Source organism: Kineosporia sp. R_H_3 (genome assembly GCF_002198675.1).
Taxonomy (GTDB): Bacteria; Actinomycetota; Actinomycetes; order Actinomycetales; family Kineosporiaceae; genus R-H-3.
In genome coordinates this window covers 1-54,305 of the sequence record NZ_MWLL01000085.1, presented here as the reverse complement: position 1 = coordinate 54,305, position 54,305 = coordinate 1, and the positions used below count along the sequence as shown (strand labels likewise).

Here is a 54,305-nt window from a genome sequence, read left to right as displayed (position 1 = left end):
CGGCGCGACCGCGTGGGTCATCGTCGCCACCGCGCTGGTGATGCTCATGACCCCCGGTGTGGCGTTCTTCTACAGCGGGATGGTCCGCGCCAAGCACGTGCTCGGCATGCTCATGCAGGGCCTCATGGCGATGGCCGCCGTGAGCCTCGTGTGGCTGCTCGTCGGCTACAGCCTCGCGTTCGGCGCGGGCAACGGCCTCGTCGGCGACCTGCGGTTCGCCGGGCTGACGAACATGGACGAGCCGGTGCCCGGCTTCACCGGGGCCGACGCCCTCGTCATCCCGCCGCTGCTCTTCGCGGCGTTCCAGATGATGTTCGCCGTCATCACCCCGGCCCTCGTGACCGGTGCGACCGCCGACCGCTGGCGCTTCCGCTCCTTCACGCTCTTCGTCGTCGTGTGGACGGTGCTCGTCTACGCACCGGTCGCGCACTGGGTCTTCTCGCCGGACGGCTGGGCGGCCCGGCTCGGCGTCCGGGACTTCGCCGGCGGGCTCGTCGTCCACGTGAACGCCGGCGCCGCCGGGCTCGCGATGGCGCTGGTGCTCGGCCGCCGCACCGGCTGGCTCCGGGAGCCGATGCGCCCGCACAACCTGCCGATCGTGCTGCTCGGGGCCTCCCTGCTGTGGTTCGGCTGGTTCGGCTTCAACGGCGGTTCGGCGCTGCGCGCGGACGGCGTCGCCGTCACCGCGATCGTCAACACCCACGTCGCCGCGTGCGCCGCCCTCGCGGCCTGGGTCGGGGTGGAGCGGCTGCGGTACGGCAAGTCGACGACCCTCGGTGCGGCCTCGGGCGCGGTCGCCGGCCTCGTCGCGATCACGCCGGCGGCCGGTTACGTGACCCCGCTGAGCGCGACCGTCGTCGGGCTGCTCGCCGGCGTCGTGTGCGCCTTCGCGGTGTCGCTCAAGCTGTGGTTCCGGCTCGACGACTCCCTCGACGTCGTCGGCGTGCACCTCGTCGGCGGAGCCCTCGGCAGCCTCGCCGTCGGGGTGCTCGCGACGGAGAGCGTGAGCACCCACGCCGGCAACGGCCTCTTCTACGGCGGTGGCTACGACCTCCTGCTGGCGCAGGCGGCCGGGCTCGTCGTCGTGACCACGTACTCCTTCGCCGCGACCTACGGCATCGGCCGGGTCATCGACCGCTTCGTCGGCAACCGCGTGCCGGTCGGCCAGGAGCGCAAGGGCCTCGACCTCGCCGTCCACGGCGAGTCCGCGTACGACCTCGACAGCACCACCACGACGTCCGCCGCACCGGCCGGTGCGGGCAACGACCGGAACGGGGGACCCGTCCATGTCTCGTCCTGAGACCTCTCGTCCTGAGACCTCTCGTCCCGGGACCTCACGTCCCGAGCCCCGCCCGCAGGGTCGGCGGGTGCGCCGCCGGGTCGCGGCGGGCCTCGCCGCCGTCGCGGTGCTCGTCCCGTACGTCGTGACGCTCGCGCTCTTCGCCCAGCGGCAGACCGCCGACCTCACCTTCGCCCGCGACGAGCGGGACGGCGTCACGTACGCGCGGGCGCTCGTCCGCCTCGTCGCCGCCACCGCCGACGGCCAGAGCGCCGCGGTCGCGGGCCGGACCGTCGACACCGGCCGGCTCACCGAGGCACGGACCGCGGTCGAGGCCGTCGACGCCCGGCTCGGGAACGCCCTCGGCACGAGCAAGCGGTGGGACGACGTCGGCGTCGCGCTCGACGCCGTCCTCGACCAGGGCCCGACCGGTGCGGCCGCCTACGACGCATGGGGCCAGGTCGTCGACCTCGAGCTCGCCCTCACCGCGGCCGTCGGCGACTCGTCGAACCTCATCCTCGACCCCGAGCTCGACACGTACTACGTCATCGACGCCGCGATCACCCGCCTGCCCCGGGTCATCGCCCTGTCGGGCCGGGTGGCCGACCTCACCCGGCTCTCCGGCGCGGCGGAGCACGACGCCCCCGGCCTCACCGAGGCGCAGCGTGCGGCGGCGGGCGCCGGCGAGCGGGTCCGCTCCGAGTTCGCGAACGAGGCCGCCGCGCTCGACCGCAGCCTGCGCGTCGCCTTCGGCGCCACCCGCAGCCGCACGCTCGGCCCGGCGCTCCTCAACCGGCTCGACCGGCTCCGGGACGCCTCGAACACGCTCGCGCCCCCCGGTGACGCCCTCGGTGTCGAGCTCGGGTCGGCGGGCGTCGCGCAGGACCAGACCGCCCGGGTCCAGGTCCGGGACGCCGCGGTCTCGCTCGCGGCCTCGGCGACCGGGGAGATCGACGCACTGCTGGGGACCCGGATCGACGCGCTCACGCGGCAGTACCGGATCGCCGTCCTCCTCGCCGTGCTCGCCGCCGTGGGCGTCCTCGCCGCCGCCTGGGTCGCCGCCGGCCCGCGCCGCCGCCACGAGGAGACGGACGACGCCCCGGTGCCGGAGGACACCGACGACGCCGGGGTCGTCGACGACCTCGTCCTGGAGGCCGAGGAGCTCCTCGCCGGGCGCCGCCTCGTCCGCTCCGGACGGGCGCTGTCCAGCAGCCGGGACGCCGTCTGATGCTCAACCGCCTCCAGGTCCGCGAGAAGCTCACGCTGCTCGTCGTCGTCCCGCTCGTCGCGGTCGCGCTGCTGCTCGTGCCGCTGCTCGCCGGACGTCTCGACGTCGCCCGCTCCGCGGGGGCGACGGCCGGGACGGCCGCCCTCGCACGGGACGCGGGCGTCCTCGTCGAGAGGCTGCAGTCCGTGCGCCTGCTCGCCGTCGCCTACCTCTCGGTGCCGGACGCCGCGCCCGCCGAGCTCACGCTCGCCGTCGCCGACGTCGAGTCCCGCCGCGTCGCGCTCGCGCAGCAGGCCCGGGCCGCCGGTGCGACCGACCTGGCGGCCCGGCTCGACGGTCTCGCACCCGTCGGGGAGCTCGGCCGGCGCGTCCTGGCCCGGGAGGCGACCCAGGACGCCGTCGTCGCGGCGACCTCCGAGGCCGTCGGGTCCGTCGTCGACGGTCTCGGCCTCACGACCGCGACCGGGGAGGGGGCCGGCCGGCTCACCGCCCTCGACACGCTGCTGCGGGCCGACGAGGCGTCGGCCCGGTCCGGCGTCTTCGTGCTCGTCGCGGCGACCTCGACCGGCGCACGGCGTGCGGAGGCCCTCGCGGCCGCCCGGGACGCCTCGGCCTCGGCCACGGCCCTCGGCAGCCAGTTCGCCCGGCTCGCCCCGGGCGCCGTCGCCGAGCTCTTCGGCCAGGCGACCGGCGGCCCGAGCGGCGAGCGGCTCGCGGCCTCCCGCGCTGCGCTCGAGCGGGCCGGCTCCGACCGGGTCGCCGACCGGGTCGCCGTCGAGGTGTACGGCGCCGTCCGGTCGGAGAACGCGGCCCGCCAGCTCGTCGAGACCCGGGTCGCCCAGGAGGTCGCCGTCACCGCCGGCGACGCGGCGTCCGCGGCCACGCTCGCGGTGAGCGTCGTCGCGCTCGTCGTCGTCGTGCTGTTCCTCCTCGTCGTCGCCCTGACCGTCGTCGTCGGACGTTCCGTCTCCCGGCCGCTGCGCCGCCTCACCGGCGCCGCCGGCCGGGTCGCCGACCTCGCCCAGGCCGAGCTCCTGCGGGTCGCCGACGAGGACGACGCGCAGGACGTCACACCGCGGCTCGCCGCCGTCGAGGTCGGCACCGACGACGAGATCGGCGAGCTCGCCGAGGCGTTCAACCGGGTCCAGGCCAGCGCGGCCCTGCTCCTGCAGCGCCAGGTCGTGAGCCGCCGCAACGTCGCCACGATGTTCGCGGGCGTCGGACGGCGCACCTCCAACCTCGTCGGACGCCAGCTCGCCCTCATCGACCGGCTCGAGCGTGCCGAGGACGACCCGGACACGCTCGCGATGCTCTACCGGCTCGACCACGTCTCGACCCGGTTGCGCCGCAACGCCTCCAGCCTCGTCGTGCTCTCCGGCTCGACCGAGAGCGCGGGGGAGGGCCGGCCGGTCGCCATCGCGGACGCCGTCCGCGGCGCCCTCGGCACCGTCGAGGAGTACCAGCGGGTCATGATCGGCCGGCTGCCGGCGGTGTTCCTCGCGCCGGGCGCGGCGTCCGACCTCGTCCTCCTGCTCGCCGAGCTCATGGAGAACGCCGTCCTCTTCTCGCCGCCGTCGAGCACGGTCGAGGTCACCGCCGAGCGCTCGGCGGACGGCGTGTGCGTGCTCTCCGTCGTCGACCACGGCCTCGGCATGGCACCGGACCGGTTCGCCGTCGAGAACGCCCGGCTCAAGGAGCGCGAGCGTCTCGACCTGGCGCCGACCGACGTCCTGGGCCTGTTCGTCGTCGGCCGGATCGCGCGCCGGCACGGCCTCGACGTCCGGCTCGAGCCGACCGCCGACCAGGGCGTCACCGCGGTCGTCACGCTCCCGCCGGCCCTGCTCGTCGACGCTCCGGTGCTGCCCCCGGCCCAGGTGGAGTCCCGGCGCTCCCGGCAGCAGCGGCCCCAGACCGAGCGCGTCCCCGTGCCCGTCGCCGACGCCACCCCGGCGGCGACCGTGCTCGCGCCGCCGCCCGTGGGGCCGCCCGCGGCCCCGCCCGTCGGACCGCCCGTGGGACCGCCGATCGACATGCCGCCGCCGACCCGCGAGGGCGGTGCGGTCGAGGTCACCGGGGTGCCGCGGCGGGTGCCCGGGGCGCACTTCGCCCGGGGCGACGTCGCGGCCCCGGCCCCGGCCGCGCGGGCGACGGGGCCGGACGCCGACCGGGTCCGCAGCGACGTCGACGAGCTCGAGGCCGCCGTCGAGCGGGCCGCGCAGGAGCAGCGGGACGCGCGGTACGGCGTCCCGGGCCGGGGCGTGCCGGCCGCACCGCCGGCACCGGCCGCACCCTCCGGAGCCGCCGAACCCGGCCCGGCAGGGGTCCGTCGCCGGGTGCCGGGGCGCGCGCTGGAGGCGTTCGACACGACCCCGGCCGCCGTCGCCAGCCCGAGCAGCGTCGACGCCGACGAGGTCCGGGCGGCGCTCGACGGGGTCGGCGAGGCCGTCAACCAGGCGCTCCTCGCACCGCCGGAGCGCACCGTCCGGACCCGCCGCCGCGAGGCCGAGCGGGACGCCGCCGCCCAGGAGCCGCTGCGCGTGGGCGACGCGCTCGCGCAGCAGGCCCGGGCGCGGGCCGCGGCGCTGCCGGACACCGTGCCGGCCGCCGCAGCCGGTCCGGAGGCAGGGACCGGGAGCCCGGCCGACGCCGACGCCGCGACCGGGGGAGCCGGCCCGGGCCTCGTCCGGCGGCGCCCGGGCCAGGCCCTGGCGGCGCTCGAGGAGACCGAGCGGGAGAGCCTCGAGGCCCGCGCCGTGCCCCGCACCCCGAAGGCCGTCGCGGCCACGCCGGAACGCCCGGAGGAGGTGCTCGCCTGGGCCGACGACCTCGAGACCGCGATGGCCCGGGTGGACGACGTCCTCGCCACGGCGGAGGCGGACGCGGACGCCGGCACCGCCGCCGGCACCGCCGCGAGCACCGCCGCGAGCACCGGCAGCGACACGAGCACCGAAACCGACCCCGAGAGCCGAGAGCTCCGATGACCGAGACCTTCCACCTCAGCGAGGCCGCTCAGGACTTCACCTGGCTCCTCGACAAGTTCGCCGACGAGACGTCGGGCGTCGTCGACGTCATCGCGGTCTCGGCGGACGGCCTGCTCATGGCCGCCGCGGGGGAGGCCGACCACGCGAGCAGCGACCGGCTCGCGGCGATCGTCTCGGGCATGGTGAGCCTGGCGGCGGGCGCGGGCCTCAGCTACGGCCTCGGGGCGCTCAACAAGGTCATCGTCGACGCGGACGGCGGCTACGTCGTCATCATGGCGATGGGGGCCGGGGCGCTCCTCGGCGTCGTCGCCGAGCGCACCGCCTCGCTCGGCACCGTCGCCTACGAGATGGCGCTGTTCATCAACCGCACCAACGCGATCCTCAGCCCGCGGCTCATCGAGGAGCTGAAGAACTCGGTGGGCGCGTGACCGACGACCACGACCGGGACCACCCGGGCGAGGACGACGTCGGCGGCATCTGGTCGGTCCGGCCGTTCCTCGACCGGACCGCCCGGCCGCGGCCGCCGGCAGCGCCGTCGGTGGCGTCGGTGCCCGACGAGGACGCGGCGACCGCCGTCCGGCCGTTCGTCGTCACCCGCGGCCGCACGGCCGAGGAGACCGATCTCGCCGTCGAGGCCCAGGTCGTGACGACCAAGCTCGGCCAGGCCTCGGCGGACGAGCTGTCCTTCGAGTACCGCGACATCGTCGACCTCTGCGTCGAACCGCTCGCCGTCGCCGAGGTCTCGGCGCGGCTGCGCCTCCAGCTCGGCGTCGCGCAGGTCCTCCTGAGGGACCTCACGCGCTCCGGGCACGTCACGACGTTCGAACCCGGCGTCGGGCTCACCGACGACGTCCACACGATCCTGAGGGTGATCGATGGCCTCCGACAGCTCTCCTGAGACCGGCCCGGTCGCGACCGAGCCGCGACGCACGCCGCCCGTGCCCGTGAAGATCCTCGTCGCGGGCGGGTTCGGCGTCGGGAAGACGACGACCGTCGCGACGGTGTCCGAGATCGCGCCGCTCACGACCGAGGCACGGATGACGTCCGCCGGCATCGGGGTGGACGACAACGCCCTCGTGCCCGGCAAGACGACGACGACCGTGGCCATGGACTTCGGCCGCATCACCATCGACGACAGCCTCAAGCTGTACATCTTCGGGACGCCCGGCCAGGACCGTTTCGGCTTCATGTGGAACGACCTCGCCAAGGGCGCCCTCGGCGCGCTCGTCCTCGTCGACGACCGCCGGCTCGACGACTGCTTCGCCGCGGTCGACTACTTCGAGCGGATGGGCCTGCCGTTCGTCGTCGGCGTCAACCGGTTCGACGGCGGCCACGAGCACGACGTCGACACGATCCGGTGGGCGCTCGCGATCGACCCCAAGGTGCCGATCGTCGAGATGGACGCGCGCAAGTTCCTCTCGGTGCGCGACGCGATCCTCGTCATGCTCCACAAGGCGCTCGAGGCGGCCCAGGCCCGCGCCGGCAGGCCGGACGCCGCGGCGTCCTGAGCCCGCCGGCCCGGCGGGCGGCGTCAGGCCGTGCGGCGGCGGAACAGCACCGCCGCCGCGAGGACCGCCACGGCGACGATCGCGGCGCACCACGCGAACGCCGTCCCGACGGTCCCGGCGACCTCGGACGGCGGCGTCCCGTGCAGGAGGGCCCGGAGACCGTCGACGACCGGGGTCACCGGCTGGTGCCCGGCGAAGCCCTGCAGCCACGCGGGCAGCGTGTCCACCGGGACGACCGCGCTGCTGGGGTAGGCGAAGAACATCAGACCCATCGTCGCGCCGCCCGCGCCTTCCGCGGAGCGCGCGAGCATCCCGAGGCAGGCCGCGACCCAGGTGATCGCCGTGAGGTACGCGGTGACGACGAGGGCGGCCACGAACCAGCCCGCGGCCCCGGCGTGCGGGCGGAAGCCCAGGGCGAGCGCGACGACGACGACGAGGACCGACGAGACGAGGTTGCGCGCGACGGCGACGCCGACGTGCGCGGCGAGCAGGGCCGGGCCGCCGACGTCGAGCGTCCGCAACCGGTCCACGGTGCCGCCGACGAGGTCCTGGCAGACGCTCACGGCGGTCGTGCCGGCGCCGAAGCCGGCGCAGATCGCGACGATCCCCGGCACGACGTCGTCGACGTAGCGGCCGTCCGCGCGCACCGCGCCGCCGAACAGCCAGACGAAGACGGCGAGGATGACCACCGGCAGGACGAGGGCCGTGACGAGGCCGTCGACGTGCCGGACCGCCAGCCGTGCGCAGCGCGCCGTCAGGACGACGACCTGGGTGGTCGCGGTCGCGGCGGAACGCGGGCCGGCGGGTGCGTGGGTCGTGCGGGGGGTGACGGCGAGGACGGCGGTGTCAGGCACGAGACGGCTCCTTGGTGGGGGTGGCGTGGCCGGTGAGGGCGAGGAAGACGTCGTCGAGCGACGCCCCTCGGAGCGCGAGGTCGCGCACGGTCGTGCGGTCGGGGTCGACGAGGTCGAGCACCGCGCGGACCTCGGTGGCGTCGGCGACGGCGACGCTCACGGCGTCCCGGGCCGGGTCGACGGCGAGCACCCGGTCGCCGAGCCGGCGCACGGCGTCCGCCCGGGACGCCGCGTCGGTGAGGACGACCTCGAGCCGCCGCGCCGCGACCCGTTCCTTGAGCGCGGCGGGCGACCCCTGCGCGACGACCCGGCCGCCGTCGACGACGACCACCTGGTCCGCGAGCCGGTCGGCCTCGTCGAGGTACTGGGTCGTGAGCAGGACGGCCGTCCCGCCCGCCGCGAGCGCCGCGACCACCTGCCACAGCTGCTGGCGGCTGCGCGGGTCGAGCCCCGTCGTCGGCTCGTCGAGGAGCATCACGGCGGGCACGGTGACGAGGCCGAGCGCGAGGTCGAGGCGGCGGCGCATGCCGCCCGAGAACGTCGCGACCCGACGACCGGCCACGTCCGCCAGGTCGACGAGGTCGAGCAGGTCCGCCGTCCGAGCCCGGGCGGCGCGACGGGTCAGCCCGGCGAGCCGGGCGACGACGCGGAGGTTCTCCTGCGCGGTGAGGGCGTCGTCGACGGCGGTGGACTGCCCGGTGAGGCTGAGCCTGCGGCGGACCTCGTGACGCTCGCGGACCACGTCGAAGCCCGCGACCCGGGCCGTGCCCGCGTCGGGGACGAGGAGGGTGGCGAGCACCCGGACGGTCGTCGTCTTGCCGGCGCCGTTGGGGCCGAGGAGGGCGCAGACGGTGCCGGCCCCGACGACGAGGTCGAGACCCGCGAGCGCGTGGTCGTCGCCGTAGGCCTTGCGGAGCCCGACGGCCTCGACGGCCGGACGGTCGGTCATGGCGCTCCTTCCCGGCCACGCGTGCGGCCGTTTCTGTACGGTGTACGGACGGTGAGACAGTAGGAGTGTCACCATGCGGGCTCAACGTGTTCCAGGTCCGCGGGGTAGGACACCGGTGGGGTGTCCTAGGACGCTCGGGAAGGGGTGGGGCACCTGATGGACAGACCGCCGTACCTGCGGATCGCGGACGCCGTCGCGGCACTCGTCGAGGACGGGACGCTCCGGCCGGGCGACGACGTGCCCTCCGCCCGCCGGCTGCGGGACGAGCACGGCGTCGCCCTGGCGACCGCCACCCGGGCCCTCGCGGAGCTGCGCGAGCGAGGGCTCACCGTCGTCGTCCCGGGCGTCGGCACCCGGGTCGCGGACGGCGTCCGGGATCCGCAGGTACGGCGGTCTGTCCATCAGGTNGCCGGAGCCCGGGCGGCCGCCCCGGCTCCGGCCCGCCGCCCGGGGTGACGGTCACCGAGGTCGTGGCGACCGCCGTCCGCATCGCCGACACCGAGGGCATGACGGCGATGTCCATCCGCCGGATCGCCAGCGAGCTCGGGCTGCCGACGATGGCGGTCTACCGCTTCGTGCCGAGCAAGGACCGGCTCGTGACGCTGATGACCGACCGGGTCTTCGGGGAGACCACGCTGCCGCGGCGACCGCCCGCGGGCTGGCGTGCCGCGCTCGAGCACGCCGCCCGGTTGCAGTGGGGCCTGCACCGGCGGCACCCCTGGCTCGCCGGGACGATGTCGTTCACCCGGCCGGTGCTCGCACCGGAGGGCATGCGGTGGACGGAGTGGCTCATGGCCGTGCTCGACGACGAGGGCGTCGGCCCGACCGAGCAGCTCCAGCTCGCGATGACGGTCGCGGGCTTCGTCCACGGGATGGGCGCGAAGCTGGAGACCGAGCTCGAGGACGAGCAGCACACCGGGATGTCGGCGGCGGAGTGGATGGCGCAGCGCGAGGCCGCGTTCGCCGCTGCGGCGGGCCGCGCGGGTGAGCGCTTCCCGCGCCTGACCCGGGCCGCAGACGTCACGGACGACAGCGAGTTCGACCTCGACGCGCTCTTCGAGATCGGGCTCGGGATCGTGCTCGACGGCATCGCGGTGCGGCTCGGGCGGGGCGCCGGCGGCTGAGGCACGGGCCCTGCCCGAGGCGGCGCGACACGCTGGACACCTGTTCGAACGATCCGCTTCCTCTGCAGGGCCCTCTCGGGGGATGCTGGGACCCGTGACGGCGCAGACGGTACGGGGGGCGCAGCGGGGCGCCTCCTCCGCCGCGTCGCCCGGGCGCACGCCGTCGGAGCCGCCGCTGCTCGTCGTCCTCGACGGCGACGGCCTGCTCCACCGGGCGTACCACGGCATGGCGGGCGACGACGAGCGGGACGCGCTCGGCCGCCCGACGTGGGCGCTGCGCGGCCTCGTCACGGCGCTCGCCCAGGCCGCCGCACGGCTGCGGCCGGACGCCGTCCTCGTCGCCCTCGACTCGCACGAGCAGTCGGTCCGGGCCGGCCGGCACGCGGCCTACAAGGCGCACCGCCCGGAGAAGGACCACGACCTGCAGGTCCAGCTCGACCTCGCGCCGGACCTGCTCGGTGCGGCCGGGGTGCCGTTCGCGTGCGTGCGCGGCTACGAGGGGGACGACGTCATGGCGTCCGGGGCGGCCCTGGCCCGGGAGGCCGGCTGGCGCAGCGTGCTCGTGACGAGCGACCGGGACACCTTCGCCCTCGTCGACGACACGACGTCCGTGCTGCGCGTGGGCGACGGCGGTGTCGAGGCCGGGTCGCTCGTCACCCCGACCCAGGTCCGCACCGCCTACGGGGTGCTGCCCGCGCACTACCGCGACCTCGCAGCGCTGCGCGGCGACCCGAGCGACAACCTGCCGGGCGTCGCGGGGATCGGCGAGAAGACGGCCGCCCGGCTGCTCGGCGCCTTCGGGTCGCTCGACGCCGCGCTGCACGCGTTGGACGACGACCGCGCCGCGGAGGTCGAGGCGGTCGTCGGGGCCGCCTGCGCCGCCGCCCTCGCGGACCCGGACACCCGGGACGTCGTCGAGCTCAACCGGCACCTCATGACGATGCACGACGACCTGCCGCTGCCCGACCTCGACGAGCTGCGGCTGCCGCTCGAGCCGTCCCGGCTCATCGCGGCGCTGCGGGCGCGCGGGATCCGGCTCGGCCGCTCGCTCTGGGCGCTCGTCGGCGGCGAACCGCCGCCGTGGGCGCCGAACGGCTACGACACCGTGCCCAAGGCGCTGCGCCTCGCGGAGGAGCCCGCGCCGTGGGAGGTGCGGGTGGTGCCGACGCTCGCCGAGCTCGCCGACCTGCGGGAGGCGACCGCGCGCGCGGTCGGCCAGGCCGTCGAGCAGGCAGCTCGGGCCGCGGTGGCGACCGTCGACCTCACGGCCGCCGCGACCGGACGGCGTCGCGGCCGCCCGGTCGCCGCGTGCGAGGACCAGCTCGAGCTGTTCTGACCCCGGTCAGCCGGCGGCCGCCTCCAGGTGCGTGAAGAACATCTCGGTCCAGACGGCCTCGTTGTCGAACACCGGGCCGTGGCCGGAGCCGGGGATGATCTCCATCCGCACCGAGCCGCCCTTGTCGGCGTAAGCGGTGAAGACGTCGCGGAGCTGGGTGACCATGAGCTGCGGCGGCATGACGTCGGCGCCCGGCCAGCCGGGGACGTGCCCGGCCGCGCCGAGGGTGCCCATCTCCCACGCGGAGCCGTCGGCGACGACGATGTCGGCCTCGCCGTGGGTCCACAGGATCGGCGGCTTCGGGTCGAGGTCGACGATCGAGGACCAGTTGCAGTACTTGGGGGACAGGGCGTTGAGGATGCCCTTGGTGCCCGGCGCGACGCCCGGCCAGTTCTCCGACGTCGTCGTGTCGCCGGGGTAGCCGCCGTCGCCGATGAGCGACTTGAGGACCTCGTCGACGAGCATGTCCTCGCGCTCGGGGTCGACGGTGTGGGTGCTCGCCCAGTACGACGTCCGCATGACGTTGCGCGGCGAGAACGGCGAGTCGGTGCCGCGGTCGCCGTCGCGCAGGCGGGCGACGAAGTCCGGGCTGCCGGTGCCGCCGCCGGAGCCGGCGTGGTCCGGGAAGGACGGCGTGCCGTCCCGGTGGACGCCGCCGAACCCGTACGGGGACACCGGGTCGATGTACGTCAGCGAGGCGACGCCGCCGTGGTCCAGGGCGTAGTGCGAGATCGCCGCGCCGCCGGTCGACCAGCCCGCGAGGTGGATCGGGGCGGTGATGCCGAGGTGGTCGACGAGCGCCTTGACGTCGTCCGACCAGTCGCGCAGCCCGCGGGTCGCGTCGAGGTCGGCCTTCTCGCTGTCCCCGAAGCCCCGCATGTCCGGGGCGATGAAACGGAACCGGCCCGGCGCGCCCGGGAGGACGTGCTCGTAGAACCGCCCCGTCGAGAGGTTGCCGTGCACGAGCACCACGGGGACGCCGTCCTGCGGCCCGGACTCGATCCAGTGCGTGGTCAGGCGCGCGGTCTGCGCGGTGTGCGACGTGACTCCGGACGGAAGGTCCACGGGGCGCTCCTCGGGGTGGGGACGACATCGGCGTCGCGGCATCTACGCATCGGCAGGACGCAGTGTCAAGGACGCCGGAGACGCCGCGGGCGCAGGCGCGGGTCCCGACCGCCGGGGATCAAGGACATACGCCCCGAACCATCGCGTTCCGGACCGGGAAGACTGGAGGCCGCCCGAAAGAGAAGTGGTGATTCGCCATGTCCTCCGCACCGGCCTACCCGGTCACCGTGGACGCGGCCCTCGACCCCCACCTGTCGCGGTGGCTGTGGCTCGTCAAGTGGATCCTGCTCGTCCCGCACTACATCTGCCTGGCGTTCCTGTGGGTCGCGTTCTGCGTCATGACCGTCGTGGCCTTCTTCTCGATCCTGTTCACCGGCCGGTACCCGCGCGCGGTGTTCGACTTCAACGTCGGCGTCATGCGCTGGGGCTGGCGCGTCGCGTACTACGGCAGCGGTGCCCTCGGCACCGACCGGTACCCGCCGTTCACGCTCGCGGACGTCCCCGACTACCCGGCCCGGTTCGACGTCGCCTACCCGCCGCGGCTGTCCCGCGGCCTCGTCCTCGTGAAGTGGTGGCTGCTCGCCATCCCGCACTACGTCGTCGTCGGGCTCCTCGTCGGCGGCGGTGCCTGGGTGGCGTCGTCCGAGCGCGACGACGCGTGGCGTTGGGGGAGCGGCGGTCTCGTCGGCATCCTCGTGCTCGTCGCGGGCGTCGTCCTGCTCGTCCGGGGCTCCTACCCGGAGCCGCTCTTCGACATCGTCCTCGGGCTCGACCGCTGGGTGCTCCGGGTGGCCGCGTACAGCGCGCTCATGACCGACGTGTACCCGCCGTTCCGGCTCGACCTCGGCGGCACCGATCCCGGCACCGCCGGGCGAGGTGCCGAACCGGCACCGCCCGCTCCGGCCGGCCGGCCGCTCGCCGGGGGCGACTGGGGCGCGGGCCGGGTCGGACTCGTGGTCGCCGGCAGCCTGCTCGCCCTGCTCTCCACCGGGCCGCTGCTGACGGGCGCCGCGCTCGGCGCCGCCGACCGGTTCGCCCGCGACGGCGACTACCTCACCTCGGGTGACGCCACGTTCGCGACCGCCGGGTCGGCGGTGACGACGGACAGCGTGCTGCTCGAGGGGAGCGGCGCGGACTGGGCGCTGTCCCACATGCTCGGCACGGTCCGGGTCCGCGTGACGCCGCAGGATCCGGCGGACCGGGTCTTCGTCGGGATCGCCCCGACGCAGGACGTCACCCGCTACCTCACCGGCAGCTCCTACGCCACGGTGCGCACCATCCGGGGCGACCAGGTCACGTACGCCGAGCACGTCGGTGACGGGACGCCGGCCGCACCGGCCGCGCAGACCTTCTGGGTCGCCTCCGCGACGGGCGCCGGGCGACGCTCCCTGGCGTGGGACGTGTCGCGCGGCGACTGGACGATCGTCGTCCTCAACGCCGACTCGTCGCCCGGTGTCGACGTCCGGGCGGACGTCGCGGCCACCTTCCCGGCCCTCGGGGCCGCGGCGCTCGGGCTGATCGTCCTGGGGCTCGTCGGCCTCGCCGCCGGGGTCGTGCTCCTCGCCGTCGGCGTGCGCGGCACCGGCCGCCCCGCCGGCCCCGGCGCCGCGGGTCCGCCGTCCGCCCGGGTCCCGACGCTCTCCGGCTGAGCAGCCGGTCGTCGTCCGGCCGGCCGGTGCCCCGGCCGCGCCGGGCGGGCGGTCCGGCACGGGGTCATGCTCCGTGCCGGGCCGTTTCGCGCCGGGCCGCCTCCTTCCGGAGCAGGTCCCACAGCGCCGCGACGTCGGCCCGCTCGGTCGCCTCCGCACCGATCGAGACCCGGACCATCCACCTGCCGTCGAGCAGGGACGGCGTGACGAACGCGGTCCCCGAGTCGTTGACCGCCCCGGCCCAGGCGAGCGTGTGCGCGTCGAGGGCGTCACCGGCGAGGCCGTCGGGCTCGTGCCGCACGCAGACCGTCTGCAGGTCGACGGGTGCGAGCACCCGCCAGCCCGGCTCGGCGCGCACCTGCCCGGCGAACCACTGCGCGTTCGCGAGGTCGCGCCGCAGCCGGGCCCGGATCGCGTCGACGCCGTCCAGGCGCAGGTGGAACCACAGCTTGAGCGCGCGGAACCGGCGCCCGAGCGGGACCCCCCAGTCCTTGTACTGGGTGACCTCGCCGTCAGCCGCCGACCGCAGGTACGACGGGTTCGTCGACATGACCCGCACGAGGTGCTCGACGTCGCGCACGTAGAGCAGCGAGCAGTCGAGGATCGTGCCCATCCACTTGTGCGGGTTCCACGAGAGCGAGTCCGCGCCCTCGACGCCGTCGACGAGGTGCCGGCACTCCGGCAGCAGGAGCGCCGAGCCCGCCATCGCGGCGTCGACGTGCACCCAGGCGCCGTGGGCGGCCGCCACCTCGACGACGGGGCGCACCGGGTCCGTCGCGGTCGTGCCGGTCGTCCCGACGGCGGCGACGACGGCGGCCGGACGGCGTCCCGCCGCGACGTCGTCCGCCATCGCCGTCGCGAGCGCCTCCGGGCGCATCGCGTACGTCACCGGGTCGACGTCGACGAGGCGCAGGTTGTCCTTGCCGAACCCGGCGAGCAGGGCCGCCTTCGCGACGGAGGAGTGCGCGTGCGGCGAGGTGTAGACGACGAGCGGCGCCGGTTCGGCCTGCAGGCCGCCGCGGGTCTCGCAGTAGCCGGTCGCGCGCTCCCGGGCGGCGAGCAGGGCGACGAGGCACGCCGTGGAGGCCGTGTCGTGGATCGCGCCCTTCCAGGCGGGCGAGAGACCCGTCAGGTCGCGCAGCCAGTCGGTGACGACCTCCTCGACCTCGGTCAGCGCGGGCGCGGACTGCCACGTGATGCCGAGGGCGGCGACACCCGAGGACGCGAAGTCCCCGAGGACGGACGCGAGCGAGGCGTTCGAGGGGAACCAGCCGAAGAACGCCGGGTGCTGGGTCTGGGTGATGCCCGGGACGACGACCCGGTCGAGGTCGGCGAGGACCGCCTCGAACGCCTCGGGGGTCTCGGGTGCGTGCGCCGGGAGCGCGGCCGCCACCTCACCGGGGCGCGTCGTCGCCTGCACGGGCAGGTCGGGGATGCGGGCGCGGTGGTCGGCGATCCAGTCGACGAGCGCGTGCGCCGCCACGCGGAACTCCTCGGGCGTCATGGGGCCACGGTACGGCCGGCCTCCGGCGCCCTCCCTCAGCCCTGGACGACGACGTCCACGGTCCAGGGACGACCCGGCCTCGGCGGGCGGTGCAGCTCGACGTCCCAGCGGTCCGCGAGCGCCTCGGCGAGGCCCTCGACGGTCCGCGGGTCGGCGCCGGACTCGAGCAGGTGCCGGGCGACCTCGCCGCGGGTGTGCTTGGCCATGTGGCTGACGACGTTGCGCCTGCCCGCCTCGTCACGGAGCACGCGGACCTCGACGGTGCGGGTGCCGAGCGCGGGGACGCGGCCCATCGCCAGGTAGCTGGACGACCGGCAGTCGACGACGACGCCCTTGGGGCCGGCGGCCTCGGCGAGGACGGCGGGGAGCACCTCGCGCCAGGCGGGCTCGAGGGTGCCCAGGCCGACCAGACGGGCGCAGACGTTGCAGCGGTAGGCGGGGATCCGGTCGGTCGGCCGGACGGCGCCCCACAGGCCCGACACGATGACGAGCCGGCTGCCGGCACGTCGCCTGGCGGCGGGGGAGAGGGTCTTCGCGTCGAGCGCGTCGTAGAGGACGCCGTTGTAGACCTCGAGCGCGGGCCTGGCCGGCAGCTCGGGCAGCCGGGTGTTGCGTTCGACCTCGGCTGCCAGCGACGGGCCGACGTCGAGCCGGGCGAACGCGTCGTCCCGGCCGCTCGTCTCGACGAGGGCGTCGAGCACCTGGGCGCGCAGCGCCGTCAGCGCGGGGAAGGAGAGCTTCGCCAGGTCGACGGGGTTGCCGCGCCGCGGCGGCGGGTTCTTCGACTCCGACGGCGGCAGGAGGATGAGCACGGGTCCGGAGACTAACGGCGCGGGCGGGTGCGCCGCGCGGCGTGCTGCTGCGGGGCCTGCTGCGGTTCGTCGAGCAGCAGCCGCGCCATCGTGTCGGCGAGCCACTCCCGGAAGGCCTCCTCGGCCCAGCCCTGGTGCTCGACGAGGCCGACGAAGAGGTCCGGGTCGTTGAGGGTCCACAGCACGTCGGCGGCGGTGGCCGGGGTGAGCCCGGGGCGCAGCGCTGCGCTGACGACGTCGCGCTCGACGACCATCGCGGCGCCGGCCCGCCGCCCGCGCAGCCAGCCCTCCCAGAGGTCGGCGACCTCGGGCGCGGAGTCGGTCGCCCGCCGGACGACCTCGACGACGTGCCCGGCGCGCCGGCCGATGAGCAGGCAGACGTCCGCGTAGGCGCGCAACGCGTCGGCAGCCGTCCCGGCGTCCCAGACGGGGGCGAACCAGGGCCGGTCGCGGACCGGCACCGGCTCGTCGTCCCCGGCCAGCGCCTCGTCGAGGACCCGTTTCAGCAGAGCGGGTTTGGTGCCGAACGCCGCGACGACGGTCGGGCGGGCGACGCCGGCACGGAGCGCGACGTCCGCGAGCGAGGTGCCGCCGTACCCGTGCTCGAGGAAGAGGTCGTGGGCGGCGCGGACGACGGCCGCGCGGGTGCGCCGCGCGGACTCGGCGCGCACCGCCGAGCGGTAGGGCCGCCGTGCGCCGTCGGCCGGGGGCTTGACGTCCATCGCCACGTCGTCATACTAGCCACCTATTCACCATACTGATTATCTAGTGAAAGTGGTCCGCCATGACCGAGCCGGCCGTCGCCGCGTCCCCCTACCTGCTCCGCCCCGACGAGGGGGAGGCGCTCTGGTTCCTCGACAACCTCGTGACGCTCAAGGCGACCGGCGCGGTGACCGGCGGTGCGCTCACGGTCGCCCACTTCGTCAACCCGGCCGGTTTCGCGCCGCCGCTGCACCGGCACCTCGTCGAGGACGAGATGTTCTACGTGCTCTCCGGGGCGGCCGAGTTCCTCTGCGCCGGCAGCAGGCTGGCCGCCGGGGCGGGGGACTTCGTGCTCCTGCCGAAGGGGGAGCCGCACGCGTTCCGGGTCGGCGCCGACGCCCCGCTCGTGGCGCTGCAGCTCACCACCCCGGCCGGGTTCGAGGACTTCGCCGCCGCGGTCGGTGTCCCCGCCGCCGAGCGGCGGCTGCCCGAGCCCGGCCCGGTCGACCCGGCGGCGCTCGGGCACGCCGCCGCACTGCACCGCATCGAGATCCTCGGACCCCCGCCGCGGTGACCCGTGCGCGCGGTCAGGCGGCCCGCCGCCGGTGCAGCGTCCAGCGGGCGAACGCCCAGACGGCCAGCGCCAGGACCGACGTCCAGGCGGCCCAGGATGCGACGTTCTTGACGAGCGAGCCCGTGCGGAAGACCGGGCCGACCCAGTCGGGGGCCGCGGTGCCGGCCCGGACGAGGGCCCAGGCCGCCACGTTCTCGGTGTAGTCGCCGACCGCCGCGAGGGCCGGTGCGAGGGTGAGCAGGGCGGGGCGGACGCCGGCGCGTCGGCCGAGCAGCAGGGCCAGGCCGGCGAGCAGGAGGGCGGTGACCGCGGGGTACAGCAGGTCGACGACCTGCAGGTCGCGGTACGCGGCCAGGCCCTGCGCGCCGCAGGTGCGGGCGAAGTCGCGGACGGCGGCCGGTGCGGGGGCGAACGTGACGTCCGGCGCCGGGCCCGCGCACGCGGCCTCGACGGCGGCGAGCGAGAACCGCCCGGTGCCCGCGAAGAGCAGACCGGCCAGGGCGGTCCAGGCGGCGGCGACGGGCAGCAGGACCGCGGGCCGGGACAGGCGCGGACGCGTCGCCGCCCGGCCGGCCATCGCACCCGTGGTCGTCGCGGTCGTCGGGGTCGTGAGGGTCATGGCGATCTCCAAGTAATGCGATCTCGTAGTATCTAGAAAGTACGAGTTCGCAGCAGATATCGTCAAGGGCATGACGGACGACGCATCGGGGACCAACGTTCTCTTCGACCTGTGGCTGGCCTCGAGGGCTGCGACGTCGGTGCTCGACGAGGCCCTGCGCCCGGCCGGGCTGACGGCCGACGAGTTCGCCGTCTACTCGGTGCTCGTCGCCGCGCCGCTGACGCCGGGCGAGCTCGCGTCGTGGATGGCGGCCCCGCCGACGACCGTGTCGAGCTACGTCCGGCGGTTCGAGGCGCGCGGGCACGTGCGCCGGCTGCCGCACCCGGACGACGGCCGCTCGTACCGGGTCGAGCTGACCCGGGAGGGGCGCCGGGCCCACCAGCGGGCCGGTGCCCTGTTCCTGCCGGTGCTCCGCGACGTCGAGGCCCGGCTCGGCCGCTCGACGGGCGCCGTCCGCGGGGCGCTCGCACGCACCCGCACGGCGCTCGACGTCGTGCGGCCGGGCGGCGCATGAGTGCGTAGGGTGCCGCCATGGTTCGTCGATCGATCAGGGTCCGTGGCGACGACGCCGCGTCGGTGGCCGCGCTGACCCGGCGGTTCGGGCGCATCCGCGACGACCTCGGGGTGCCCGCCGCGTTCCCCGGGCCGGTCGTCGACGCGGCGGCCGCGGCCGCCGCGACGACCGGCGACGGCGCCGGCGGCGGCCGGGTCGACCTGCGGGACGTCCCGTTCGCGACGGTCGACCCGGTCGGCTCCACGGACCTCGACCAGGCGATGGCGCTGTCCCGGCGCGACGGGGGCGGCTGGCACGTCGACTACGCGATCGCCGACGTCCCGGCGTTCCTCGCGCCCGGCGGCCTCGTCGACGCCGAGGCACGGCGGCGCGGGCAGACCCTGTACGCCCCCGACCGGCGCACCCCGCTGCACCCCGAGGTGCTCAGCGAGGACGCCGCGAGCCTGCTCCCGGACGTCGACCGGCCCGCGTTCGTCTGGCGCTTCGACCTCGCGCCCGACGGTGCGGTCGAGCACCTCGACCTCGTGCGGGCCGTCGTCCGCTCCCGGGCCCGGCTCGACTACGGCCAGGTGCAGGCGGCGGCCGACGCGCACCCGTCGTCCGGTGCGGCGCCCGTGTCGTTGCCCGACGACGAGGTCGCCGCGCTCGCGGTGCTGCTGCGCGAGATCGGGACGGCGCGCCAGGCCCAGGAGCGCGCCCGCGGCGGGGCGAGCCTGCCGCTGCCCGAGCAGGACGTCGTCGCGCAGGACGGCTGCTACCGGGTCGTCCTGCGGCCCGCGCTGCCGTCGGAGGACTGGAACGCCCAGCTCTCGCTCATGACCGGGATGGCCGCCGCGGACCTCATGCTCCGTGCGGGCATCGGCCTGCTCCGCACGCTGCCGGCCCCCGAGCCGCACGCCGTCGAGCGGTACCGGCGCCAGGTCGCGGCGCTCGGCGTCCCGTGGACCCGCGACGAGCCGTACGGCGAGTTCCTGCGCCGCCTCGACCGGGACGTCCCCGCGCACCTCGCGGCGATGCACGAGGCCGGCGCGCTGTTCCGCGGCGCCGGGTACACGCCGTTCGACGGCACCGAGCCGCCGGTGCGAACGCACGCCGCGGTCGCCGCGCCGTACGCGCACGTCACCGCGCCGCTGCGTCGGCTCGTCGACCGGTTCGGCCTGCTCGTGAGCCACGCGGTGGCGTCCGGCGGCGAGGTCCCCGGCTGGGTCCGGGAGGCGCTGCCGGCGCTCCCCGAGGCGATGGCGGCGTCCGACCGGCTCGCGGGCGAGCTCGAGCGGCGCTGCGTCGACGTCGTCGAGGCCGCCGTCCTCGCCGACCGGGTCGGTGAGGTCTTCGACGCCGTCGCGGTCGACGTCGGCAAGGACGGCGCGAGCGGCAAGGTCCAGCTGCTCGACCCGGCGGTGCTCGTCCGCGCGCAGGGGCCGCTCACCGTCGGGACGGCGCTCAAGATGCGGCTCGAGGCCGTGGACGTCGAGGCGGGGTCGGTGCGCGTCGTCCCGGTGGGGTGACGGGCACTAGGCTGGCCCGCGGACGAGCCGGACGGGCGGTCGCGTCGGTGGCCGTGAGGTCACCGCCGAGGAAAGTCCGGACTCCGAAGGGCAGGGTGGTGGGTAACACCCACCCGGGGTGACCCGCGGGACAGTGCCACAGAGAACAGACCGCCGGGCGGCGCGAGCCGGCCGGTAAGGGTGAAACGGTGGTGTAAGAGACCACCAGCGTGCCGGGTGACCGGTGCGGCTCGGTAAACCCCACCCGGAGCAAGACCGAACAGGGAGCGCCCGAGGGCTGCCCGCCCGAGCTCCCGGGTAGGTCGCTGGAGGGCGTCGGCAACGGCGCCCCGAGATGGATGGCCGCCGCCTCCGGTCCGCCGGAGGCACAGGATCCGGCTTACAGTCCGGCTCGTCCGCCCGCAGTGCTGACGGACCTCAGACGAGGTCCGTCAGCACGCCCGGCCCCTGCAGGCCGAGGCCGTGCCGCTCGACGAGGTGGTCGACCCGCAGCGACCGCGCGAGGAACGGCTCGACGGGTGCCCAGCAGCGTTCGAAGCGCCCCGAGCCGGTGAACTCGAGCAACTCGTCGGCGGTCTCCCAGAGCACCTGCACCATGTAGGTGCCCGGCTCCTCCACGCCCTGGGCGACGGTGAAGTCGCGGAAGCCGCGGGTCATGAAGACCTGCTGGCGCACCTCGCACAGGGCGGCCTCGAAGGCCGACTCCCGCCCGTCGCGGACGGCGATCTCCACACGCTGCACGAACACCCCGCCACGGTACTGCGCCGCCAGGGACGGCCACGGGAGTGCCGGCCGCGAGGGTACTTCGGATATCGAGGAAAGGCGTCTAGGATATCCAGGGAACCCCAGCTGTCAGGAGGCGCGCGATGGCGATGACCAAGACCCCCATCGAGATCGACGACGAGGCGCTCGCCGCCGCGGCCGAGGTGCTGGGGACGAAGACCAAGAAGGACACCGTCAACGCCGCCCTGCGCGAGGTCAGCGAACGCCTGGTCCGGCTGCGGGCCCTGGAGCACCTCGGCGAGATGGCCGACCGCGGTGACTTCGACGAGTTCATCGCCGACGAGACCACCTACCGGCGGTGAGCCGCGCGCTCTTCCTCATCGACACGTCCGCGCTGTTCCGCATCCTCACCAGGCCGCTGCGCGACGTCTGGGCCGACCACCTCACCTCCGGCGTCGTCTGCGTGTGCCCGGCCGTCGAGCTCGAGTTCCTCTACTCCGCGCGCTCCCTCGCCGACCGCCTCGACAAGCAGCGCACCCTGCGGCGCGTCTTCGGCTGGGTCCCCATGGCGGACGGCGGGTTCGAGCGGGCGGCCGAGGTGCAGGAGGCGCTCACGCTGACCGGGCACCACCGCTCCGCAGGTCCGGTCGACCTCCTCGTCGCCGCCACCGCGGAACGGGAGCGACTTACGCTGCTCACCGCCGACAAGGACTTCGAGGTCGTCGCGTCGGTCACGGGCCAACCGGTCCGGATGATCTGATCCGACGCCCGGTCAGCCGATCCGGACGTGCCGAAGCCCGACCCCGGCCCGCCTCACGGCGGCCCGGACCCGGCCGTCGGTGTTCGGCAGGAGCGCGAGCCCGCACGACGCCGCGATCCGGTCGGCGACCTCGCTGACGCCGCCGGCCTCGGTGTCGACCTGGTCGGCGAACATCTCCGCCCGCAGCGCGTCCAGCGCGGCGTCGAGCCGCCGGACGGCGAAGCTCTCGCCGCGCAGCAGGCGCTCGCGGCCGAGGACGGCGCGGGCCACGTGCCCGAGGCCGCGCTCGGCGAGCCGGTCGAGGACCACCTCGCGGCGCGCGAGCAGGCTGAAGTGCCGGACGTCGTGCCCGAGGTCGCGCAGCCGGCCGACCGTCTGCGCGAAGTACGTCGGGTCGGTGACCGTCATCGGGGCCAGGACGACGCCGTCGTGGTGCCGCAGCGTGAGGTCGAGCGTCTCGACGACACCGTCCCGCCACGCGCGCAGGTCCTGGAAGTCGCTGCGCAACGCCGGAGGCAGCACCCGGTGCAGGCCGTAGCCGACCTCCTCGGGGTCGCAGACGACGCTGCCGGGTAGCCGCCGGTGCAGCTCGAACGCCGTCTGCGTCTTGCCGACGCCGAACGGACCGTTGATCCAGACGAGCATCCGTCGACCGTAGCCCGCACATGGTTGCGGCGCCCTCGACACGGGGGACGTCGAGGGCGCCGCGCAGCAGACGCTACGGCTGCGGAGGGCGGCTCCCGGGGGGCTTGACGCGAAGATCGACCATTCGGCGGAGACGGGTTGCGGTGGTTCTGTGGCTATCCGTAACGATATTCAGAGCGTCACCTGACGACTGCGAAACGTCGTGGTGTGGCTCTCCCCGGGCGATCGCGCAGCGCCCGAGCGGGTGGGGCGGGGTCGCGCCCGCTTGCCATCGGCCCCGGCAGTGGGTTGCCTGGTCCCATGTCCACGATCGAGCGCCGCGAAGCTGCCCGGGCCAACCAGCGCGCCGCCGCGTTCATCCGGTTCCAGGTGCTCAGCGACCACGAGGCGATGCACTTCATCCTCACCGAGGCCTCGGAGAGCGACACCGCACGCCTCGCGTTCACCACCGCGCTCGCCTCGATCGCCGGCTCGCTCGCGACGTCGTCCATGGGCCGGGAGCAGGCGCTCGCGTACCTGCAGTCCGTCGCCGAGAGCAGTGCGGCCCTGTCGGACGCCGACGACATCGACCGCTACTTCGAGGGCTGATCCGCCCCTGACCGGCCCGCTCCGCCTCGCGGGGACGTAGGACCCCACGCCGTCCCGCACCCTCGGAGAAGGCTGGACGCATGCCCGGCCTCACCTCTGCGGAGGCCGCCTTCCGGCTGCGGACCGACGGCCCGAACCTCATGCCCGTCGCCCGGGGTCCGTCCGCGGCGCGGCTGCTGCTGCGGCAGATGGTGCACTTCTTCGCCCTCCTGCTCTGGGGCGCCGCCGGGCTCGCGGCCGTGGCGGGGATGCCGCAGCTCGCCGTCGCGATCGCGGTCGTCGTCGTCCTCAACGGGTTCTTCGCCTTCGCCCAGGAGTGGCGCGCGGACCGGGCGGGTGCCCGGCTGCGCGAGATGCTCCCGGCCCGGGTCGTCGTCGTCCGGGACGGCCGCAGGACGACCGTCGACGCCGCCGACCTCGTCGTCGGGGACCTCATGGTCGTCGAGGCGGGGGACCGGCTCAGCGCGGACGGCGTCCTCGTCGACGCCGCGGACCTCGCCGTCGACGAGTCCAGCCTCACCGGCGAGAGCGTCCCGGCCCGGCGCGGCACCGGCGACCAGGTCAGCGCGGGTTCGTTCGTCGTCACCGGCGACGCCTCGTGCACCGTCACCGGGACCGGCGCCTCGACCCGGCTCGCGGCCGTCGCGCACCTCACCGAGGGCGGCCACCGCCCGCCGAGCCCGCTCGCCCGCCGGCTGGACCGCGTCGTCACCGTCGTCGCCGTGCTCGCGGTCGGCGTCGGCGTCGCCTTCTTCGGGCTCGCGCTGCTCCTCGGCACGTCGCCGTCCGACGGGTTCCTCTTCGCGATCGGCGTCACCGTCGCACTCGTCCCGGAGGGGCTGCTCCCGACGGTCACGCTGTCGCTCGCCCGGTCCGCGCAGCTCATGGCCGGCCGGCACGCGCTGGTCCGCCACCTCGAGGCCGTCGAGACGCTCGGCTCGACGACGTTCATCTGCACCGACAAGACCGGCACCCTGACCCGCAACGAGATGACCGCCGTCCGGGTCTGGACGCCGGACGGCGAGGTGCGGGTCGTCGGGGACGGCTGGTCCCCGGTGGGCCGGCTCACCGGGCCGGACGCCGCCGTGGCCCGCGTCGCGCCGCTCGCGCTCGCCGCGACCCGCTGCTCGTCGGGCCGGCTCGTGCGGGTCGCGGGGCGCTGGCGGCCGCAGGGCGACCCGATGGAGGTCGCCCTCCACGTGCTCGCGCTGCGCGCCGGCGCGGACGTCGACACCGACGAACGGGAGCGACCGCTGCTGCGGCGCCGGCCGTTCGACCCGCAGCGGCGGCGGATGTCCGTCGAACTGCCCGGGGAGGTCGTCGTCAAGGGCGGGGCGGACGCCGTCCTGCCCCTCTGCAGGGCCGCAGCGGACCCGGCGCACCCGGCGTGGGGGGCGCTCGAGGCGCTCAGCGGGCTGGGGCTGCGGGTGCTCGCGGTCGCGCGGGGCGGCCGACCCGACGGGCAGGTCACGGACGACGAGCAGGGCCTCGAGCTGCTCGGGCTCGTCGGGCTCGAGGACCCGCCGCGGGACGACGTCGCCGAGGCGCTGGCGCTCTGCCGGCACGCCGGGATCCGGGTCGCCATGGTCACCGGGGACCACCCGGCGACGGCGCTCGCGATCGCCCGGGAGACCGGGCTCGTGCCGCACGGCGTCGAGGCGCTCGTCGTCGCCGGCGCGGACCTGCCGTCGGACGTCGCGGCGCTCGGGGCGCTGCTCGACCGCGACGGCGTCGTCGTCGCCCGGGTCACCCCGGAGGACAAGCTGCGGATCGCCGCCGCGCTCCAGGCCCGCGGGCACGTCGTCGCGATGACGGGGGACGGCGTCAACGACGGTCCGGCGCTGCGGGCCGCGGACGTGGGGGTCGCGATGGGCGCCTCCGGCACGGACGTCGCCCGCGAGGCCGCCGACCTCGTGCTGCTCGACGACCGGTTCGCGACGATCGTCTCCGCGGTCGCGCTCGGCCGGGCCACGTACAGCAACGTCCGGCGCTTCCTCACGTACCACCTCACGGACAACGTCGCCGAGCTCGCCCCGTTCGTCGCCTGGGCACTCACCGCCGGTCGCTACCCGCTCGCCCTCGCCGTCCTCCAGGTGCTCGCGCTCGACATCGGCACCGACCTGCTCCCGGCGCTCGCCCTCGGGTCCGAGCCGCCGAGCCCGCGCGTCCTCGACGGGCCGGCCCGCACCGGCGAGCTCGTCGACCGGCAGGTGCTGCTGCGGGTGTTCGGCGTCCTCGGCCCCGCCGAGGCGGTCGTCGAGCTCGCCGCCTTCACGGCCGTGCTCGTCGCCGGCGGCTGGGTCTGGGCGGCGGTGCCGGACGCCGGGCTGCTCGCGACGGCGTCCGGGACCGCCTTCGCGGCCGTCGTCCTCGGCCAGCTCGCGAACGCCTTCGCCTGCCGCAGCGCCGCCCGCCCCGTCGGCCTGTGGTCGCTGCGCGACAACAGGCTGCTCCTCGGTGCGGTCGCCGCCGAGCTCGGCGCCCTCGCGCTCTTCCTCTGGGTGCGCCCGCTCGCCGACCTCCTCGGCGGCTCGCCGCCGAACCTGCTCGGCTGGCTCGTCGCCGCCTGCGCCATCCCGGCGGTGCTCCTCGCGGACGCCGCCCAGAAGGCCGCAGCGGCTCGGTCCCGTCGCACGGTCCCCGCACCCGCCCCTGCCCGACACCCGGAGGTGTCGTCATGACCGCTCCCACGTCCATGACCTTCCTCGGCGGCGCCGGCACGGTGACCGGGAGCAAGACGCTCCTCGTCCACGGCGGCCACCGGCTGCTCGTCGACTGCGGGCTCTTCCAGGGCACCCGCGAGCTGCGCCGGCAGAACTGGGCACCGCTGCCCGTCGCGCCGGCAGGGATCGACGCGGTCGTCCTCAGCCACGCCCACCTCGACCACTGCGGCTACCTGCCGGCGCTGGTCCGGCAGGGCTTCGACGGGCGGGTGCTCTGCACCGCGGGCACCGCCGAGCTCGCGGCGATCGTGCTGCGCGACAGCGCGAAGCTCGCCGAGGAGGAGGCACGGGACGCCCGCGTCGGCGGCTGGTCCCGGCACAGCGCCCCGCAGCCGCTGTACGACGAGGCGGACGCCGAGAAGGCGATCGCGCTGCTCGAGGTCGTCCCGGAGGACCACCCCGTCGAGGCCGTCCCGGGGGTCGTCGTCGAGCTGCCGCCGGCGGGGCACATCCTCGGCTCGGCGATGCCCGTCGTCCGGGTCGAGTGCGGTCCCGCCGACCGGCGGCCGGGCCCGGCCGTCGTCGCGTTCTCCGGCGACCTCGGCCGCCCGGGGCACCCGCTGCTCCTGCCGCCCGGCCCGCCGCCGGCCGCGGACGCGCTCGTCGTCGAGTCGACGTACGGCGACCGCCGGCACCCGGAGCCCTCGACGGCCGCCCTTGCGGACGCCGTCCGGCGCACCGCGGCCCGCGACGGGGTGCTCGTCGTCCCGGCGTTCGCCGTCGACCGGACCGAGGTCGTCCTGCTCGCCCTGGCCGACCTCATGCGCTCGGGCGCCGTCCCGACCCTGCCGGTGTACCTCGACAGCCCGATGGCCCTCGCCGCGCTGCGGGTCTACCGGCAGGCGCTGTCCGCCGGGGCCGGCGGGCTGCGGCCCGGGCCGGTGGCGGACGTGCACGCGGGCTTCGACCCGTTCGAGACCGGCGACCTGAGGGAGGCCCGCAGCGCCGAGGAGTCGATGCGCCTCAACAGCCCCGGCAGCCCGTGCATCATCCTGTCGGCGTCCGGGATGGCGTCCGGCGGGCGGGTCGTCCACCACCTCGCGCACCTGCTGCCGGACCGCCGCAACACGGTGCTCCTCGTCGGCTACCAGGCCGTCGGCACCCGGGGGCGGGCGCTCGTCGAGGGCGCCACCGAGGTGAAGATCCACGGCAAGTACGTGCCGGTCCGGGCCGAGGTCGTCGCGCTCGACGAGTTCTCCGTGCACGCGGACGCCGACGACATCCTCGCCTGGCTGCGGTCCTCGCCGCGCGAGCCCGAGGTGTGCTACCTCGTCCACGGCGAGCCGGACGCCGCCGCCACGCTCGCCGCGCGGGTGCGCGCCGAGCTCGGGTGGTGCGCCGTCGTGCCGCGGCCGGGGGAGCGGGTGCTCGTCGGCTGACGCCGGCGCACCCGTCGCGGTCAGCGGCCGCGGGTCAGCTGCCGAGCTCGGCGGCGGCGACGGCCGCGCCGACGATCCCGCCGTCGTTGAGCAGCCCGGCGGGCACGATCGGGGCCCGGAGCTTGAGGAGCGGGAGGAACTTCGCGCTCTTCTTGCTCACGCCGCCGCCGACGACGATGAGGTCGGGCCAGAAGAGGTTCTCCACCGTCGAGAAGTACTTCTGGAGCCGCTTGGCCCACTGCTCCCAGGTGAGGTCCTCGGCGTCCCGGACACTGTCCGCGGCGCGGGACTCGGCGTCCTTGCCGTCGATCTCCAGGTGCCCGAGCTCGGTGTTGGGGACGAGCTGGCCGTCGACGATGAGGGCGCTGCCGATGCCGGTGCCGAGGGTCGCGAGGAAGACCACGCCCTTGACCCCCTTGGCGGCGCCGTAGCGCGCCTCGGCCAGGCCCGCGGCGTCCGCGTCGTTGATGACGTGGACGGCGCGACCGAGCTTGGCCGTCATGAGCGCGTCGACGTCGGTGTCGACCCAGGCCTTGTCGACGTTCGCGGCCGTGCGCGCGACGCCGTGCTGGATGACCGCCGGGAAGGTCACGCCGATCGGCCGGGTGCCCGACGCACGGCCGAACGAGGACACGATCTGGCCGACGACCTCGGCGACCGCCTCCGGGGTGGACGGGGAGGGGGTGGGGATCCGCAGCCGCTCGGCGTTGAAGGCCCCCGCCGCGAGGTCGACCGGAGCGCCCTTGATGCCGCTCCCGCCGATGTCGATGCCGAACCCGATCCCACGTGTCACGCGTGCCATGGGCCTACAGTCCCAGATCCTTGGCCACCGCCGCGACCGCCCCCGCCGAGGCGTGGAGCGCGTCGCTCTCGCCCGCGCCGAGCGGCGTGGGGAGCACGGCCTCGACGCCGTCGCGCCCCACGACCGACGGCATCGAGAGGCAGACCCCGCCGATCCCGTGCACGTCGTCGAGCATCGAGCTCACCGGGAGCACCCGGTTCTCGTCCTTGAGGACGGCCTCGAGGATGCGGGAGACGGCCAGCCCGATCGCCAGGCTCGTCGCGCCCTTGCCCGCGATGATCTCGTAGGCGGCGCCGACGACCCGCTCGTGGATCGCCGTCCGGGTCGCGGCGTCGAGGCGGCCGTTCGCGCCGTCCCAGTCGGTGACCGGGATGCCGCCGATCGTCGCGGTCGACCACAGCGGGACCTCGGAGTCGCCGTGCTCGCCGGCGATGTACGCGTGGACGTTCTGGACGGCGACGCCGGTGTGCTGCGCGATGAGGAACCGCAGCCGGGACGAGTCGAGCACCGTGCCCGAGCCGAAGACCCGGTTCGCCGGGAGGCCGGAGAACTTCAGCGCGGCCATCGTCACGACGTCCACCGGGTTCGTCACGACGAGCAGGTGCGCGGCCGGGGCGAGGTCGACGAGGCGCGGGACGAGCGTGCGGCACATCTCGACGTTCGCGGCCGCCAGGTCCAGCCGGGTCTGCCCCGGGTGCTGCTTGGCACCCGCGGTGATGACGACGACGTCGGCGTCGCGGCAGACCTCGAGGTCGTCGCCGCCGGTGATCTGCGCCATCGGCGTGAACTGCATGCCGTGGTTGAGGTCGAGCACCTCGGCACGGACCTTCTGCGGGTTCAGGTCGTACAGTGCGAGCTGCCGGCAGACGCCCCGGATCTGCGCCGCGTACGCGATGGCGGCGCCGACGGCGCCCGCCCCGATGATGGCTACTTTCGTCACACGTCGACCCTACGGGGCGCCGGGCCGCCGTCAGGACGTCGTCAGGACGACCTCGAAGCCGGCGTGCGTGCGCAGCGTCACGGGGCCGGTGTGGCCGGCCGGCAGCGAACCGTCGGGGGCGACGACGACGTGGACGGCGTGGAAGCCGTGGCGGCCCGACTCGCGGGTGATCCGGGCGAGGCGTTCGGGGGAGCCGGCCCCGAAGGTGAGCCGGCCCTGGATGCCGACGGGGGCGTCCCACGGGCGGACGGCGATCCGCAGGAGGACGGCGCCGGCGCGCCAGCCGATGCCGTCGTCCCCGGCCGCAGGGTGCCAGCCCAGACGCGCGAGCAGCCAGGTGAGGGAGTCGGCCGTGTCGGCATCGGCGACGCCGACGACGATCTCCTGGAGCGCGCCGCGGTGCGGGCCGGGGCGCCGTCCGCTCACCTCGGCCTCGACCTCCTCGACCTCCTCGCCGACGTGCTCGACCTGGTGCTCGACCTGCCGGACGGCCTCCTCGAGCCGGGTCGCGAGCCGGCCGGCGAACGCGTACGCGACGATCGCCGCGACGGCACCGATGATCGCGACCCCGGCGGCCATGATGCAGACCGCGACGAGCCGCCCGAGCAGGGTCACCGGGTAGTGCTCGCCGTACCCGACGGTCGTCAGGGTCGTCACCGCCCACCAGGCGGCGTCGCCCCAGTGCCGCAGGTTGGCGCCGGAGGCGTGCCGCTCGGCCAGCCAGACCAGGGTGCCGCCGGTGAGGACCACGGCCGTGGTGAAGACGGAGACGAGCGCACCCCAGCGCAGCAGGTGCTGCGTCCACGGCTGCTGCTGCTTGATGCGGGACTCTCCCGCGCGGGCCCGTCCCACGCTGGCATTGTCGGCGTCCGGCGGACCGACCGTGAGGGATCTACGACCTCTGCCGGTCGACGGACCGGGTGTCGACCCCGCGGGAACGGGCATAGTCGACGTATGGGTGCTCTCGTGCGCTGGAAGGACCTCGTCACCGACACGACCGACCCCGCCGGGACCGGCCGGTTCTGGGCCGGGCTGCTCGGGCGTGTCGTGACCCGCGACGAGGACGGCGACGTGCGCGTCGACGGCTCGTCGGACGCCGAGCGGATCTGGGTGGACCGGGTGCCGGAGCGCCGCACCGTGAAGGACCGCGTGCACCTCGACCTCACGGGCGACGTGGCCGCACTGCGCCGGACCGTCGAGCGGCTCGGCGGCCGGCACGTCGCCGACCGCGGTGGCTGGACCGTCGTCGCCGACCCGGAGGGCGGCGAGTTCTGCCTCTTCCCGGCGACGGAGGTGACGGGGCTCGTCGTCGACGCTCGGCGGCCGGTCGAGATCGCCCGCTGGTGGGCGGAGGCCTTCGGCGCCACGCCGCGGATCGGCCCGGACGGGCTGCCCCGGTGGCTCCCGCTGCCCGGCGCCCCGTTCGACGTCATGAAGTTCGTCGCGGTGGCCGAGCCGAAGACGGCGAAGAACCGCCGGCACTGGGACGTGTGGTGCGAGGACGTCCCGGCGCTCGTCGCGCGCGGTGCGACGGTGCTGCGGGAGCCGGACGACGAGATCGGCTGGACCGTGCTCGCGGACCCGGAGGGCAACGAGTTCTGCGCGTTCACGCCGTAGGGCGGCTCCCTGCGGACGTCCTCGAGGTGTCAGCCCTCCGCGGAGTCGACGCCTCAGGGGAGATCGAGACGGTCGATGCGCGCCAACGCTCCGCTGGTTCGGCCGGCGATGCAGATCGCGACGGTGGTGCCGGGCCCCCGGAGCCGCTGGTGCTGTTCCTGACCGCCTGGCCCGTCAGCCGCACGTCAAGGGGCCCGCGCCAGGCACTCACAAACCTCTCGGGCCGGCAGCCGAGCGGGCCTTCTCAGGGGTTGACGTCTCATGCGGGGCGCTAGAACGGTGGCGGCTCTTCGTACGCGGCACCAGCGACAGGCTGCCTCGATCCGTCTGCTCGCGGTGTTGCCAGCGGGGCGTGGGGGAGTGCGGTGTAGGCGCGTCCGGTGCGGGTGGTCCAGGTCGTCGTGCCGGGCGGGTCACCGGGACGGTTGCGTTGCTCTGGGACGAGCAGCCCGGCGGTCTTGAGCCGGTGGCAGGTGCGGCAGAGCGGACGCACGTTGCACTCGCATGTGGGTCCGCCGTCTGCGAAGGGCTTCTGGTGGTCCGCGTCGCATCGCCAGGCGGCCTTGCTGCACCAGGGTGTGCTGCACGTGGGGTGTGCGTGCTCGACCAGGAGTTTCAACCGGTCACTGGCGATGTAGCCGGGGGTGAAGGTGTTCTTGCCGACGCCGAGGACGGTGCCGTGCTGCCCGTCGACCACGAGGCAGCGGAAGACGCCGTTGGTGACGAGGTCGCGGATCGCGTCGGCGGGGATCGGGCCGTAGCCCTGCAGGGTTCCGGGGGCGTCGATGAGACCCATCAGGGTCTCGGCGGACACGGTGACGTTGACGGTGACCCGGACGTCGGGCCAGGTGGTGGTGAACCACTGCGGCGCCGACGGTTCTTGGGTGCCGTCGATCGGGTTGCCGCCCGTGTCAGGTGCCACGGCGGGTGTCGTGGTCGGTGTCGACGTGGTGGTGCCGGTGCGGATGCAGCCGGCGGGGATCGGGAGGGTGTCGGCGGGGACGGGCAGGTAGCCGCTGGTGCAGCCGGTGACGAACAGGTCATGGCGGAGCTGGTCCAGGGTGCGTGAGTCACCGTTGGCCCGCAGGTACCGGGCAGCGGCGTCCAACCCGTTGTACGCGGCCGTGATCGCCTCGCCGGGGCCCACGGCGGTGAACAGGGCGCCACCGTCGTCGGTGGTCTGGATGCTCACCCGGCGCCCCTTGCGGTTCCTCGTGCGTCGCTTGGCCTCGGCGTCGGCGTCGACCGCCAGGATCGCGGCGGTGAGGGCGTTCTCGAACCGGCGGATGCCGCCGTCCAGGACACCGCGGGTCGCGTACAGCATCGCCTCGACCGTCTGCGCGTTCTCGGCGGTCAGGTCCCGGGTGCGGGACAGGACCAGCCGCAGCCTGGCCCAGTCGAGCCGGCCCTGCTCCAGGGCCTGCGCCGTGAGCGGCAGCTTCTTGTCGATGACGAGCACGGCCGCGGCCTCGATCCGGGACGCGGCCATCCCGACGGTGATCCCGGCGGCGGCGGCGAGCTCGGTGGCGACCGCGCTGTCGACCAGGACGTCCTGGTCGTCCATGAGCAGCCGCCCGGACCGGGTCCGGCGCGGCAGTGACGGGGTCCGCCCCGCCCACGCGGTGACGACCTGCGCGGCCGCGGCGACCTCGAGCGCGAGCGCGTGGTTCGCGACCCGCCGCGCGGCCGCGAACGCCGAGATCGCGCCGTCCTGCAGCTCGTCGACGAACCCCACCGTCCCGGCCTGCTCCGGCGTCCAGGCCGCGGCCCCACCGAGGACCTGCACCGCCGCACGCAACGCCCCGACCCCGGGTGCACCGTCGAGCACCGCCCGCCGCGCCAGCGCGTCCCGCCGGGCGTCAGCAGCCACCAGATCGTAGAGTGCCGCCAGCTCGGCGTCCCAGTCCCGCTGCGCCGCAACAGGATCCGCCCACCACTCGTCGACCAACCGCCCCGCGTGCACGTCAGCGAGCGCGCGCTGCAGGTCCTCCTCGCCGCCCGGGCAGTCCGTGAGATCGACTGCCGTCAGGCGGATCTCGCCATCGAGCGGGTCGGGCGGCAGGTCGTCGTCGCCCAGCCTGTCCGCATCGTCCGACGGTCTCGGGAGCCCCTGAGTCATGATCCGATCCTACCGAAGACAACACCCTATGTCGAACATCAGTTCGAACCAAACTCGTTCTGCTGCAACGGATGTCTGCTGGCCGCCCTGACCGGCCATGAGCCTGCCCTTGCGGAGGTATCGTCCTGAGATCGGTGACCAAGCAAGGGGTGAAGACCCGTGACGGCGACCGCTGGTGAAGTGAGCCTGGCCTGGGACCGCCATCCCAGCGCAACCCGCCGCGGCACGGTCCTGATGCTCCCGGGCCGGGCCTACACCTGCGAGATGCCGTTGCTGGCATGGGCGACCCGCGTGCTCCAGGGCGCCGGCTGGACGGTCTTCCACGCTCGGTGGGCGTTGCCCTCCCTTCCGGAACGGCCGCGCGACGTCGTCGAGGGTGTCCTCCGTGAGTTCGAGACCGTGCACAAGGAGGCCGGCCCCGTTCTGGTCGTCGCGAAGTCGCTGGGCACGTTGGCCGCGCATCGTGCGGCCGAACGCCGTTACCCGGCCATCTGGTTGACGCCCGTCCTGCGGGCGACCGGACTGCATCCGCTGGCCGCCGAGAGCGAGGCGCTGGCGAGCCGGCTCCGCGACTACCCGGGCCCGAACCTGGTCGTCGGCGGGACGGCCGACGACCTGTGGCTGAGCGGCTTCCGAGGAACGGGCACGGTCGTCGAGCTGCCCGACGCCGATCATGGGCTGGAGGCGGCGGACTGGCAGACCTCCTTCCGGAATCACGAACGCGCGCTGCTGGCCGTGCAGCGCTTCGTGACCGCGCTGCCGGAGTAGCGGCGTCCATGGTCGTGAGAGACCGAACCGGAAACCGGGTTGGGAGAACGCCGACCGGCTCCTAGCGTGAAGCCATGGACCCCGCACTCGTCACCCTCTGGCCGATCTTCGGCCTCCGCGTCCGGCTCGGCGACCTCGAGCTCGGACCGGTGAGCGACGACGACCTGCCGGAGCTGATCGCGCTCGTCCTCGACGGCGTCCACGACAAGGACCGCATGCCGTTCTCGATGCCGTGGACCGACGCCCCGGCCGACGAGCTCCCGGCGAACTACCTGCGCCACTACTGGGAGGTGCGCGGCCGGACGACGCCCGACCGCTGGTCGATCGACCTGGTCGTCCGGCGCGGTGGCGAGGTCGTCGGCATCCAGGGGGTCAGCACGCAGGACTTCCTCGTGACCCGCACCGGCGAGACCGGGTCGTGGCTCGGCCGGCGCTTCCAGGGCCAGGGGATCGGCACCCGGATGCGGCAGGCGATGTGCACCCTCGCCTTCGACCACCTCGGATTCGAGGAGGTCACGTCGGCGGCGTTCCTCGACAACCCGGCGTCGCTCGGGGTGAGCCGCAAGGTCGGCTACGTGCCGAACGGCGACGTCCGGATGAAGCGCCGCCCCGGCGAGTGCGCCGTCAACCGCGGCCTGCTGCTCACCCCCGAGGCGTTCGTACGCCCGGCGACGCCCGTCGAGGTCGAGGGCGCGGCCGCCGTCCGGCGCTTCCTCGGCATCGACGCCGCCGTGGACGGGTAGGCCCGCACGCCCTGCGTCAGGCGGACGACGTCCCCCAGGACGGCGCGACGGCCCAGCCCTCGTCGGCCCGGTCCGGGGTCGCGACCGGCAGGTCCCGCGCCACCAGCCGGACCCGGGCGGCGGGCACCGTGCCGGGCACGTACTGGTACCCGTTCCCGTTGTCCTCCAACGCCGCGACGTCGACGTCCTCGACCTGCCAGACGTCGACCGGGCCACCGGTGTTGTTCATCCGCACGAACCACTGCGCCTCGTGCCGCCCGCGAGCGACGAAGACGCCGTCGGCCTCCGGTCGGCTGCTGCCGGCGATCCCCGGCGCAGCTCCCATCCTCGACGCGTCGAGCCCGTGCCGCCGGATCGACGCCCGGTTGAGCGTCGACGACACGTGGAAGTGGTCGGTCGGCCCGCCGTCCCGGTCCTCGATCACGTCGGCGACCGTACGGGCCGCCCCCGGACAGAGGCACCACCTTTTCGGCACCACGTTCACGGCGCCGCCGACGGCATTCCCGCCCGCGGCGCCACGAACGTCACAGCCCGCTCCCAGCCGGGTGGGTCTGTCCTTCCGGCCCCCGCTGTGCATACTGTGAGGCGTTACGCACGCGTGCTCCGGGGTCGGTGAAAATCCGAACCGGCGGTGACAGTCCGCGACCCGACCGCAGCCAGCGGCCGGTTGACCCGGTGGAACTCCGGGACCGACGGTGAGAGTCCGGATGGGAGGCAGCACGCACGGCGGCGACGTCCGTGCAGGTCATCGACCTGCGCAGGCGTCGGTGCCGCGTGACGACGTGTCGAGAGCCCGGCCACCACGGCGGAGCCCTCACGACCGCCGTCGCACCACCCGGAGCCCGTGCCCGAGCACCACCGGCACGAGGCAGGAGGGTCCTGGCGATGGCGAGCCCCACCGAGGTCGCGGCCATGCGTCGCGCCCTGGCGTTCGCCGCGCGCGGCCCCGCCGGCGGCGCGAACCCCCAGGTCGGCTGCGTGATCCTCGACCGCACCGGCGGTGTCGCGGGGGAGGGCTGGCACCGCGGTGCCGGCACCCCGCACGCCGAGGTCGACGCCCTCGCCCGGGCGGGCGGCGCCGCGCGCGGCGGGACGGCGGTCGTCACGCTCGAGCCGTGCACGCACACCGGCCGCACCGGCCCGTGCAGCCAGGCCCTCATCGACGCCGGGATCGCCCGCGTCGTCGTCGGCGCCTCCGACCCGAACCCGGACGCCGCGGGCGGCGCGAGCGTGCTGCGCGCCGCCGGCCTGGACGTCGAGGAGCACGTCCTCGCCGCCGACGCCGAGGCGCTCAACCGGCGCTGGCTGCACGCCGTCCGCACCGGCCGCCCGTTCGTCACGTGGAAGTTCGCCGGCACCCTCGACGGTCGCAGCGCCGCCGCCGACGGCTCGAGCCGCTGGATCACCAACCCGGCGTCCCGGGCCGACGTGCACGCCCGCCGCGCCGAGACCGGTGCGGTCGTCGTCGGCACCGGCACGGTCCTCGCCGACGACCCGCACCTCACCGTCCGGGACGCCGACGGCCGCCCCGTCGGCCGCCAGCCGCTGCGCGTCGTCGTCGGCCACACCGACGTCCCGCCCGGTGCGCGCGTCCTCGACGACGCGGCGCCGACGCTGCACCTGCGCACCCGCGACCCGCACGAGGTGCTCGCGGCGCTGGCCGCCCGCGAGGTGCGCCACGTCTGGCTCGAGGGCGGGCCGACGCTGGCCGCCGCGTTCCTCGCCGCCGGCGCCGTCGACGAGGTGCTCGCGTACGTCGCGCCGGCCCTGCTCGGCTCCGGTGCGAGCGCCGTCGGCGACCTCGGCATCCGGAGCATCGCGGACGTCGTCCGGCTCGACGTCACGGACGTCGCCGTGCTCGACGGCGACGTCCGCATCACCGCCGTCCCCGTCGTCGTCGGACCGCGGACGGCAGCACCCGAGAGCACCACCACGGACGCCGCGGCCGGGACCGCCGCGACGCCGTCCACGCCTCCCCAGGTCCCTGCGGAAGTGAGTGCCTGATGTTCACCGGGATCGTCGAGGAGCTCGGCGAGGTGGTCGGCCTGGAGCCGGGTGCCGAGTCGGCGCGGATCACCGTGCGCGGCCCCCTCGTCACGAGCGACGCCTTCCACGGCGCCTCGATCGCCGTCAACGGCATCTGCCTGACCGTCATCGAGCAGGACGGCGACACGTTCACCGCCGACGTCATGCTCGAGACCCTGCGCCGGACGTCGCTCGCGGGCCTGCGCCCGGGCACGCCGGTCAACCTGGAGCGGCCCATGCGGGCGGACGGCCGGTTCGGCGGCCACGTCGTCCAGGGCCACGTCGACGGCGTCGGCACGGTCGTCGAGCGGGTGCCGGGCGACCGCTGGGAGGTCGTGCGGATCGCCGTCCCCGACACCCTCGCGCGCTACGTCGTCGAGAAGGGCTCCGTCGCCGTCGACGGCATCTCGCTGACCGTCGCGTCGGTCGACGACGCGTGGGAGGCCCCCGCCGGCGCGGCGCTGCCGGACGGCGGTACGGCGACCACGTTCACGGTCTCGCTCATCCCGGAGACCCTCGCCCGGACGACCCTCGGCCGCCGGGCGCCCGGCGAGGTCGTCAACCTCGAGGTCGACGTGCTCGCGAAGTACGTCGAGCGGATGCTCGCGCGCCCCGCGAGCACGGAGGTGCCGGCGTGAGCGGCTTCGCGGAGGTCGTCGACACCGCGCTCAACCAGACGCTGACGATCGCCGGCCACGACATCCTCTGGCGCGAGATCGTCGGCAACTCGTTCGGCCTGGCGAGCGCGATCGGCGGGATGCGCCGCCGGGTCTGGGCCTGGCCGGTCGGCATCGTCGGCAACGTCCTGCTCTTCACGGTCTTCCTCGGCGCGGCCTTCAACACGCCGCAGGGCGAGAACCTGCTCGGCCAGGCCGCCCGCCAGGTCATGTTCGTCGTCGTCTCCGCCTACGGCTGGGTCCGGTGGACGCGCAGCCGGCACGACGGCGGCTCGCCGGTCACCCCGCGCTGGGCGACGTGGCGCGAGCGCGCCGCGCTCGTCGTCGTCGCCGCGGTGCTCGTCGGCGTGCTCACCCCCGTCTTCAGCGCCCTCGGCTCGTTCCCGCCGGTCTGGGCCGACGCCTGGATCTTCACCGGCTCGCTCCTCGCGACGTACGCGATGGCGCGCGGCTGGGTCGACTTCTGGCTCGTCTGGGTCGCCGTGGACGCCGTCGGGGTGCCGCTGCTCCTGCGTGCCCAGCTGTACCCGTCGGCGGTGCTCTACCTCGTCTACGGCGCCTTCGTCGTCTGGGGCTTCTTCGTGTGGGCCAAGGCGTCGCGCCAGGAGCAGACCGTCGCCGACCCGAGCTACCAGGAGGTGGCGTGATGACCGCCGAGCAGAGCGTCGCGGAGACGTCCGTGCAGCACGAGGCGCCGGACGCCGTCCGGCTCGACCCCGTCGAGGCCGCGATCGCCGCGATCCGGGACGGGCTGCCGGTCCTCGTCGTCGACGACGAGGACCGCGAGAACGAGGGCGACGTCATCATGGCGGCGGCGCACGCGACGCCGCGCTGGATCGCCTGGACCGTCCGGCACACCTCGGGAGTGCTCTGCGCGCCGATGCCGGACGACCTCGCCGACACCCTCGGCCTGCCGCCGATGGTCGCCGTCAACGAGGACGCGAAGGGGACGGCGTACACCGTCTCCGTCGACGCCCGGCACGGCGTCAGCACGGGCATCAGCGCCGCCGACCGGGCGACGACGCTGCGGGCGCTGGCCGACCCGGCGACGACCGCCGGCGACCTCACCCGCCCCGGCCACGTGTTCCCGCTGCGGGCCCGGCCCGGTGGCGTCCTCGAGCGGCCCGGGCACACCGAGGCCGCCGTCGACCTCTGCCGGCTCGCCGGCGTCGCCCCGGTGGGGGTCATCGCGGAGGTCGTCGACGACGACGGCGGGATGACCCGGCTGCCCGGCCTGCGGACCCTCGCCGACGAGTTCGGCCTGCCGCTGGTGAGCATCGCGGACCTCGCCGAGTACCGCCGCCGCCACGAGGACGTCGCCCAGCTGCTCTCCCGGCTGCCCGCGCGCGAGCCCGGCCGGGCCCGGGTGCGGCGCGACTCGACGACGACCCTGCCGACCCGGTTCGGCACGTTCACCGCGCACGGCTACCGCGACCTGCTCACCGGCGCCGAGCACGTGGCGCTCGTCGCGCCGACGTCGGACGGCGCCCCGCTCGTCCGGGTGCACTCCGAGTGCCTCACCGGCGACGGCTTCGGCTCGCTGCGCTGCGACTGCGGTCCGCAGCTCGCCGCGTCGCTGCGCGCGATCGGCGAGGACGGCGGTGCCGTGGTCTACCTGCGCGGCCACGAGGGCCGCGGGATCGGCCTGCTCGCCAAGCTCACGGCGTACGCGCTGCAGGACCTCGGGCACGACACGGTCTCCGCGAACGTCGAGCAGGGCCTGCCCGTCGACGCGCGGGAGTACGGCGCCGCCGCCGCGATCGTGCGTGATCTGGGCTACAGCGCGGTGCGACTTCTGACGAACAACCCGGAGAAGGTCGACGGCCTGCGCGCCCACGGCGTGGAGGTCCGGGTCCGGGTACCGCTCCTCGTGGGCGCGTCCGAGCACAACCGGGCGTACCTGCGGACCAAGGCGGACCGGATGGGGCACGTGCTCGAACCTGTCGGCGACGAGGCTGGAGGGCTGCGATGAGCGGCGAAGGTGCACCGACGACCCTGGCGGACGGTTCCGCGCTGCGGGTCGCGATCGTCCACGCCTCCTGGCACTCCGAGATCATGGGCGGGCTCCTGGCGGGGGCGCGGCGCGGCCTCGAGGACTGCCAGGTCGACGAGGTCGTCGTCGTCAACGTGCCGGGCACGTTCGAGCTCGCGGTGGCCGCCCAGCGGCTCGCGAGCCACGGGTTCGACGCCGTCGTCGCGCTCGGCGTCGTCGTCCGCGGCGGGACGCCGCACTTCGACTACGTCTGCCAGGCCGCGACCGTCGGGCTCACCGAGGTCAGCGTGAAGACCGGGGTGCCCGTCGGGTTCGGCGTCCTCACGTGCGACACGGTGGAGCAGGCCTTCGAGCGGTCCGGGCTGCCCGGGTCGAAGGAGGACAAGGGGTACGAGGCGGCCACCGCGGCCGTCACGACCGCCGTCACGCTCTACCGCCTCACCGGCCGCCCGTAGCGGCGCGCCCGGCGTGCCCTAGCCTTGGCGGACGTGAAGACCTTCGAGGCCCTGTTCGCCGAGCTCAGCGAGAAGGCGGTGACCCGCCCGGCCGGCTCCGGCACGGTCGCGGCCCTCGACGCCGGCGTGCACACGATCGGCAAGAAGATCGTCGAGGAGGCCGCCGAGGTCTGGATGGCCGCCGAGCACGAGGGCCGGGAGCGCACCGCCGAGGAGATCTCGCAGCTGCTCTACCACCTCCAGGTGCTCATGGTGGCGTCCGGTCTCACCCTCGAGGACGTCTACAAGCATCTGTGACGGCGTCGCCCCCGACCCGTCCCTGCACCCCGCCGTATCCGGAAGGTCCTGCCATGCTCCGCGTCGCCGTCCCGAACAAGGGTGCCCTCTCCGAGGAGGCCTCGGAGATGCTCCGCGAGGCCGGCTACAAGCAGCGCCGGGACCACCGCGAGCTCGTCCTCGTCGACGCCGCGAACGACGTCGAGTTCTTCTTCCTGCGCCCGCGCGACATCGCGCTCTACGTCGGCGCGGGCACCCTCGACGTCGGCGTGACCGGCCGGGACCTGCTCCTGGACTCCGGGGCGGACGCCGAGGAGGTCGTCCCGCTCGGGTTCGGCGGCTCGACGTTCCGGTTCGCCGCCAGGGCGGGGACGGCGTCGGCCGTCGGCGACCTCGAGGGCCGGCGGATCGCGACGAGCTACGCGGGGATCGTCGAGGCGCACCTGCGCGAGCACGGGGTTACCGCCGCCGTCGTCCGGCTCGACGGTGCGGTCGAGACGGCCGTCCGGCTCGGCGTCGCCGACGTCATCGCGGACGTCGTCGAGACCGGGTCGACGCTGCGCGCCGCCGGGCTCGAGATCTTCGGGGAGCCGATCCTGCGCTCCGAGGCGGTCCTCGTCCGCCGCACCGGGGCCGGCCAGGACGACGCCGTCGACGTCCTCGTCCGCCGGCTGCAGGGCGTCCTCGTGGCCCGGCAGTACGTGCTCATGGACTACGACGTCCGCGTCGAGCACGTCGAGAACGCCTGCGCGATCACGCCGGGGCTGGAGTCGCCGACGGTGTCGCCGCTCCACGACAAGGGCTGGGTCGCCGTCCGCGCGATGGTGCCGCGGACCCGGACGAACCAGGTCATGGACGACCTGTACGCCCTCGGCGCCCGGGCCATCCTCGTCACCGGCATCCACGCGTGCCGGCTGTGAGCGGCGCGCAGGTCCCCGCGGGCTCCGACGGCCAGGAGGCGGCCAGGCTGCACCTGCCCTTCCGCTCGGTGCGCGGCCGCCGGGTCGCGACGGGGGTCGCGGTCGCGCAGGGGCTCGTCTTCGCGCTCCTCGCGTTCGGGCTGCCGAGCCGCGAGGGCTTCCAGCTCGCCTGGTACGACCGCGTCGGGTTCCTCGCCGTCGCGGCCGCGGTCGGGTGGGTGCTCTCCCGCTTCGCGCTCGTGGCCGCCGTGCCCGCGCAGGACGGTCTCGCCGTCCGCAACCTCACGACCCGGCGTGACCTCGAGTGGGCGCAGGTCGTCGACGTCCGGTTCGGGGACGGCGACCCGTGGGTCACGCTCGACCTGTCGGACGGCGACACGCTCGCCGTCATGGCGATCCAGCGGGCGGACGGCGCCCACGGCCGGGCCGAGGCGAGCCGGCTCGCGACGCTCGTCGCCCTCCACAGCCGCACCGAGCGCGACGACTGACGTTCCCGTCGCGGCGAGGTCTCAGGCCGTCCAGCCGAGCCAGGCGTCACCGGCGGAGACGACCGCCACCCACGTGAGCAGCGCGACGAGCGGCACCACGAGCACGAACAGGCCGCGCCGCGAGCACGAGCAGCACCCCGCCGAGGACGAACCACCAGACGGCGAGCAGGGCCACGGCCCAGCCCGGGGCGAGCAGCCCCGACGCCGCGTAGGGGACGGCCATGACGAGGTGCATCCCGATCGCGACGGCCGTGACGAGCGCCGGCACCCAGCGCCGCCACGACGGCTGCGCGAGGGCCGCGGGCAGCGGGACCCGGACGTCCGGCGGCCGGTCGGGATCGTGCGTCACGCGGGCCAGCATGCCGCTGCCGCGGGCCCGGGACCAGTCCCGGCACCCGCGGCAGCGGTCGCGCGGAGCGGGACCTCAGGCGGCGGCCTTCTGGACGGCCGCGGCGAGAGCGGTCGGCGACCAGTCCTTGAGCTGCGTGCCGTTGACGAGGATCGTCGGCGTCCCCGTGTACTTCGCCGTGAAGAAGGCGTCGGTGACCTTCGCCGTCCAGCCCTTGAACTTCCCCTGCGAGAGCGCCGTCTGCACGGCGGCGGTGTCGCCGCCCGCCTGACCCGCGAGCTCGACGAGCTTGGCGTCGTCCAGCCCCGCGGAGCCCTCGGCCGGCTGGTTCGCGAAGAGCAGCTTGTGGAAGGCCGGGAACGCCGACGGCGTCTTGTCGACGACCGCGGCAGCGGCGACGAGGGCCCGGGTCGAGTACCCGGTCGTCGACTGCTCGTCGAGGAACGCGATCGGCCGGTACTCGACCTTCACCGTGCCGTCCGCGATCCACTTCTCGATCTGCGTCGCGTTCGCCTCCTCGAACGAGGCGCACGCCGGGCACTGGAAGTCCTCGTACGTCGTGATGGTGACCTTCGCGCCGCCGTCGCCCACGACGATCCCGCCGTCGGCGTTGACGTTCGCGGGCGGTGCCTCGGCGGCGGCCTGCGCGACGGCCTGGTTGTGCGTCGCAGTGCGGACGAGGACGGTGGCCCCGACGGCCACGGCGAGGACGGCGAGGACCGCCGCCAGGACGAGGGTGTTGCGCTTGCGGGTCTCCTGCCGGGCGGCCTGCGCGCGCATCTCGGCGGACTTCTCGCGGGCGCTCTTCGCGGTACGGGCGTTCGTCACTTCGTGCTCCGGGTGGTCGAGGTGGTGGTCGAGGTGGTGGTCGAGGTGGTGNTGGTGGTCGTGGGGGTGGACGCGACGGGCCCGGGGGCCGGCAGCGGCTCGGGGGTCAGGCCGAGCAGCCCGTCGACGGAGAACCGGCTGCGCGGGCTCAGCGTGAGCAGCACGGCGGCCCCGAGGAACAGCAGGTCGCGGAAGATGTCGCGGACGTAGCCGGGGACCGGGTCCGGGACGGCGTTGCCCGTGTTGCCGAAGCAGCCGCAGTCGATGGCCAGGCCGCGCGCCCAGGCGGACGCGATACCGCCGAGAAACACGATCATGAGGACGGCGGTCGCGGCCCCGGCGATCCGGGTGCCGAGGCCCAGCACGAGCAGCAGCGCGAGCACGAGCTCGACCATCGGCAGCCCGTACGCGAAGGGCCGCACGAGCCCCTCGGGGAGGATCTGGAACGCCCGCACGCTGCGGACGGTGCCCTCGGCGTCGAGGAGCTTGGGCCAGCCGGCGACGGCGAGGACGCCGGCGAGGAACAGCCGGGCGGCGGTGGACAGCCAGGGCTGCCACGTCGGCCGCCCCGCCGCGAGGCGGGTGGTGAGGGTGGTCATGAGGACTCCGTACCGGGCGGTGCCCGGTGGTCGTGGTTCGGTGGACGGCGCACCTGCGGTCGCCGCGCGGGGCGGCGGGCGGTGCGGGGGACGCGCCGGGGCGCGGGGGCGGCCGGTCGGCCGCGAGGTCGGACGACGCTCAGACGGTGACGGGCGGGCCGCGCCGACGCAGCGGCGCCGGGCCGTCGAGCCGGGCGAGCACGGGCCGCTCGTCGTCCGCCGGGAGCGTGCGGTGCGACGCGACCGGGACGAGCGCGACCCGGGCGGGCAGGGCCGGCACGACGACGGCGACGAGGTCGGCGACCGTCGCGGCGAGGGTCTCGCCGACGACCACGAGCCGGGCCGCGAGAGCGCCGAGCGCGACGTGGCCGGCGACGACGGCGACGCCGGTGAGGACGGCGCCGACGAGGGCCGTGAGGGTCGGGCCCGCGGCGAGCGTGCCGGGGGCGCAGACGGCGTCCGCCCGGAGCATCGCGAGGTGCAGGCCCGCCTGGGCGCCGCGGCCGACCGCCGGCAGACAGCCCGCTCCGGCGCCGCCGGGGGCCGTCAGCGCGAGGAGGGTGTGACCGGCGACCTGGGCGGTGACGACGACGGTCGCCAGCCGGAAGCGGCCGCCGGCCGGGACGAGCAGCGTCACGAGCCCGGCGAGCGCGGCGACGGCGGCGAGGCCGGTCGCCCCGGGCAGCTGCCCGCGGGTCAGGAGGTGGGCGGCCACGACGGCCGGGGTGACGAGGGCGGCGACCACGACGGCGCGCGCGACCCGGTGAGGGGCGCTCGGATCGGTCGTGGACGCCGGCACGCGCTCACCATACGTCGGCCACATGTGTGCTCGATCGGCACCGAGGGCCCGTCACCTGACCGTGTTCGCACTCCGGAACGGGTCTCCCGGCCGGATCGGACCGGGGCCAGGGACCAAGGTCACCCGAGCGCCCCGGCGATCGTGCCGGTTCAGAAGATCGTGCCCGAGTACGGCGGCTCGGCCGTCCGGAGCAGCGCTGCCAGCCCGTCGAGGGCGCCGGCGGCGTGCTCGACGGCCAGGCCCGCCCAGCCGGCGGCGCGCAGGTCGCCGCCGCCGAGCCAGACGCCCGAGAGCACCCCGACCGGCAGCGTCACGCCGGCGGCCGCGCCCGGCGTCCGGGTGCAGACCCCGCGACCGTCGTCCCCGACCTCGAGCGTGTACGTGCCCGCCGCCCAGCCGCCCGCCGGGTCGACGACCTCGAGGACCGCCGTCCCCGGGCGCTCGTAGCGGCGGGCCGACAGCGCCGCCGCCGGGTCGAGCAGGCGGTGCCACTGGAAGTCGAGCAGCGGCCCGAGCCGGACGGCGCGGACGTCGGTGAGCAGCCCGGGCAGCGCCTCGTCCACCGGGCGCTCGCCGGCCTTCACCGTCTTCACGAGGTCGAGCTCGGCGAGGTAGCGCCACAGGGCCACGTAGGCCTGCGGCGTCGCGGCCCGCAGCTCGTCGAGGTGGACGACCGTCTCGATCGAGCGCTCCTGCCAGTCCTCCTTGACCCGGTAGCCGAGGAACCCGGTCGGGGTGCCGTCGTCCGCGGTGTGGACGACGTGGTGCCGCAGCGGCGGGGTGTCGCCGGGCATCGTCGCGAGGCCGAAGTAGGAGTCCCACCAGTGCGGGAAGTGGTCGATCTCGCCCGGGCGGCGGGCCGCCGCGAAGACGGCCTCGGCGACCTCCCGGGCCCGGGCGCCGGGCACGACGTCGACCCGGCCCGCCCGCGGCGCGCTGGGGTGCACGTGCGCGCGCCGGACGTCGACCTCGACGGACGCCGTCCGGGTCGCGACGCCGTAGCCGTACCGGCCGTAGATGACGCCCTCGGAGGCGAAGAGGATCGCGACCGGGACGCCGCGGTCGGCGGCCGCGGCGAGGTCGTCGTGCATGAGCCGGGTGAGGACGCCGCGGCGCCGGTGCGTCGGGCGCACGGTGACCGTGCTCACGGCGTCCGCGACGACGCTGCCGCCGGGGACGGTGAGGGTCGTGTCCCAGGACCGGAACGTGCCGACGCACAGATCGCCGTCGAACGCGCCCGTGAGGCGCTGGTCGACGTAGAACGGCCGCCGGGCGTCGACCCGCTCCGCCGTCACGGGATGGTCGTCGTGGAAGACGAACGCGACGTTCTCGAGGTAGCTCGTCAGGGCGGGGGAGGCGGGGTCCACGGTCCGGAAGTCCAGGCTCACCCCGCAGACGCTAGTCGGGCGGGTCGCCGCCGCCCACCGAGTTCCGCGGGCCGCGCTCGAGCACGAGGTCGGCCCGGGCCCGGGTGCCCTCGCGGGCGAAGTGGGCCCGCTCCTGGGCCGCCCAGCGCTCCCAGTACGGGGCGTACGTCGCACCGTCGCGCGCCAGCGCCCGCTCGCGGCGCCAGGCGGGCGGCCCGTCGAGCCACACGAGGAGCGACAGGTAGGGCGCGCAGGCGCGGGCGCCGCAGCCCGCCCCCTCGACGACGAGCAGCGGCGCCGCGGGGACGGCGACCGCCGCGCCGTCGGTGCCGGCGGCCCAGTCCCAGCGCCGGTAGCCCGCCGGACGACCGCTCGCGAGCGGTGCGAGGACGCCGTCGACGAGCCGCGGGACGACGGCGTCCAGGCCGTCCCAGCCGGGGTAGAGGTCGTCGAGGTGGACGACGGGCACGGCGGTGCCCTCGCCGAGCCCGCGGGCGAGCAGGTCCGCGAACGTCGTCTTGCCGGCGCCGCTCGGCCCGTCGACCCCGACGACGACCGGCGCGGCCGTCGTCGGCAGCGCCGCGACGAGCGCGCGGACGGCGGCCACGGTCGCGACGGCCGCGCCGTCGGTCCCGACCTCGCCGGCACCCGGGATCCGCGTCGCGTCGTCCACGGGCCGCAGCCTAGGCTGAAGTCCATGCCGGTCGCCGTCCGCGTCATCCCGTGCCTCGACGTCGACGCCGGGCGCGTCGTCAAGGGCGTGAACTTCGCCGACCTGCGCGACGCCGGCGACCCCGTCGAGCTCGCCCGCCGCTACGACGCCGAGGGCGCCGACGAGCTGACCTTCCTCGACGTGACCGCCTCCGCCGACAGCCGGGCGACGACCTACGAGGTCGTGAGCCGCACCGCGGAGGAGGTCTTCATCCCGCTCACCGTCGGTGGCGGCGTCCGGACCGTCGACGACGTCGACCGGCTGCTGCGCGCGGGCGCCGACAAGGTGGGCGTCAACACCGCGGCGATCGCGCGGCCCGAGCTCGTCGCGGAGGTCGCCGACCGGTTCGGCGCCCAGGTGCTCGTGCTGTCCGTCGACGCGCGGCGCTGCCCGCCCGGGACGTCGACGCCGTCCGGGTACGAGGTGACGACCCACGGCGGCCGCCGGGGCACCGGGATCGACGCCGTCGAGTGGGCGCACCGGGCCGCCGAGCTCGGGGCGGGGGAGATCCTGCTCAACTCGATGGACGCCGACGGCACGAAGGCGGGCTTCGACCTCGAGATGCTCCGCGAGGTCCGGGCCCGGGTCACCGTGCCGCTCATCGCGAGCGGCGGCGCGGGCGCCGTCGAGCACTTCGCGCCGGCCGTCGCCGCCGGCGCGGACGCCGTGCTCGCGGCGAGCGTCTTCCACTTCGGCCAGCTGACCATCGGCGAGGTCAAGGCCGCGATGGCCGCCGCGGGCGTCGTCGTCCGGTAGGCCGTACCGGCGGCCGCGGCGGTCAGATCCCGAGCGGGGTGCCCTCGAACGTCCGGACGGCGTCCGGGTCGCCGTTGACGGTCACCCGGGCGTGCGTCGTCCGGCCGAAGGCGTAGAGCACGAGCTCGCCCGGTTCGCCGGTGAGCGTCACCGACGGCTGCTTGCCCACGGCGACGTGCTGCCGGCCGTCCGGTGTGGCGAGGACGACACCGACCCGGCTCTTGCGGAAGAACATCCGCGCCCGGACCGTGACGACCTTCCACAGCGCGTCCTGCAGACCGGCGTCCAGGTCGCGCGGCGCCCAGCCCGGCCGGGCCCGGCGGACGTCCTCGCAGTGCACGAAGTGCTCGGTGAGGTTCGCCGCGGAGTCCGCGCCGGGCAGCGAGAACGCCGACAGCAGCGGCGGCCCGGTCTCGACGAGCCGGACGAGCTCGGCGTAGTCCTTCGCCGCGTAGCCGCGCCGGACCCGCTCGGTCCAGCCGCTGAACGGCCCGAGCACGAGACCCGGGCCGCTGTCGGCCCGCCGCTCCCGGGCGACGAGGTGCGCCGCCAGGTCGCGCGCCGTCCAGCCCTCGCAGAGGGTGGGGGCGTCGGGCCCGGCGCTCCGGAGCGCCTCGACGAGCGCGGCACGTTCGCGGCTGGCGTAGGAAGGCACGGTGCGGATCCTCGCACGCGGGCGGCGGGATGCGAACCGGCCGTGAGATGGTTGAAGTCATCCCATGACCTTGCACGGCGTCCGTCGCCCGTGCCCACGAAGGAGTGCCGTGCCCGCCGACGACCTGTCCGGTGACCCGAGCGGGACCCCGGACCGTCGCGACGTCGTCCGCCGGGGTCTGCGCGTCGTCGGCCGCGGCATCCGCGACGAACCGGTGATCTTCGGGATCGCCGTCCTCGGCAGTGCCGTCTACGGCGCCGGGACGGCGGGCAGCGGCTACGTGCTCGGTCGGGTCACCGACTCGGTCATCGCCCCGGCGTTCGCGGCCGGCCGGGTCACCGGCGCCCAGGTCTGGGACGCCGCGGGCCCGATCGCGCTCGTCGCGCTGCTCACCGCCGTCGGGGTCGTCACCCGGCGCGCCGCGGGCGGCATCACGATGTACCGGCTCCAGGCCCGCTACCGGCGTGCGGTGACCCGGCAGTACCTGCGGCTGCCGCTGTCGTGGCACCACCGCCACCCCGCCGGCCAGCTGCTGTCGAACGCGAACGCCGACGTCGAGGCGACCTGGGGCGTCTTCGCACCGCTGCCGATGTCGCTCGGCGTCGCCGTCATGCTCGCGGTCGCCGGCGTCGCGATGGTCGCCGCCGACCCGGTGCTCGCCGGCGTCGGGCTGCTCGTCATCCCCGCGCTCATGGCGGCGAACATCGTCTACCAGCGCCGGATGAGCCCGCTCGTCATGCGGGCCCAGGCGCTGCGGGCGGACGTGTCGTCGGTCGCCCACGAGAGCTTCGAGGGCGCGCTCGTCGTCAAGACGCTCGGTCGCGAGGACGCCGAGACCCGCCGCTTCGCCACGACCGCCGACGCCCTGCGCGACGCGAACGTCGCCGTCGGCCGCACGCGCGGCACGTTCGACCCGGTCATCGAGGGCCTGCCGACGCTCGGCGTGCTCGCGGTCCTCGCGGTCGGCACGTGGCGCGTGCGCTCCGGCGCGATCGTCACCGGGGACGTCGTCCAGGTCGCCTACCTGCTCTCGCTCGTCTCGTTCCCGGTCCGGGCGCTCGGCTGGGTGCTCGGCGAGCTGCCCCGCACCGTCGTCGGCTGGGAGCGGGTGAGCTCGGTGCTCGACGCGGGCGACGGGATGGCCTACGGCGAGGCCGAGCCCCGGCCCGCGTCGGCAGGCCCGGCGGCCCTCGCGGTCGCGGGTGCCGGCTACGCGCACGTCGGACCGGACGGCGATGACGTGCCGGTGCTCTTCGACGTCACCCTCGACGTCGTGGCCGGGCGCACCGTCGCCGTCGTCGGGCCGACCGGCTCGGGCAAGTCGACGCTCGCCGGGCTGCTCGTGCGGCTCGTCGACCCGCGCTCGGGCGAGGTGCTCCTCGACGGCGTCGACGTCCGGACGCTGCGCCGCGGCGGGGTCGCCGAGGCCGCCGCGCTCGTGCCGCAGAGCACCTTCGTCTTCGACGACACGGTCCGCGGCAACGTCGACCTCACCGGGGCGCTCACCGACGACGACGTGTGGGCCGCGCTGCGGCTGGCCCGCGCCGACGGGTTCGTCGCCGCCCTCCCGAGCGGCCTCGACACCCGCGTCGGCGAGCGCGGGGCGTCGCTGTCCGGCGGGCAGCGGCAGCGGCTCGCGCTCGCCCGGGCGCTCGTCCGGCGGCCCCGGCTGCTGCTGCTCGACGACGCGACGTCCGCCGTCGACCCGCGCGTCGAGGCGCAGATCCTCGAGGGCCTGCGCGGGGCGGGGGAGAGCGCGACGGTCGTCGTCGTCGCCTACCGGATGGCGACGATCTCGCTCGCCGACGAGGTGGTCTTCCTCGAGCACGGCCGGGTCGCGGCCCGCGGCACCCACACCGAGCTGCTCGCCTCGACCCCCGGCTACCGCAGCCTCGTCACCGCCTACGAGCGGGACGCCGCGGAGCGCGCCGCGTTCCGCGAGCACGGCACGACGCCCGACACCGGCCCCGAGCAGGCGGACGTCGCGCCGCAGGAGATCTCATGAGCACCACCGACCGGGTGAGCGGCACCGCGCGGGCCGCGACCGGCTCCCACGACTCGAGCACGATCGCGACGGCGTCCGGGCGCGGCGTCGTCGCCACCGTGCGGCGCGGGCTCGAGGTGTCGCCCGAGATCACCCGCGGCGTCCGGGTGACGCTGCTCGTGGCCCTGGTCTCGACGGCCGGCAAGGTCGTCGTCCCGATCGCCGTCCAGCAGACCATCGACCGCGGCATCAACGGCCCGGCCGGCCCGCGGCCGGGGCTCGTGGTGGGGCTGGCGGTGGCCGCCGCCGTCGGCGTCCTGCTGACCGGGGTCTCGTCGTACGTCGCGAACCTGCGGATCTTCCGGGCCACCGAGGCGGGCCTCGCGACGTTGCGGACGAAGGCCTTCCGGCACGTCCACGACCTGTCGGTGCTGAGCCAGAACGCGGAGCGGCGCGGCGCCCTCGTCTCGCGCGTGACGAGCGACGTCGACACGATCTCGACGTTCATCCAGTTCGGCGGCCTGCTCCTCGTGCTGTCGACCGGCCAGCTCCTCGTGGCGACCGTCCTCATGGCCGTCTACTCGTGGCAGCTCGCGCTGCTCGTGTGGGGCTGCTTCCTCCCGCTGTTCTTCGCCTTCCGCCCGCTGCAGCGGCTCGTCTCCCGCGCCTACGCGCAGGTCCGGGTGCGGGTCGGGGACATGCTCGGCGCGATCTCGGAGTCCGTCGTCGGTGCGGACACGATCCGTGCGTACGGCGTCGAGGGGCGCACCCAGGAGCGGATCGACGCCGCGGTCGGCGCGCACGCCAAGGTGGCGATGCGCGCCCAGGTGCTCGTCGCCGCGAGCTTCACCGGCGGCGTCCTCGTCTCCGGGCTCGTCGTCGCGGCCGTCGTCGCGGTCGGCCTGCTCACCGGCGTCGGCGGGTCGCTGACCCTCGGCGAGCTGCTCGCCTTCCTCTTCCTCGTGCAGCTGTTCACCGGGCCGGTCCAGATGGGCACCGAGGTCCTCAACGAGCTGCAGAACGCGACGGCCGGCTGGCGCCGCGTGCTCGCCGTCCTCGACACGACCGCCGACGTCGCCGACCCGGGGGAGCGCGGCGTCGCCCTGCCCCGCGGCCCGATCGAGTGCCGCTTCGAGGACGTGTGGTTCTCCTACCCCGGCGGCGAGCCGGTGCTCAAGGGGATCACCCTCGAGCTCCCGCCGCGGGCCCGGGTCGCCGTCGTCGGCGAGACCGGCTCCGGCAAGACGACGCTCGCCAAGCTGCTCACCCGGCTCGCCGACCCGCAGCAGGGCCGCGTGCTCCTCGACGGCGTCGACCTGCGCGACGTGCGCTTCTCGTCGCTGCGCGAGCGGGTCGTCCTCGTGCCGCAGGAGGGGTTCCTCCTCGACGACACCCTCGCGGCGAACATCGCCTGGGGCGCCCACGGCGCGGACGACGCGGCGGTGCGGCTCGCGCTCACCGAGCTCGGCCTGCTCGACTGGGCGCTCGGCCTGCCGCACGGCCTCGCCACCGAGGTCGGCCAGCGCGGCGAGTCGCTCTCGGCGGGGGAGCGCCAGCTCGTCGCGCTCGCCCGGGCCTACCTCGCCGACCCCGACCTGCTCGTCCTCGACGAGGCGACGTCCGCGGTCGACCCCGCGACCGAGGTGCGGATCCAGCGTGCCCTCGACGGCGTCACCCAGGGCCGCACGTCGGTCGCCATCGCGCACCGGATGAGCACTGCCGAGGCCGCCGACCTCGTCGTCGTCGTCGACGCCGGCGAGGTCCTCGACGTCGGCCCGCACCACGAGCTGCTCACCCGCTGCGGGGTCTACCAGCGGCTCCACGCGAGCTGGCGCGCCCAGCAGCGCGCCGCCTGACCCGGCTCCCCGGCCGGGGTCCGGGCGCCCGGCCCGATACGGGAGGATGTGCGCGTGCCCCGGATCACCGACCCCGCGCTCGACCCTGCCGTCGCGGCCCGCCTCAAGCGGGACGCCGACGGCCTCGTCTGCGCCGTCGCCCAGCAGCACGACACCCGCGAGGTGCTCATGGTCGGCTGGATGGACGACGAGGCCCTGCACCGCACCCTGACGACCGGCCGCGTCACGTTCTGGAGCCGGTCCCGGCAGGAGTACTGGCGCAAGGGCGACACGTCCGGGCACGCCATGTTCGTCCGCGGCGTCGCGCTCGACTGCGACGGGGACGCCCTGCTGCTCACCGTCGACCAGGTCGGCGGCGCCTGCCACACCGGGGACCGCACGTGCTTCGACGCCGGGACCCTCGAGACCTCGACGGAAGGAACCGCCCAGTGAGCGACGTGACCGAGGCCGTCACCGAGCCTGCGCCGCACGAGGTCCCCGACCTGTCGCTCGGCTCGACGTGGCCGAGCCTGGAGACCTTCCGGGTGCTCGCGCGGGACCGCCGGGTCATCCCGGTCGTCCGCCGGTTCCTCGCGGACGGCGAGACGCCGATCGGGGTCTACCGCAAGCTCTCCGACGACCGGCCCGGCAGCTTCCTCCTGGAGTCCGCCGAGCACGGGATGTGGTCGCGCTGGTCCATCGTCGGGGCGGCGTCCCGGGCGACGCTCACCGCGCGGGACGGGCGGGCGACCTGGCTCGGGGAGCCGCCGGTCGGCGTCCCGACGGACGGCGACCCGCTCCTCGCGCTGCGGGACACCGTCGCGGCGCTGTCGGCGCCGCGGCTGCCCGGGCTGCCGCCGCTGACCGGCGGCATGGTCGGGTTCCTCTCCTGGGACGTCGTGCGGCGCTGGGAGCGGCTGCCCGACACGACGACCGACGAGCTGGGCGTCCCCGAGCTGTCGATGAGCCTCGCGACCGACCTCGCCGTGCTGGACCACAGCGACGGCACCGTCCTGCTCGTCGCGAACGCGGTGAACTACGACGCGACCGACGACCGGGTCGACGAGGCCTGGGCGGACGCCGTCGCGCGCCTCGACGCGATGACGCACCGGCTCGCGCAGCCCGCCGCCAGCACCGTCGCCGTGCACGCCGCGGTCGGCGGCGCCGGGGCCGACGTGCCCGGCGTGCAGGGCCGCAGCAGCCGCGAGGAGTACGTGTCGGCGGTGCTCGAGGGCAAGGAGGCGATCCGCGACGGCGAGGTGTTCCAGGTCGTCCTCGCGCAGCGGTTCGACCTCGACTGCCCGGCCGACGCGCTCGACGTCTACCGGGTGCTGCGGGCGTCGAACCCGAGCCCCTACATGTACCTGTACCGGACGACCGACCCGGCCGGCCGCCGGCTCGACGTCGTCGGCTCGAGCCCCGAGGCGCTCGTCAAGGTCCGCGACGGCCGGGTCATCACGCACCCGATCGCCGGCACCCGGCCGCGCGGCGGGACGGTCGCCGAGGACGCCGCGCTCGCCGACGAGCTCCTCGCCGACACCAAGGAGCGCGCCGAGCACCTCATGCTCGTCGACCTCTCGCGCAACGACCTCGGCCGGGTCTGCGTCGCCGGGTCGGTCGAGGTCGTCGACTTCATGGAGGTCGAGCGCTACAGCCACGTCATGCACCTCGTCTCCACCGTCGAGGGCGACCTCGCCCCGGGACGGACGGCGTACGACGTGCTCCAGGCGACCTTCCCGGCCGGGACGCTCTCGGGCGCCCCGAAGCCGCGTGCCATGGAGATCATCGACAAGCTCGAACCGGTCCGGCGCGGGCTCTACGGCGGCGTCGTCGGCTACCTCGACGTGGCCGGCGACATGGACTTCGCCATCGCGATCCGGACGGCGCTGCTCGCCGACGGCGTCGCGTACGTCCAGGCGGGCGCGGGGATCGTCGCGGACTCGGTGCCGGAGCGCGAGGACGAGGAGTGCCGGAACAAGGCGGCCGCCGTCCTGCGGGCCGTCGCCACGGCGTCCACCCTCCGCGCGGCCGGCGACGCAGAGGCCTGACGGTGCGCTCGTCGAAGGGCGCCGCGGCCCTGCTCGTCGTGCTCGGCGGCCTGCTCGCGATCCTCGCGGGCGGCCGCACGTGGCTCTCGGTGACACCCGTCGGGGCGACGGTGTCCGCGGTGAACGGAGCGATCCCGGTCTCCGGCCGGGAGGCGGCGCCCGCCGGGTCGGCCCTCGGGCTCGTGGCGCTCGCCGGCGCCGTCGCGCTGCTCACGTCCGGCCTCCTCGTCCGGTACGTCGTCGCGGTGCTGCTCGCGCTGTGCGGCGCGGGCCTGGTCGCCGTCCCGATGTCCGCGCGCGCCGACGGCTTCGCGGGCGCCGCGGCCGACGCCGTGGCCCGGGCCACCGGGGCCCGGATCACCGACGGCGGCGGCTTCACCGCGTCGACGACGGTCTGGCCCTCGGTGTGCGCCGCGGCCGGGCTGCTCGTGCTCGCCGGGGCCGTCGTCGCGCTCCTGCGGGCGCGGACGTGGGCCGGGCCGTCGCGGCGCTACGAGGTGCCGGCCGTCGCGGGGACCGCCGCGCCGGCGGGCGCCGCGGGTGCCGGCGCGGCGACCGCGCGGGACCGTGCCTACGACGCCTGGGACGCCCTGTCCGAGGGCGGCGACCCGACGGCGGACGACGCGCCGCGGCCGTGACACGTCACGCCCGCGGTGCGGCACCGCGCCCGGGCAACCTGGCACAATGGCCGCGACCCGGGAGGAGAACCATGACCGACAGCCAGGCGACCACGCCGGTGCGCGACTACGAGCACGACCACGGGAACAGCGTCGCGGCCTGGACGGGTGTGGCCCTCATCATGCTCGGCTTCCTCGTCGCCTCGATCGGCGTCGGCATCCTCAGCCTCTGGGTGAGCATCGCCGGCGGTGTCGTCGTCGTCATCGGCGCTGCCGCATGGAAGGTGCTGTCCTCCATGGGGTACGGCGCCGGTACCCACTGACGCAGCCCCCGACGTCCCTCGTGCAGCCGCTGACGAGAACGGTGGGCCGCTCGTCGCGACGCCTGCTCGCCCCCTGGGGGCTGGCGGGCGTCGTCGTCGCGGCGACGGTCGCCCTCCGGGTCCGTGACCCGCACGCCGGCGGCTGGGGGACCTGCCCCTTCCTCGCGCTCACGGGGCTGCCGTGCCCGGTGTGCGGAGGGCTGCGCGCCGTCAACGACCTCACCCACGGGGACGTCGTCGGTGCGCTCTCGAGCAACCTGCTCGTCGTCGCGATGCTGCCGGTCGCCGCGGTGTGGTGGGTGCGGTGGCTCCGCCGCTGCGCCGACGCCCCCGAGGGCACGGGGGCGGCCGCCGTGCTGCCGGCCCCGTCGCCGCGTGCGACGTGGGTGACGTTCGTCCTCGTCCTCGCCTTCGGAGTCGTCCGCTGGCTGCCCGGCGCTGCGTGGCTGGCCCCCTGACGCGGCGCTGATCGCTAGGCTCGGCGCACCTGCGCACAGACACACCCACGAGAGGTCAGGACGTGACGAACGACCCCGGCACCACCGGTACCCCCGGCGAGGACGAGGACGAACGTCACCCACGTCGC

57 protein-coding genes, 1 other RNA gene, 1 pseudogene and 1 riboswitch (1 of these 60 running past the window's edge) are annotated in these 54,305 nt (G+C 75.5%); of the genes and pseudogenes, 38 read left to right on the top strand and 21 right to left on the bottom strand.

All coding sequences use genetic code 11. The features are described from left to right. The 6 genes from ECOMGDLI_RS06315 to ECOMGDLI_RS06290 form a co-directional block, all read left to right on the top strand. Nucleotides 1-1,300, top strand: the 3' portion of a protein-coding gene (locus ECOMGDLI_RS06315) for an ammonium transporter (RefSeq protein ID WP_088315205.1). The gene continues 50 nt to the left of window position 1, outside the view; the window shows 1,300 of its 1,350 coding nt (coding positions 51-1,350); the start codon falls outside the window, past its left edge; its stop codon occupies nt 1,298-1,300. 67 nt (nt 1,301-1,367) lie between these two features. Next, nucleotides 1,368-2,507, top strand: coding sequence for a hypothetical protein (locus ECOMGDLI_RS06310; protein ID WP_088315203.1), 1,140 nt, complete (start codon nt 1,368-1,370; stop codon nt 2,505-2,507). Continuing rightward, nucleotides 2,507-5,488, top strand: a complete 2,982-nt coding sequence (locus ECOMGDLI_RS06305) for an ATP-binding protein (protein WP_088315201.1) — start codon at nt 2,507-2,509, stop codon at nt 5,486-5,488. Before ECOMGDLI_RS06310 ends, ECOMGDLI_RS06305 begins: the two co-directional genes overlap by 1 nt. Beyond that, nucleotides 5,485-5,916: a roadblock/LC7 domain-containing protein gene (locus ECOMGDLI_RS06300; RefSeq protein ID WP_088288722.1), complete on the top strand. Its 432-nt coding sequence runs from the start codon at nt 5,485-5,487 to the stop codon at nt 5,914-5,916. The genes ECOMGDLI_RS06305 and ECOMGDLI_RS06300 overlap by 4 nt, the downstream gene beginning before the upstream one ends. Continuing rightward, the gene (locus tag ECOMGDLI_RS06295) at nt 5,913-6,386 is read left to right on the top strand and encodes a DUF742 domain-containing protein (protein ID WP_198954605.1); all 474 of its coding nucleotides are present in this window, start codon (nt 5,913-5,915) and stop codon (nt 6,384-6,386) included. The genes ECOMGDLI_RS06300 and ECOMGDLI_RS06295 overlap by 4 nt, the downstream gene beginning before the upstream one ends. Next, nucleotides 6,364-6,996 (top strand): ATP/GTP-binding protein, encoded by a 633-nt coding sequence (locus ECOMGDLI_RS06290; protein WP_088315199.1) that lies wholly within the window; start codon nt 6,364-6,366, stop codon nt 6,994-6,996. The genes ECOMGDLI_RS06295 and ECOMGDLI_RS06290 overlap by 23 nt, the downstream gene beginning before the upstream one ends. A gap of 23 nt (nt 6,997-7,019) precedes the next feature. On the opposite strand, the gene ECOMGDLI_RS06285 is transcribed toward ECOMGDLI_RS06290, so the two are convergent. Both ECOMGDLI_RS06285 and ECOMGDLI_RS06280 read right to left on the bottom strand, forming a co-directional pair. Further along, nucleotides 7,020-7,850, bottom strand: coding sequence for an ABC transporter permease (locus tag ECOMGDLI_RS06285; RefSeq protein ID WP_198954604.1), 831 nt, complete (start codon nt 7,848-7,850; stop codon nt 7,020-7,022). Then, nucleotides 7,843-8,799 (bottom strand): ATP-binding cassette domain-containing protein, encoded by a 957-nt coding sequence (locus tag ECOMGDLI_RS06280; protein WP_198954603.1) that lies wholly within the window; start codon nt 8,797-8,799, stop codon nt 7,843-7,845. The genes ECOMGDLI_RS06285 and ECOMGDLI_RS06280 overlap by 8 nt, the downstream gene beginning before the upstream one ends. Nucleotides 8,800-8,955: 156 nt before the next feature. On the opposite strand from ECOMGDLI_RS06280, the pseudogene ECOMGDLI_RS36715 reads away from it, so the two are divergent. The 3 genes and pseudogenes from ECOMGDLI_RS36715 to ECOMGDLI_RS06265 all read left to right on the top strand — a co-directional run. After that, nucleotides 8,956-9,206, top strand: a pseudogene (locus tag ECOMGDLI_RS36715) (GntR family transcriptional regulator); the annotation flags it as partial. A 99-nt stretch (nt 9,207-9,305) separates the two neighbouring features. Next, nucleotides 9,306-9,923 (top strand): TetR/AcrR family transcriptional regulator C-terminal domain-containing protein, encoded by a 618-nt coding sequence (locus ECOMGDLI_RS36710; protein ID WP_369812723.1) that lies wholly within the window; start codon nt 9,306-9,308, stop codon nt 9,921-9,923. Nucleotides 9,924-10,017: 94 nt separating this feature from the next. Further along, entirely contained in the window at nt 10,018-11,259 is a 1,242-nt protein-coding gene (locus ECOMGDLI_RS06265; RefSeq protein WP_158220916.1) for a 5'-3' exonuclease H3TH domain-containing protein, read from the top strand. 6 nt (nt 11,260-11,265) lie between these two features. On the opposite strand, the gene ECOMGDLI_RS06260 is transcribed toward ECOMGDLI_RS06265, so the two are convergent. Next, the gene (locus tag ECOMGDLI_RS06260; RefSeq protein WP_198954602.1) at nt 11,266-12,324 is read right to left on the bottom strand and encodes an alpha/beta fold hydrolase; all 1,059 of its coding nucleotides are present in this window, start codon (nt 12,322-12,324) and stop codon (nt 11,266-11,268) included. Between the two features lie 197 nt (nt 12,325-12,521). Between ECOMGDLI_RS06260 and ECOMGDLI_RS06255 the strand changes: the two genes are divergently transcribed. Then, nucleotides 12,522-13,973, top strand: a complete 1,452-nt coding sequence (locus ECOMGDLI_RS06255; protein ID WP_088315189.1) for a DUF4389 domain-containing protein — start codon at nt 12,522-12,524, stop codon at nt 13,971-13,973. A 64-nt stretch (nt 13,974-14,037) separates the two neighbouring features. Here the strand turns inward: ECOMGDLI_RS06255 and ECOMGDLI_RS06250 are convergent, their stop codons facing one another. The 3 genes from ECOMGDLI_RS06250 to ECOMGDLI_RS06240 are packed head-to-tail and all read right to left on the bottom strand — an operon-like array spanning nt 14,038 to nt 17,011. Next, nucleotides 14,038-15,477 (bottom strand): pyridoxal-dependent decarboxylase, encoded by a 1,440-nt coding sequence (locus ECOMGDLI_RS06250; protein WP_088315187.1) that lies wholly within the window; start codon nt 15,475-15,477, stop codon nt 14,038-14,040. A 35-nt stretch (nt 15,478-15,512) separates the two neighbouring features. Then, nucleotides 15,513-16,289: a YaaA family protein gene (locus tag ECOMGDLI_RS06245; RefSeq protein WP_088315185.1), complete on the bottom strand. Its 777-nt coding sequence runs from the start codon at nt 16,287-16,289 to the stop codon at nt 15,513-15,515. Between the two features lie 11 nt (nt 16,290-16,300). Beyond that, nucleotides 16,301-17,011 carry a TetR/AcrR family transcriptional regulator gene (locus ECOMGDLI_RS06240; RefSeq protein ID WP_088315184.1) on the bottom strand — a complete coding sequence of 237 codons (711 nt, stop codon included), beginning with the start codon at nt 17,009-17,011 and terminating at the stop codon, nt 16,301-16,303. 62 nt (nt 17,012-17,073) lie between these two features. Between ECOMGDLI_RS06240 and ECOMGDLI_RS06235 the strand changes: the two genes are divergently transcribed. Further along, complete coding sequence (locus tag ECOMGDLI_RS06235) at nt 17,074-17,565, top strand: cupin domain-containing protein (protein ID WP_088315182.1); 492 nt, start codon at nt 17,074-17,076, stop codon at nt 17,563-17,565. Between the two features lie 13 nt (nt 17,566-17,578). Here ECOMGDLI_RS06235 and ECOMGDLI_RS06230 read toward each other — a convergent pair whose 3' ends face one another. Next, nucleotides 17,579-18,184, bottom strand: a complete 606-nt coding sequence (locus ECOMGDLI_RS06230) for a hypothetical protein (protein ID WP_088315180.1) — start codon at nt 18,182-18,184, stop codon at nt 17,579-17,581. 70 nt (nt 18,185-18,254) lie between these two features. On the opposite strand from ECOMGDLI_RS06230, the gene ECOMGDLI_RS06225 reads away from it, so the two are divergent. The 3 genes from ECOMGDLI_RS06225 to rnpB all read left to right on the top strand — a co-directional run bounded on the left by ECOMGDLI_RS06225 (nt 18,255) and on the right by rnpB (nt 20,604). Beyond that, nucleotides 18,255-18,698 carry a MarR family winged helix-turn-helix transcriptional regulator gene (locus ECOMGDLI_RS06225; protein WP_088315179.1) on the top strand — a complete coding sequence of 148 codons (444 nt, stop codon included), beginning with the start codon at nt 18,255-18,257 and terminating at the stop codon, nt 18,696-18,698. Nucleotides 18,699-18,715: 17 nt separating this feature from the next. Next, nucleotides 18,716-20,206 (top strand): RNB domain-containing ribonuclease, encoded by a 1,491-nt coding sequence (locus ECOMGDLI_RS06220; RefSeq protein WP_088315177.1) that lies wholly within the window; start codon nt 18,716-18,718, stop codon nt 20,204-20,206. Nucleotides 20,207-20,229: 23 nt separating this feature from the next. Further along, nucleotides 20,230-20,604, top strand: an RNA gene (gene rnpB / locus ECOMGDLI_RS06215) — RNase P RNA component class A. 19 nt (nt 20,605-20,623) lie between these two features. On the opposite strand, the gene ECOMGDLI_RS06210 is transcribed toward rnpB, so the two are convergent. Next, a complete protein-coding gene (locus tag ECOMGDLI_RS06210; RefSeq protein ID WP_158220915.1) occupies nt 20,624-20,953 on the bottom strand; it encodes a putative quinol monooxygenase in 330 nt (109 codons plus the stop codon). Between the two features lie 125 nt (nt 20,954-21,078). Here ECOMGDLI_RS06210 and ECOMGDLI_RS06205 point away from each other — a divergent pair, with 125 nt between their 5' ends. Together ECOMGDLI_RS06205 and ECOMGDLI_RS06200 are read left to right on the top strand one after the other, a co-directional pair. After that, nucleotides 21,079-21,291, top strand: a complete 213-nt coding sequence (locus ECOMGDLI_RS06205; RefSeq protein WP_088315310.1) for a type II toxin-antitoxin system VapB family antitoxin — start codon at nt 21,079-21,081, stop codon at nt 21,289-21,291. After that, entirely contained in the window at nt 21,288-21,689 is a 402-nt protein-coding gene (locus ECOMGDLI_RS06200; protein WP_088315173.1) for a PIN domain nuclease, read from the top strand. The genes ECOMGDLI_RS06205 and ECOMGDLI_RS06200 overlap by 4 nt, the downstream gene beginning before the upstream one ends. A 12-nt stretch (nt 21,690-21,701) precedes the next feature. Here ECOMGDLI_RS06200 and ECOMGDLI_RS06195 read toward each other — a convergent pair whose 3' ends face one another. Beyond that, a complete protein-coding gene (locus ECOMGDLI_RS06195) occupies nt 21,702-22,334 on the bottom strand; it encodes an AAA family ATPase (RefSeq protein ID WP_088315171.1) in 633 nt (210 codons plus the stop codon). Nucleotides 22,335-22,634: 300 nt separating this feature from the next. Between ECOMGDLI_RS06195 and ECOMGDLI_RS06190 the strand changes: the two genes are divergently transcribed. The 3 genes from ECOMGDLI_RS06190 to ECOMGDLI_RS06180 all read left to right on the top strand — a co-directional run bounded on the left by ECOMGDLI_RS06190 (nt 22,635) and on the right by ECOMGDLI_RS06180 (nt 27,024). Next, nucleotides 22,635-22,922, top strand: a complete 288-nt coding sequence (locus ECOMGDLI_RS06190) for a hypothetical protein (RefSeq protein WP_088315169.1) — start codon at nt 22,635-22,637, stop codon at nt 22,920-22,922. A gap of 80 nt (nt 22,923-23,002) precedes the next feature. After that, entirely contained in the window at nt 23,003-25,603 is a 2,601-nt protein-coding gene (locus ECOMGDLI_RS06185; protein ID WP_088315167.1) for a cation-transporting P-type ATPase, read from the top strand. Continuing rightward, a complete protein-coding gene (locus ECOMGDLI_RS06180) occupies nt 25,600-27,024 on the top strand; it encodes an MBL fold metallo-hydrolase RNA specificity domain-containing protein (RefSeq protein ID WP_088315165.1) in 1,425 nt (474 codons plus the stop codon). The genes ECOMGDLI_RS06185 and ECOMGDLI_RS06180 overlap by 4 nt, the downstream gene beginning before the upstream one ends. Nucleotides 27,025-27,058: 34 nt before the next feature. On the opposite strand, the gene ppgK is transcribed toward ECOMGDLI_RS06180, so the two are convergent. The 3 genes from ppgK to ECOMGDLI_RS06165 are packed head-to-tail and all read right to left on the bottom strand — an operon-like array spanning nt 27,059 to nt 29,618. Beyond that, nucleotides 27,059-27,826: a polyphosphate--glucose phosphotransferase gene (gene ppgK / locus ECOMGDLI_RS06175; protein ID WP_088315163.1), complete on the bottom strand. Its 768-nt coding sequence runs from the start codon at nt 27,824-27,826 to the stop codon at nt 27,059-27,061. Nucleotides 27,827-27,830: 4 nt separating this feature from the next. Next, a complete protein-coding gene (locus ECOMGDLI_RS06170) occupies nt 27,831-28,766 on the bottom strand; it encodes an L-lactate dehydrogenase (protein WP_088315161.1) in 936 nt (311 codons plus the stop codon). 30 nt (nt 28,767-28,796) lie between these two features. Beyond that, a complete protein-coding gene (locus ECOMGDLI_RS06165) occupies nt 28,797-29,618 on the bottom strand; it encodes a potassium channel family protein (RefSeq protein WP_158220914.1) in 822 nt (273 codons plus the stop codon). A 102-nt stretch (nt 29,619-29,720) separates the two neighbouring features. On the opposite strand from ECOMGDLI_RS06165, the gene ECOMGDLI_RS06160 reads away from it, so the two are divergent. Continuing rightward, the gene (locus tag ECOMGDLI_RS06160) at nt 29,721-30,383 is read left to right on the top strand and encodes a VOC family protein (RefSeq protein ID WP_088315157.1); all 663 of its coding nucleotides are present in this window, start codon (nt 29,721-29,723) and stop codon (nt 30,381-30,383) included. 271 nt (nt 30,384-30,654) lie between these two features. On the opposite strand, the gene ECOMGDLI_RS06155 is transcribed toward ECOMGDLI_RS06160, so the two are convergent. Beyond that, nucleotides 30,655-32,502 (bottom strand): HNH endonuclease signature motif containing protein, encoded by a 1,848-nt coding sequence (locus ECOMGDLI_RS06155; protein WP_088315156.1) that lies wholly within the window; start codon nt 32,500-32,502, stop codon nt 30,655-30,657. Between the two features lie 159 nt (nt 32,503-32,661). Between ECOMGDLI_RS06155 and ECOMGDLI_RS06150 the strand changes: the two genes are divergently transcribed. Together ECOMGDLI_RS06150 and ECOMGDLI_RS06145 are read left to right on the top strand one after the other, a co-directional pair. Then, the gene (locus ECOMGDLI_RS06150; protein ID WP_143447543.1) at nt 32,662-33,270 is read left to right on the top strand and encodes a hypothetical protein; all 609 of its coding nucleotides are present in this window, start codon (nt 32,662-32,664) and stop codon (nt 33,268-33,270) included. Between the two features lie 74 nt (nt 33,271-33,344). After that, on the top strand, nt 33,345-34,013 hold the full coding sequence (locus ECOMGDLI_RS06145) for a GNAT family N-acetyltransferase (protein ID WP_088315152.1): 669 nt from the start codon (nt 33,345-33,347) through the stop codon (nt 34,011-34,013). 16 nt (nt 34,014-34,029) lie between these two features. Here the strand turns inward: ECOMGDLI_RS06145 and ECOMGDLI_RS06140 are convergent, their stop codons facing one another. After that, nucleotides 34,030-34,437: a hypothetical protein gene (locus ECOMGDLI_RS06140; protein WP_198954600.1), complete on the bottom strand. Its 408-nt coding sequence runs from the start codon at nt 34,435-34,437 to the stop codon at nt 34,030-34,032. Between the two features lie 170 nt (nt 34,438-34,607). Then, a riboswitch (FMN riboswitch) is annotated at nt 34,608-34,738 on the top strand. Nucleotides 34,739-34,898: 160 nt separating this feature from the next. On the opposite strand from ECOMGDLI_RS06140, the gene ribD reads away from it, so the two are divergent. Genes ribD through ECOMGDLI_RS06100 form a run of 8 tightly spaced genes read left to right on the top strand, consistent with a single transcriptional unit; the run spans nt 34,899 to nt 40,847 of the window. Then, nucleotides 34,899-36,017, top strand: coding sequence for a bifunctional diaminohydroxyphosphoribosylaminopyrimidine deaminase/5-amino-6-(5-phosphoribosylamino)uracil reductase RibD (ribD, locus tag ECOMGDLI_RS06135; protein WP_088315150.1), 1,119 nt, complete (start codon nt 34,899-34,901; stop codon nt 36,015-36,017). Further along, a complete protein-coding gene (locus ECOMGDLI_RS06130; RefSeq protein ID WP_088315148.1) occupies nt 36,017-36,676 on the top strand; it encodes a riboflavin synthase in 660 nt (219 codons plus the stop codon). Before ribD ends, ECOMGDLI_RS06130 begins: the two co-directional genes overlap by 1 nt. Beyond that, nucleotides 36,673-37,362: a nicotinamide riboside transporter PnuC gene (gene pnuC, locus ECOMGDLI_RS06125; RefSeq protein ID WP_088315145.1), complete on the top strand. Its 690-nt coding sequence runs from the start codon at nt 36,673-36,675 to the stop codon at nt 37,360-37,362. Before ECOMGDLI_RS06130 ends, pnuC begins: the two co-directional genes overlap by 4 nt. Continuing rightward, entirely contained in the window at nt 37,362-38,687 is a 1,326-nt protein-coding gene (gene ribB, locus ECOMGDLI_RS06120; protein ID WP_088315143.1) for a 3,4-dihydroxy-2-butanone-4-phosphate synthase, read from the top strand. The genes pnuC and ribB overlap by 1 nt, the downstream gene beginning before the upstream one ends. Next, complete coding sequence (ribH, locus tag ECOMGDLI_RS06115) at nt 38,684-39,163, top strand: 6,7-dimethyl-8-ribityllumazine synthase (protein WP_088315141.1); 480 nt, start codon at nt 38,684-38,686, stop codon at nt 39,161-39,163. Before ribB ends, ribH begins: the two co-directional genes overlap by 4 nt. Before the next feature lie 33 nt (nt 39,164-39,196). Next, a complete protein-coding gene (locus tag ECOMGDLI_RS06110; protein ID WP_088315139.1) occupies nt 39,197-39,460 on the top strand; it encodes a phosphoribosyl-ATP diphosphatase in 264 nt (87 codons plus the stop codon). Between the two features lie 53 nt (nt 39,461-39,513). Continuing rightward, nucleotides 39,514-40,359 carry an ATP phosphoribosyltransferase gene (gene hisG, locus ECOMGDLI_RS06105; RefSeq protein ID WP_088315137.1) on the top strand — a complete coding sequence of 282 codons (846 nt, stop codon included), beginning with the start codon at nt 39,514-39,516 and terminating at the stop codon, nt 40,357-40,359. Next, entirely contained in the window at nt 40,356-40,847 is a 492-nt protein-coding gene (locus tag ECOMGDLI_RS06100) for a PH domain-containing protein (protein ID WP_088315135.1), read from the top strand. Before hisG ends, ECOMGDLI_RS06100 begins: the two co-directional genes overlap by 4 nt. Before the next feature lie 46 nt (nt 40,848-40,893). On the opposite strand, the gene ECOMGDLI_RS06095 is transcribed toward ECOMGDLI_RS06100, so the two are convergent. From ECOMGDLI_RS06095 to ECOMGDLI_RS06070, 6 genes are all read right to left on the bottom strand, one after another. Then, on the bottom strand, nt 40,894-41,196 hold the full coding sequence (locus ECOMGDLI_RS06095) for a hypothetical protein (protein WP_143447541.1): 303 nt from the start codon (nt 41,194-41,196) through the stop codon (nt 40,894-40,896). A gap of 75 nt (nt 41,197-41,271) precedes the next feature. Then, entirely contained in the window at nt 41,272-41,976 is a 705-nt protein-coding gene (locus ECOMGDLI_RS36705) for a DsbA family protein (protein WP_369812722.1), read from the bottom strand. Nucleotides 41,977-42,076: 100 nt separating this feature from the next. Next, nucleotides 42,077-42,623, bottom strand: a 547-nt coding sequence (locus ECOMGDLI_RS36700; RefSeq protein ID WP_143447549.1) for a MauE/DoxX family redox-associated membrane protein, incomplete at its 3' end; no start/stop codon positions are given. Nucleotides 42,624-42,762: 139 nt separating this feature from the next. Beyond that, entirely contained in the window at nt 42,763-43,422 is a 660-nt protein-coding gene (locus ECOMGDLI_RS06080) for a hypothetical protein (protein ID WP_088315127.1), read from the bottom strand. Nucleotides 43,423-43,571: 149 nt separating this feature from the next. Further along, complete coding sequence (locus ECOMGDLI_RS06075; protein ID WP_158220913.1) at nt 43,572-44,810, bottom strand: GNAT family N-acetyltransferase; 1,239 nt, start codon at nt 44,808-44,810, stop codon at nt 43,572-43,574. Between the two features lie 10 nt (nt 44,811-44,820). Next, entirely contained in the window at nt 44,821-45,462 is a 642-nt protein-coding gene (locus tag ECOMGDLI_RS06070) for a uridine kinase (protein WP_198954598.1), read from the bottom strand. A gap of 24 nt (nt 45,463-45,486) precedes the next feature. Here ECOMGDLI_RS06070 and hisF point away from each other — a divergent pair, with 24 nt between their 5' ends. Then, a complete protein-coding gene (gene hisF / locus ECOMGDLI_RS06065; protein WP_088315123.1) occupies nt 45,487-46,257 on the top strand; it encodes an imidazole glycerol phosphate synthase subunit HisF in 771 nt (256 codons plus the stop codon). A 22-nt stretch (nt 46,258-46,279) separates the two neighbouring features. On the opposite strand, the gene ECOMGDLI_RS06060 is transcribed toward hisF, so the two are convergent. After that, the gene (locus ECOMGDLI_RS06060) at nt 46,280-46,912 is read right to left on the bottom strand and encodes a TIGR03085 family metal-binding protein (protein WP_088315121.1); all 633 of its coding nucleotides are present in this window, start codon (nt 46,910-46,912) and stop codon (nt 46,280-46,282) included. A 64-nt stretch (nt 46,913-46,976) separates the two neighbouring features. Here ECOMGDLI_RS06060 and ECOMGDLI_RS06055 point away from each other — a divergent pair, with 64 nt between their 5' ends. From ECOMGDLI_RS06055 to ECOMGDLI_RS06025, 7 genes are all read left to right on the top strand, one after another. Then, nucleotides 46,977-48,917, top strand: coding sequence for an ABC transporter ATP-binding protein (locus tag ECOMGDLI_RS06055; protein WP_088315119.1), 1,941 nt, complete (start codon nt 46,977-46,979; stop codon nt 48,915-48,917). Further along, on the top strand, nt 48,914-50,752 hold the full coding sequence (locus ECOMGDLI_RS06050; RefSeq protein WP_088315117.1) for an ABC transporter ATP-binding protein: 1,839 nt from the start codon (nt 48,914-48,916) through the stop codon (nt 50,750-50,752). The genes ECOMGDLI_RS06055 and ECOMGDLI_RS06050 overlap by 4 nt, the downstream gene beginning before the upstream one ends. Before the next feature lie 54 nt (nt 50,753-50,806). Next, complete coding sequence (hisI, locus tag ECOMGDLI_RS06045; RefSeq protein WP_088315115.1) at nt 50,807-51,184, top strand: phosphoribosyl-AMP cyclohydrolase; 378 nt, start codon at nt 50,807-50,809, stop codon at nt 51,182-51,184. 5 nt (nt 51,185-51,189) lie between these two features. Continuing rightward, a complete protein-coding gene (locus ECOMGDLI_RS06040; RefSeq protein ID WP_369812721.1) occupies nt 51,190-52,779 on the top strand; it encodes an anthranilate synthase component I in 1,590 nt (529 codons plus the stop codon). Nucleotides 52,780-52,781: 2 nt separating this feature from the next. Next, a complete protein-coding gene (locus ECOMGDLI_RS06035) occupies nt 52,782-53,417 on the top strand; it encodes a Trp biosynthesis-associated membrane protein (RefSeq protein ID WP_158220912.1) in 636 nt (211 codons plus the stop codon). Nucleotides 53,418-53,488: 71 nt separating this feature from the next. Beyond that, complete coding sequence (locus tag ECOMGDLI_RS06030) at nt 53,489-53,719, top strand: HGxxPAAW family protein (RefSeq protein ID WP_088315111.1); 231 nt, start codon at nt 53,489-53,491, stop codon at nt 53,717-53,719. A 41-nt stretch (nt 53,720-53,760) separates the two neighbouring features. Then, a complete protein-coding gene (locus ECOMGDLI_RS06025; RefSeq protein ID WP_198954597.1) occupies nt 53,761-54,177 on the top strand; it encodes a DUF2752 domain-containing protein in 417 nt (138 codons plus the stop codon). Nucleotides 54,178-54,305 lie beyond the last annotated feature (128 nt).

Excerpts from the sequence above, each read along its gene's own strand:
- ECOMGDLI_RS06155 (WP_088315156.1), bottom strand. The coding sequence starts at position 32,502 with ATGACTCAGGGGCTCCCGAGACCGTCGGACGATGCGGACAGGCTGGGC.
- ECOMGDLI_RS06180 (WP_088315165.1), top strand. The coding sequence starts at position 25,600 with ATGACCGCTCCCACGTCCATGACCTTCCTCGGCGGCGCCGGCACGGTG.
- ECOMGDLI_RS06130 (WP_088315148.1), top strand. The coding sequence starts at position 36,017 with ATGTTCACCGGGATCGTCGAGGAGCTCGGCGAGGTGGTCGGCCTGGAG.
- ECOMGDLI_RS06300 (WP_088288722.1), top strand. The coding sequence starts at position 5,485 with ATGACCGAGACCTTCCACCTCAGCGAGGCCGCTCAGGACTTCACCTGG.
- ECOMGDLI_RS06305 (WP_088315201.1), top strand. The coding sequence starts at position 2,507 with ATGCTCAACCGCCTCCAGGTCCGCGAGAAGCTCACGCTGCTCGTCGTC.
- ECOMGDLI_RS06235 (WP_088315182.1), top strand. The coding sequence starts at position 17,074 with ATGACCGAGCCGGCCGTCGCCGCGTCCCCCTACCTGCTCCGCCCCGAC.
- ECOMGDLI_RS06055 (WP_088315119.1), top strand. The coding sequence starts at position 46,977 with ATGACCTTGCACGGCGTCCGTCGCCCGTGCCCACGAAGGAGTGCCGTG.
- ECOMGDLI_RS36710 (WP_369812723.1), top strand. The coding sequence starts at position 9,306 with ATGACGGCGATGTCCATCCGCCGGATCGCCAGCGAGCTCGGGCTGCCG.
- ECOMGDLI_RS06240 (WP_088315184.1), bottom strand. The coding sequence starts at position 17,011 with ATGGACGTCAAGCCCCCGGCCGACGGCGCACGGCGGCCCTACCGCTCG.
- ECOMGDLI_RS06030 (WP_088315111.1), top strand. The coding sequence starts at position 53,489 with ATGACCGACAGCCAGGCGACCACGCCGGTGCGCGACTACGAGCACGAC.
- ECOMGDLI_RS06230 (WP_088315180.1), bottom strand. The coding sequence starts at position 18,184 with ATGACCCTCACGACCCCGACGACCGCGACGACCACGGGTGCGATGGCC.
- ppgK (WP_088315163.1), bottom strand. The coding sequence starts at position 27,826 with ATGGCACGCGTGACACGTGGGATCGGGTTCGGCATCGACATCGGCGGG.
- ECOMGDLI_RS06205 (WP_088315310.1), top strand. The coding sequence starts at position 21,079 with ATGACCAAGACCCCCATCGAGATCGACGACGAGGCGCTCGCCGCCGCG.
- hisF (WP_088315123.1), top strand. The coding sequence starts at position 45,487 with ATGCCGGTCGCCGTCCGCGTCATCCCGTGCCTCGACGTCGACGCCGGG.
- ECOMGDLI_RS06255 (WP_088315189.1), top strand. The coding sequence starts at position 12,522 with ATGTCCTCCGCACCGGCCTACCCGGTCACCGTGGACGCGGCCCTCGAC.
- ECOMGDLI_RS06225 (WP_088315179.1), top strand. The coding sequence starts at position 18,255 with ATGACGGACGACGCATCGGGGACCAACGTTCTCTTCGACCTGTGGCTG.
- ECOMGDLI_RS06160 (WP_088315157.1), top strand. The coding sequence starts at position 29,721 with ATGGGTGCTCTCGTGCGCTGGAAGGACCTCGTCACCGACACGACCGAC.
- ECOMGDLI_RS06250 (WP_088315187.1), bottom strand. The coding sequence starts at position 15,477 with ATGACGCCCGAGGAGTTCCGCGTGGCGGCGCACGCGCTCGTCGACTGG.
- ECOMGDLI_RS06185 (WP_088315167.1), top strand. The coding sequence starts at position 23,003 with ATGCCCGGCCTCACCTCTGCGGAGGCCGCCTTCCGGCTGCGGACCGAC.
- ribH (WP_088315141.1), top strand. The coding sequence starts at position 38,684 with ATGAGCGGCGAAGGTGCACCGACGACCCTGGCGGACGGTTCCGCGCTG.
- hisG (WP_088315137.1), top strand. The coding sequence starts at position 39,514 with ATGCTCCGCGTCGCCGTCCCGAACAAGGGTGCCCTCTCCGAGGAGGCC.
- ribD (WP_088315150.1), top strand. The coding sequence starts at position 34,899 with ATGGCGAGCCCCACCGAGGTCGCGGCCATGCGTCGCGCCCTGGCGTTC.
- ECOMGDLI_RS06220 (WP_088315177.1), top strand. The coding sequence starts at position 18,716 with ATGGTTCGTCGATCGATCAGGGTCCGTGGCGACGACGCCGCGTCGGTG.
- ECOMGDLI_RS36705 (WP_369812722.1), bottom strand. The coding sequence starts at position 41,976 with ATGCGCGCGCAGGCCGCCCGGCAGGAGACCCGCAAGCGCAACACCCTC.
- ECOMGDLI_RS06050 (WP_088315117.1), top strand. The coding sequence starts at position 48,914 with ATGAGCACCACCGACCGGGTGAGCGGCACCGCGCGGGCCGCGACCGGC.
- ECOMGDLI_RS06280 (WP_198954603.1), bottom strand. The coding sequence starts at position 8,799 with ATGACCGACCGTCCGGCCGTCGAGGCCGTCGGGCTCCGCAAGGCCTAC.
- ECOMGDLI_RS06145 (WP_088315152.1), top strand. The coding sequence starts at position 33,345 with ATGGACCCCGCACTCGTCACCCTCTGGCCGATCTTCGGCCTCCGCGTC.
- ECOMGDLI_RS06190 (WP_088315169.1), top strand. The coding sequence starts at position 22,635 with ATGTCCACGATCGAGCGCCGCGAAGCTGCCCGGGCCAACCAGCGCGCC.
- ribB (WP_088315143.1), top strand. The coding sequence starts at position 37,362 with ATGACCGCCGAGCAGAGCGTCGCGGAGACGTCCGTGCAGCACGAGGCG.
- ECOMGDLI_RS06290 (WP_088315199.1), top strand. The coding sequence starts at position 6,364 with ATGGCCTCCGACAGCTCTCCTGAGACCGGCCCGGTCGCGACCGAGCCG.
- ECOMGDLI_RS06195 (WP_088315171.1), bottom strand. The coding sequence starts at position 22,334 with ATGCTCGTCTGGATCAACGGTCCGTTCGGCGTCGGCAAGACGCAGACG.